The organism is Streptomyces sp. NPDC060209 (assembly GCF_042728155.1).
In the GTDB taxonomy this organism is placed as follows: domain Bacteria; phylum Actinomycetota; class Actinomycetes; order Streptomycetales; family Streptomycetaceae; genus Streptomyces.
Map to the genome: position 1 here is coordinate 1 of NZ_JBHWZS010000010.1, position 55,608 is coordinate 55,608.

Below are 55,608 nucleotides of genomic sequence, written 5' to 3' on the forward strand. Positions count from 1 at the left end.
GGCTCCGGCCTGGGCAAGACCCGCTGGGTCGTCGAGCGTACCTTCGCCTGGCTCCACCAGTTCAAACGACTCCGCATCCGCTACGAGATACGCGCCGACCTCCACCTCGGACTGCTCCAACTTGCCTGCAGCATCATCTGTTTGAGACGACTCCGGACCTCATTTTGAAACGATCAGTTAGCGGGCCCCGGCCGGGGGCCGGAGTCAGTCCGCGGTCTTCGTGAAGTCCAGGTCGGCATGGCGGACGGCGTGGGAGGCGGTGGAGACCGTGGCGCCGAGCATGCTGATGCAGCCGAAGAGGAGGAAGGTGGGGCCGGCGCCCCACCCTTCCACCAGGAGGCCGAAGAGCGGGAACATCACCGGGGTGATGCCGACCGCGCTGAGCGCCTGGACGGAGGCGACCCGGCCCTGGAAGGCGAGGGCGGTGTTGGCCTGCATCAGGGCCAGGGCCAGACCGCCGCAGAGGCCGGAGACCAGGCCGGAGACGAGCGCCAAGGCGACCGCGAGGGCGAGGTTCGGCATGACGCCGATCAGGCCGATGCCGGCGGAGGCGACGAGCAGGGCGATGTTGTGCCAGTGGCCGGCCCGGGGGAAGCGGCCGCGCACGACGAGCAGGAGAGAGGTCGTGCAGACGCCGGTGCTGAGGGCGGCGTTCACCCAGGCACCGCCGGAGGGGCCCCAGCCGCGTTCCTCGGCGAGCACGATGACGCCGATCGCCATCGGCGGGATGCAGCCGATCATGGAGAGCAGTCCGGAGAGGACGAGCGGGCCGACGACGGGCTCGTGGCGCAGGTAGACGATGCCGTCGACCAGGTCCCGTCGGGCGGTGGAGTCCGCGGCGGGCTGTTCCGCGGGCGGCAGCGGGGCGAGCCGGACCGCGACCAGGAGGAACAGCGAGAGGGTGAAGAGGACGCCGGTCACGGCGAACGCGGCGGCGGGGCCGCCGAGCCCCATCGAGAATCCGGCGAGCGGGGGACCGGCGATGTGGCCGGACCGCTGCACCAGATTGCGCAGGCTCTGCACCCGCATCAGCTGGTCGCGGCCGGTGAGCCGGGGCGGCATGGCTCCGACCGCCGGCATGAACAGGGCGTCCACGACGCCGAAGACGAGGGCAAGCGCGACGAGCAACCAGAGGCCGGGGGTGCTGAACGCGAGCGCTGCGGCGGCCGCGAGGATCACCACAGCGCGGACCGCGTCGGAGGAGATGACCACCCTGCGCGGGCCGAACCGGTCGGCGATCACACCGCCGCCGAGCATGAGGATCGCCCGGGGTATCGCGCCGACCGCCATCACCAGGCCGACCTGGGCCGGTCCGGCCACCTTCTGCGCGGCCCAGCCGAGCGCCACGAAGTAGGCGGCGTCGCCGACCACGGAGAAGGTGTAGGCGATCAGCCAGCGCAGGACATTGCCGTCCCGGTGCACCGGGGTGGAGGGGGTGACGGCCACGGCGGGGGCGGGCGGGGCCGCGTCGTGGATAGGTTCATCTGCTCGCGAGGTCACAAACGCACATGATCTCCCACAACGTGGGCCCCGTACAACGGAATTGCCTGCCGAATGTCATGGCCCTCCGGCGGCGGACCGGGGCCGCCGCCGTCAGCCGCTACCAGCGGACCGGGATACCCCGGACGTCGCGGATGAGGAGGCCGGGGATCCAGCTGCCGGTGGGGCCGTCCGGGGCAAGATCCGGGAAGCGACAAGGCGTACTCCTCCCGCGCCAACCGCGCCTGCCTGCGCAGGCGCGGCGTCAAGGCCGTCATCCCGGAGAAGAAGGACCAGGCCGCGCACCGCAAGAAGCGAGGCAGCCGGGGTGGTCGGCCCGTCGCCCACGACGTCGAGCTCTACAAGGACCGCAACACCGTCGAGCGCATGGCCATGATCTGGCTCAACGACATCACCCCGACGACAGGGTGATCGCGACCCCACACAGGCCCTAGACCCCTCACCTGGAGCTGCGCCCGTACTCCTCGAGTTCGCGCTGCACCTCGTCGGCCGCCGGATCGCCGGCGGCCCGCAGCAGAGCCAAGGCATTTACCATCGCGGCGTGCGCGTCATCCGCGCGCCCCAGATCACGGAGGCAGCGCGCACGAGCGCGCAACGCGATGGCCTGACCGTTCGGGTAGCCGGATTCCTCATGGGCGTTGGCGGCTTCGCCGAAGGCCTCCTGCGCGGAATTCAGATCGCCCCGCAGCAGCGCGACCTTGGCCAGACCTGTCAGTGCGAACCCGATGGTCTGTCGGTCTGCCGAGGCTCGCAGCTCCAGGCTCTCCCGGTAGTTCTGCTCAGCCGCCTCCGGGTTGCCCTGCGCCAAGTGCAGGTCACCGAGCAGGATTAGTGAGATGGCGATCTCACGCTGATTTCCGACCGCGCGGCGAATGCGCAGCGCATCCTCCATCACCTGGGCCGCCTCCACCAGCTGGCCCTGGGCGATCAACGCATCGCACAGGTTGTTCAGGCTTTTACCCTCGCCTTCGGCATCTCCCAGTGCACGCCACAGCGACGCCGCTTCACGATCCTTCTCGGCGGCCTCATCGTTCAGGCTCAGTTCGTGCAGCGCGCCCCCGAGGCTCATCAGGCTCCACGCCTCACCCCAGCTGTCCCCGGCCCGGCGGGCAGCGTCCAGCCCGATCTCGCAGACCTTACGGCGGTCCGCGTGGTAAGAGCGCAGAACAAGGGGGGTGATCAGCGCCATGGCGATGCGCCAGCACAGGTCGTCCTCGCCGTTCGCCTCAGCCGCCCGGACCATCGCCATGGAGTTCAGCCGCTCCGAGTCGCACCAAGCGAGGGCCTCCTCATACGAGGTGAACGGTTCACCGGCCTCCTCGGCCGACAGCACGTGACGGCGCCCTGGAGCCAGGATGCGATCGGCCGCGTCGATGCGGGAGAGATACCGCGTCAGCAGTCGGCGCCGCGCTAGACCGACTTCCGCCCCAGGCTCGTCCTCCTGAGCGCGCTCCGCTGCGAATGCCCGCAGCAGGTCGTGAAATCGGAAGCGCGACCAACCCGATGGCTCCAGCAGGCTGAGCTGGACTAGCCGGTCCATGCGGCGTACGGCCTCGGTTTGTTCGACGGCCGCCAGCGCGGCGGCATCGGCCGCGCTGAAGTCGGCTCCGGGATGAAGTCCAAGCAGCCGGAACGTCCGGGCCAGGTCATGGGGGATGTTGGCATAGGACCAGGAAAGCACCACACGCAGCTCCGTAGATGAGTCGTCGTCCAGTGGGGAGAACGTGTCCAGAGCAGCACGAGCGTCCTGCAGCTCTCCGATGATCTCCGCAGCGCATGCACCGAACGAGCCGAGGCCTCGGCTCGCCAGCCTTTCGAGAGTAATCCGCAGTGTCAATGGAAGGTATCCGCACTTGCGGGCGATGTTGTCGGCCAGGAGCAGGTCGGTCTCCGGCAAGCCTTCCCGGTCACCGATGAGCATCTGGATCGCCACGTGGCCGTCGAAGGGTTCCAGGCCAACCCGCTGCGCCCCGAGCTGGACCGCGAGTCCGGCGAGCCTGTTCCGGCTCGTGATCACAGTGAGCGAAGTGTTGGTTGAAGGGATCAACGGCCGGACCTGGCGAGCGTCCAGGGCATTGTCGAGGAGCAGCAGAAAAGACCGGCCATGGGTGATCGACCGGAAGAGCGCAGCCCGGCTGTCCTCGTCGTCGGGGATCTTGTCTGCTGGTACGTCCAGCGAACGCAGGAACTGTTCGAGCACCTGACTCGCCGTGGCGGTGGGCCCGTCCGAGAAACCGCGCAGGTTGGCATAGAGCTGGCCGTCGGGGAACTGGTCGGCGATTGCATGGATCCAGTGGACGGCGAGCGAGGTCTTGCCCACACCGCCCATGCCGCTCACGATTGCGACCGCAGGCTCGTCGGCCAGTCGCCGCCGCTCCCAGTTCGCTTTCAGGGCACTCACGGCGTCTGCCCGGTCCCGGAAGCCAACAACTCGTGGCGGCAACTGATGCGGCATCGGCAGAGGAGCTGCGGCCGCCTCGCCGATCGTGAGCCGGTTTATGACTCCGGCCTGCACGACGGTGTGCGCGCTGCCCGAAAAGGCGGCGTCGATTTGCAGGTGCCCGGTGTTAGCGATGCCGCCCGCGGTTGCGTACGCGTTCCCTGTGTCGCTGACTGGTCCGAGGGTGGCAGGTTCGGGGGCCGATGAGCGCAAACCTGTTACTGCAGTCGAGCCGTCCGTAGCGTTGGCGTCTCCAGTGTCCGTGACGACCACGGGAATGCCTGGCCCCTTCCGGCAGCTGGCCTCATCGTCGGCACCGTGGTGGCGCTTCCACCAGCGCATGGCAAACGGGCCCCTTTGTTCGTTCGTCGCGAATCCGCCTAGCGGTCGGGTTAGCTGTAGTCGATGCCGGAGCTGGCAGTGCTTCCAGGACCGGTCGCGGTGGCATCCCCGGTGCGCTCGGCCTGCGCCGACCCACTGCCAGCGCCCCGGCGTTTGATGCCAGTTCGGGCAGTAGCACCGCCAGAAGCCTTTGCCCGGCCAGTGTCGACGGCCGCGTCCGCCGGCCCTGGGGTGGCCGGCTTCTGGAACAGCGCCCAGAGCAGGGCGACAATCCCCGCGGCACTCTGGATGGTCGCGCCGACCAGTTGTCCAGTGTCCGGCTTGTCCAGCAACCAGAACAGCGGTGTGGAGACGATCCCCGCCGATGCGACCACCACGATCGCAGTCTTCCAGCCTCGCGACACGTTAACGCCTCCTCACCAGGGCGCACCCGACCGGTGCACCATCAACTCTAGGACCTGGTAACTGACTTGCAGCGTGGTTGGGGGAACAGCACCCGCCCAGGGCGAAGTTGCAAATGTCCCCGTCCTTGGAAATCCTGAGAAGACGTCCCGCTGTGGGGCTCTGGCCGGCACGGATGCCGTCCAGTGCTCGCTTCGCGCGTCGGCGCAGATCACATAGGCAGGAAACCGGGTTTGGCCTGCCCAAGGTCTTGCAGGTGGGTCAAATACTCCTGCGCCGCAGGTTCCGTGCCGCAGCGCTCTGACGATTACTTCGAGTTCTCGGCTTGTCATAGGGACCGGGGGCTGCTCTTCGTAGGGGAGCAGGGAGCGCCGTTCCGCCGCTCATCCCTTGGGCGGAAGTGGCGCAAGGTGCGACGGACGGTGGTCATGCCCGACAGCTTTCGCTTCTACAACCTTCGTCACACCGGGCACACGCTCACCACGCGCTCACCCGACCGGGTCGGGGAGCCTCGGCCGCTCCGCTTCGCCGGGCGTTGCGGCCGCAGCGCCCGCGTCCCGGGCCAGGGCGTGGCCTTCGACGTCGACGCGGGGCACGATGCGCTCGAGCCAGCCGGGCATCTTCCAGGCCCGCTTCCCCAGCGGGCGAGGACGGCGGGCGCGATCGTCATCTGCTGGCCTCCGCGGCAGCCTCAACGCGGCGCGCGAGGCGCTCGCCGGCTGAACCATCGGCGTTTGGTCAGTCCTGCGCTTGTGGGCTACGGCGAGGCGGTCAGAACACGGCCTGGTGGCCGGTGGTGCCGGTTCGGTTCGGCGAACATCCGGGCATCGGCTGCCTCCGGGTAGTGCGCACGAGGGGGCGTGGCAGGTCGATAGGGCCGAAAGGGGCGCTTTGCCGGAGTCGGTGAAAGTCGTGCAGAACGGCTCTCCCGAATGACGAAATCGCAGTTCAGCAAGGTGCTCCCCATGCCCGCGGGGATGGTCCCGTGTCAGTGTTCGTGGGGTACATGTCCGGTGATCGGAGGGTGCGCGGTCGCGGACCGAACGCGTGCCGATCCGGGGCCGTCGTCAAGCGGTCACCCATAGTGGCCCGTCGAGATCGCCGGGACGGCAAGCATCCGGGCCCCAGTTTGTGCCGGTTCACTCGTGTTGTGCGCTGCACGCTCGCAGGGACGGCCGCAATCGGCCTGGGATCGCGCCGTCGTGCCGTGGCATGCTGGTTGATCTTGTTCGTTCCGATCATGTCTGCGGGGGCTGTTGCGTCGTGGGTTACACGATTCCTGACGGTGTCGACACGATGCTCGATGTGGTCGGTGTTGGCTGGCCAAACGTCGATGAGGACGCCTACCGCGATATGGCGGACGCGCTGCGGGAGTTCGGGGACGACGCGGACGATGACGCGTACGCGGCCTATCAGCACATTCAGAAGCTGCTCGCGAGTGGACAGAGCGAGTCGCTGACCGCGCTGGACAAACACTGGTCGAAGGTGCAGGGCAAGCACAAGGACCTGGCGAAGGCGGCGCGGCTCGTGGCCGGGGCGCTGGACCGGGTCGCGGACATCATCGTGGCCCGGAAGATAGCCGCCGTGGCTGAGCTGGCTGATCTGTGCGCCACGGTGGGTGTCACCCTAGCGTTCGCCCCGGTCACGGCCGGTTTGTCGACGCTGCTGGCCGGCGCGAAGATCGCAGCGACCCGTATCGCTTTCAAGCGGATCCTGAAGGAGATGGCGGAGGCTGCCGTCGGGGAGATCGTCGCGACGCTCACCGAGCCGGCGGTCGCCGCGATCGAGAGCATTGTGGCGGACCTGGCGGTGCAGACGGCTCTTAACGTGGCGGGTGTGCAGGACGGCTACAACCCCGACCAGACGGCGCGAGCTGGGAAGGACGCGCTGCAGATCAACTCGGCGGGCGGGTCCGGTGGCCCGGGCCTGGGTGGCGGCCCAGGCTCCGGTGGTGGCCCTGAGATCGACCACGATGCGCACAGCAAGGCCGGGATGCACCTGGCCGGTGTGCAGATCATCATGCGTGAGAAGGCGGGCGGCAAGCTCGGCAAGGCCAAGGGGCATCATGGCCGGGCCAAGGGCAAGGACTCGTTGACCGCGGTGCTGGACACCACCATCGACGGTGTCGTGGACAAACTTGGCACGGCCCTCAAGGACCTCGGAGAGCACGTCGGCACAACGGTCCCGAAGTCCATCAGCAAGAGCTCCGCGATTCACAAAGACACCGATCAAGACGTCCGCGACGGGCTGCAGAAGATATCGGCGGGAGACACCAAGGACCGCGACAAGGGCGATCGGCGTGTGGACGACGGAGGAGGACGCCGTCGGCCTCCGCCTTCGATGCGCGACGCGCAGGAGGACCCGCGAAGCAATGCGGTCTCTCTGTCCAAGAGGCGCTGTGAGACGGACCCCGTCGATGTGGCCAGTGGTCAGATGGTGCTGCCACAGACAGACCTGGCGCTACCCGGAGTCCTGCCGCTCGTGCTCCGCCGCACCCACATATCCGACTACCGCTACGGCCATTTCTTCGGCATGAGCTGGGCATCCACCCTTGACGAGCGACTGGAACTTCTCGGTACGGGCGCTGCCTGGGCGCGCGAGGACGGCTCGGTGCTCCTCTATCCGGCTCTACCGGATGAAGACGCAGAGGTCCATCCGGTCGAAGGGGACCGGTTGCCGCTTAGCCAATCGGGCACCACTGCGATGGGAGACACCACGTACGTGGTGACGGATCCGCTCACGGGGCTGATCCGCAGATTCACCGGGAACCCTTACCGCAGCGGCTTGTACTGGCTGCGGGAAGTCGAGGACCGTAACGGCAACGCCATACAAATCCTCCGTGACGAGCACGGTATACCTGCCACCGTGCTGCACGAGGGGGGCTATCGAGTGGTGGTCAGCTCCGACACGCAGCTCGGGCGCGTCACCGGACTGTCGCTCCATACTCCGCAGGGCCCTGCCCCCGTCCTGACGTTCGGTTTCGATGAGAACGCAAGCCTGGAATCGGTCACCAACTCCTCAGGGCTTCCGCTGCGCTTCACCTATGACCAGGACCAGCGGATCACCTCGTGGACCGACCGGAACAGTTCGACCTATCAGTACGTCTATGACGACGCGGGACGGGTGAACCGCACGATCGGCCCCGAGGGGTATTTGTCTTCCGCTTTCACCTACGGAACTCGTAGCGAGACCGGCGGTCGGATCACGCGGTATACGGACGCGACCGGTGCCACCACCGCTTTTCACCTTAACGACCGTCACCAGGTTGTGGCCGAGACCGATCCTTTGGGAAACACCACCCATTACGCCTTCGATGCCTACGACCGGATGCTGGAGGTCACCGACCCGCTCGGGCACACGACACAGCTCGAACGCGACGAGGCCGGCAGCATCATCGCCATGACCGCGCCCGACGGTGCACGCACGGCTGCGCTCTACAACGAGCAGCGACTGCCGGTCGAGATCGTTGAGCGCGGCGGCAGACGCTTCCTGTACGAATACGACGCAACAGGCAACCGCACCGCTGTGATCAACTCTGCAGGCGAGCGAACGGATTTCATCCTCGACGGCGCAGGCGCTTCCGCCGAGATACGTTCCGCATCAGGCGGAGCGGTCCGTGTTACGAACAACGCGGCTGGACTGCCGATGGCTGTCACAGCGGCTACCGGGGCCACCGCCACCTGCAGCCGGGACGCATTCGGCCGTATCACCGAGGTCGTCGATGCGGAGGGCAGCACCCTTCGCCAGGAATGGACCGTCGAAGGCCACCTGTCCTGGCGTGAACTGCCGGACGGCACCCGCGAGGAGTGGACGTGGGGCGGTGAGGGGAATCTCCTGACTCATACCGACCGTATGGGGCGCGTCGTCACCCATAGCTACACCCACTTCGCTCTCCCGGCAGGGACTCGCAGCGGCGATGAGCCCGGTTACACCTTCACCCACGACGGCGAACTGCGTCTGACGAAGGTCACGGATACTCGGGGCCGCGAGTGGACTTATGCCTACGACCAGGCCGGAAGGCTGATCCGGGAGAGCGACTTCGACGGGCGCAGCCTGGCCTACCAGCACGACGCGGCCGGCCGACTGGTCAAGCGGACCAACGCTTCAGGACAGAGCCTTGCCTACCAGCGTGACGTTCTGGGCCGGGTTGCTCAGGTGTCCCATGACGACGGATCCTCATTCTTCACCTACGGGCCCACGGGGCACCTTCAGGAAATAGCCAGTGCCGAGGCGCGCGTCACGCTCGAAGCCGACGACGCCGGCCGGATCGTCGGTGAAACCGTCAACGGGCACACGTTCCGCTACGCCTACGATGCACAAGGCCGACGCACCTGGCGGTGTACGCCCAGCGGCGCCGAGAGCAGCCTTGAATACGGGCCCGCAGGCCTCAGCGCCTTCATCGCCGGGGAGCACACCTTCCGCTTCGAGCGCGACGCGCTGGGGCGGGAGACCTCTCGGACCCTGGATGGTTCGCTCGCTATGGGGCAGGACTGGGACCCGGTCGGACGGGTGACCCGGCACAGCCTCCGCAGCGCCGAGGCGGAGATGCTCGAGAGAATCTTCACCTACCAACCTGACGGCACCCCGGTGGGCATCGAAGACAGCATCGTTGGCGGCCGTACCTTCACTCTCGACACAGCGGGTCGCATCACCGGGGTGCAAGCCCAGGGCTGGAGCGAGCAGTACTCCTACAACACCGCCGGTGACCAGGTCCGGGCTGATCTCCCCGAGCCGGCACCAGGTCAGGACAGTGTCGGTGAGCGTCTTTACGACGGCACCCGCCTGTCCCGCTCGGGTAGAACTCACTACACCTACGACGCGCAGGGTCGGCTGATTTCACGCTGCGTGCGGACCCTCAGCGGCAAGCAGCTCATCTGGACATTCCGGTGGAACGCCGAAGACCGTCTGGTGCAGGTCCACACCCCTCACGAAACCCTCTGGCGCTACCTCTATGACGGCCTCGGCCGCAGGATCGCCAAGGTCCACCACGATGCGGACGGGGCCGTCATTGAACGCATCGAATACAGCTGGGACGGATCCCAGCTGGCCGAGCAGCGGACCGGCAACACCGTGCTGGTATGGGACTACGCCGGTTTGTACCCGCTTGCCCAGCGCGAGGCAAGGCGTCACAGCGGGGACCAGGAGGACACGGACCGCCGCTTCTTCGCCATCGTCAATGACTTGACCGGTAGCCCGCAGTACATGATCTCCCCCAACGGAGACATGGCCTGGCGGGCCCGCGCGACGGCCTGGGGAGCCACGCAGTGGAACAGGGGCGCCACCGCGTACACGCCTCTGCGATACCCGGGGCAGTACTACGACCCCGAGACCGGACTGCACTACAACGTCCACCGCTACTACGACCCGCAGACCGGCCGCTATATCAGCCCGGATCCGCTGGGACTGGCGCCGGCGGCGAACCATTACGCCTACGTGCCCAACCCGTTCACCATGGCGGACCCCCTGGGGCTCGCCGGCTGCTCTGCAGACCACACCTGGGGCGGTAAGGTCGTGTTCGTCCAGGACGAACACGGGCGGCCGAGCGAGATGCATGCGACAGTCACGCGCGACATGCTCAGAGAAGGCACCGACGCCGATGGTGCGCTGAGACCGCCGGGCTTCATCCACGGCCCCCGCCACAACCAGGCCCGTGGGCACATGCTGGCTCAGGTATTGGGCGGTAGTGGCGACAGTCTGGACAATCTCTTCACCATCACTCAGAGCCCGACCAACAACGGGGTCATGCGCAGCCTTGAGAAGAACATCCTCGATGCCGTGGAGGGGGACCCAGCCAACGGTAACGCCGGACAGACCGTCCAGTACAGCGTGTATCTCGAGTACACCGACGACAGGGCAAATTCCGTCCCTTCACGCATCTACATGGCGGCAGACGGCTCCAACGGCTTCAACCTCGACAAGGACTTCCCCAACCCCGACCACGCAGCACAGCAGATCCGACGCCAACGAGGAATCCAATGACCGCCCTCACCGCTCTCACCCAGCTCTGCCCGCCCCCCAGCCAGGCCATGGGCATCCGCTGGGACACCGTCGAGTCCAGTCTCGGCAGGCCACTGCCGCAGGACTACAAGGAACTCGCAGACCGCTACGGACCGGGAACCTTCAACGACTACCTCGACGTCTACCACCCCCACGGCGTGACCGAGTACGTCAACCTCACCGGCCCCATGCCCGGCCGAATCCGCGCGCAGCTGCACGAGGACGCCTATCCCGTGCCCTACGATCCCGAAACGCTCTTCGCCTGCGGCGCCACCTACAACGGCGAATACCTCTTCTGGATCACCGACCCTGCAGCTGACCCCGACCGGTGGCAGATCGCGGTCAACGAGGCGCGGGGCCCCCGCTGGTTCACCTACGACGGCACCCTCACGGACTTCCTCACCGCGGTCCTCGCGGGAGAGCTCCAGGTCCCCATGTTTCCGCCCAGCATCCTCGATGCCCCTGCCCGGTTTGTCCCACACCAGCCCACCCTCTGGAAACCAGCGCCCTACTCGGGCGATGACCAGCCCGTCGACACCGGAGCGATCCGTACATGGGCACGCGCCCATGGCTACGCCGTGCCGTCGCGCGGCCGGATCCCGCCCGAGATCCGCGCAGCCTGGGAACGCGACACCGCCGGGAGCTGAGGCCCTGGCCCTGCGGCAACCCCAGCAGGGAGTGATGTGGGCGCTCTGTAAGAGGGTGTTTCGTCCCGTTGTTTCATCCCGGATTACTGAGGTGTGTGTAGTTTCATGGGCCGCGCCATGTCGGGGTAGATTCGGCAGTGATCCTGCGGGTCATGAGGTTCATCATCGCGAGGTGAATCATGGCTTCGGACCGGTGTGGGTGGGCTTCGTAGTCGCGGGCCAGGCGTCGGTGGTTCATGAGCCACCCCAGAGTCCGCTCGACAGTCCAGTGGCGGGGCAGAATTGTAAAGCCCCTGGTGGCGGGGTCGCGGCGGGCTATGTGCATGTCGATGCCCCTGAAGCGAAGTCGGTACGGAGCCGCGATGAGCTCTGAAGGTCCCGCGGGCGGCATCACGACGCCGAAGAGGCCACCCAACGGGCGGTGGCACAACCGTCGTCTCCTGGCACGACCGCCTCCAGGCGCACCGCGTCCCCTGCCGGCCACGGGAAGACCCCGAACTCCTGTCCTCCTGGGGCCCATCTGAATATCGGGACTGGTCACGCCCGCAGCCCGTCCACCGCCGTGTCGATCGCAGCCAGCGCCGCGCTCTGATCGAGACCCGCTCTCGATACGAGCGACAGGCCCTGGACGATGTAGAGCAGGAGCTGCGCCTGGGCCTCGGGGAGGGAGTTGGCCGTGACCTCGCCGGCGGCCTGGGCGCGTCGGAGCGCGTCGGTGACGATCTCGGTGAACCGGCGGTATGAGCGGGTCACGACCTCCGTGGCCTCACTGTCCTGGGGGACGAGTTCGGCGGTGGTGTTGCCGACCAAGCAGCCCTGGGGCACGCCCATGTCGGAGATCATTTCGTCCAGCCGCGCCGGGTGGGTCAGGATCTCGCGCAGGGCCGGCAGGAGCGGGGTGGTGTCGAGCGCGGCGGTCAGGTGCCGCTCGTACACCTCCCAGTAGAGCTTGACGGCGTCCAGGTAGAAGCGGCGCTTGTCGCCGAAGGCGCCGTAGAGGCTGCCGCGCTCGACGGCCAGCGCGTCGACCAGGTCCTGGATCGACGTCGCCCCGTATCCCCGGGACCAGAACAGTTCGAGTGCGCGCTCCAGCGTCTGTTCCTTGTCGAACTCGCGGGGGCGTCCGGTTCGTGTCACGTGCCAAGACTACGACTTCTTGACTCGACGTTCAAGAAGTCGTAGCTTCGGTCGCGTTACTTCTTGAACGAACGCACAGAAGTCGCTGGGTCAACGGCCGGCGTGAAGGGCGAAGAAATGGATTTTGCAGGCAAGACGGCACTCGTCACCGGGTCCGGCGCGATCGGCGGGCTGGGGCACGCGACGGCCGAGGTGCTGGCCGCGGGCGGAGCCGACGTGATCCTCACCGGCAGGGACGCCGAGCGCGGTGCCCAGGTGGTGGCGGACATACGCGCGGCCGGTGGCGGCTCCTTGGCCGGAACGGTGCGGTTCGTCGTCGCCGACCTGTCCGACCCGGCGGTTGTGCGGCAACTGGCCGACGGCGCCGGAACCGTCGACATCCTGATCAACAACGCGAGTGTGATGACGTTCGCCCCGACCCCCGGGCAGGACCTCGCGAGCTACGACGCCGCCTTCGCCGTCAACGTGCGCGCACCATTCCTGCTCACCGCGCTGTTCGCGGAGAAGATGGCCGCGGGCGGCGGCGGCAGCATCGTCAACATCAGCTCCACCGCGGCCGGCATCGGCATGCCGGGCATGGCCGTCTACGGGGCCACCAAGTCTGCGCTCGAATCGCTGACCCGCACCTGGGCGGCGGAGTTCGCCGAGTCGAACGTGCGGGTCAACGCCGTGGCCCCAGGGCCGATGCGCACTTCCAAGGTGGTCGCGGCGATGGGCCCGGACATGGGCGGCATGGGTCTGACTACCGCGCTCAAGCGCACGTCGGACCCGGCCGAAGTGGCTCAGGTGGTCGCCTTCCTGGCCGGTGACCGCGCCAGCTACGTAACCGGAGCGATCGTGGCCGCCGACGGCGGCCGGACCGCGATCTGAGGAGACCAGAACAGTGAATCGTCTTGCAGGGAAGCACGCACTGATCACCGGAGGAACGAGCGGCATCGGCTTGGAAACGGCCCGCCAGTTCCTCGCCGAAGGCGCGACGGTCGCCATCACCGGCCGCTCCCGGGAAAGGCTGGACGAGGCGGCACGCCAACTGGAGGGCCCGCTGCTGACCATCGCCAGCGACGCCGGCGACGTACCCGGCCAGGCAACGCTCGCGGCACGGCTGCGGGCGGAGTGGCCGAAGCTCGACATCCTGATGAGCAACGCCGCCGACGTCACCCACCTACCGCTCGACGCATGGACCGAGGAGGCGTTCGACAGGCTCGTCGCGACCAATCTCAAGTCGCCGTTCTTCCTGATCAGGGACCTGCTGCCGCTCTTCTCGCAGCAGTCCTCGGTCATCCTCGTCGGTTCGGTCTCCGCGTACATAGGACACGAGAACGCGACGGTCTACGGCGCGGCCAAGGCGGGGCTGCTCTCCTACACGCGCGGTCTGACCTACGAGCTGAAGGACCGGGGCATCCGCGTCAACGGACTGAGCCCAGGCCCGACCGTCACCAACGCGTTCGCCCCCCTCGGCCTCGAACGCCAGGCCGCCCTCTATGAGGAACTCCGGCAGACCGTACCCCTCCACCGCCTGGGAACCGCCACGGAGCTGGCGAAGGCGGCCGTGTACCTCGCCTCGGATGAGTCTGCTTACACCGCTGGCACGGTGCTGCGGGTTGATGGAGGGATCGGGGAGCTGGCGTATTAAGCAGCCTGAACAGCCCGGCTCGAGTGACCCGCCGGGCACGCTGCCTAGCCCCGCGGGGCGGCCCGTCGCGAAGTCAACTATTCGGACCAGTTCCCGCCGGCGAGGGTGGCCCAGCGTTCGGCTGTCTTGGGGTGGATGCCGAGCAGGTCGGCGATGAGCATGGGCGGCAGGTCTACCAGGGCGTCCATCATGGCGGTGTTCCGTGCTGCGCGGGCGGGCAGACCGTGGTGTCTCAGGGTGTCGGCGAGGCCGAGGGGGTTGCGCGGGCGTCCAGGTCGGTGACCGGGCAAGAGGTATCTGCGCCCGGCCGTGTTGCTGTGCCGGGGGCTGTGCTGATGCTGATCGTCAATGAGGCGGGCGAGCTTCGGCGGGAGGTGCGTCCGTTCGCGAAGTTCCTCGGCAGGCTGGACAGGTGCCCGCGGACGTGGACCGGCTGACGGCCGTGCACTGGAAGGCGTGGCGGCTGAGCCTGCCGCCGTCCTCGAGCGGGTACACCAAGTACTTCACCGTGGCCGCCCCTTGTTGCAGATGGACACCCGGCTCACACGGCCGGTGCGGGAGGCGATGGCCCAGCGGTTCGCCTGGACCGCGGGCGGCGAGCAGGCCTACACGCCGGAGGAGTTCGGTCAGATCCGCCTGGCGGCGCGACGGACGTTCCGTGCGGCGTTGCTGCGGATCAGGGAGAACACCGCCCACCTGACTGCCTGGCGGGAGGGCACCTTCGCACCGGGCAGCCGGGAGTGGCTGCTCGGTAAGGCCCTGGACGTGCTGGCCCGCACCGGGGATGTACCCGTGTACGAGAACCGGCGCACGGTCGCAGGCGCTACCGTGCCGCGCCGGTCGGCGGCGGGGCGGAGTACACCTGGAAGCGGCTCTACCTCAGCCGCAAGGAGGCGGCCGCGCTGGCTGTACTTACCGCCGTGGAGCTCGGGCTGAACGCCACGACGGTCTCCGAGATGCCGACGCCCAGGGCGCTGCCGGGTACGGTGGAGGCGGGCATGCCGGTCTACCGGCTGCAGTTGGAGAAGCGGCGCCGGGCGGGGGCACCGCGGCCAGTTCGAGAGCCGCAACCTCACCGACTCGGGCGCCGACTCCTCCGGGCGCATCATCACCGAGGCGCTGGAGGCGACCGCGGCCGCCCGTCGGCTCTTGGGCCAGCTCGGTTCGGATATCGACCGACTGCTGATCTGGCGGCAGACGACCCCGCACGATGGGCAGGAGTCCCAAGGCCGTACGGGTGGGCCCGTTCTGGTTCGGCGTGGACGAGACCGGCGGCGGGGCGTGGGCGCGCTTGGTGGGCTTGTCCGGCTCTCCGCTGCGACGGCTGCGCAAGACGGTGAACGTGCTGCACCGGCGCGAGCCAGGGCAGAACACCCAGGACACTCACGACCAAGTCTACGTCGTGGGTGAGCAGCAGGCCCAGCAGGCCGCGGTGCCGGTGATCGCCGACGGCGCTCTGGATGCGCTGGAGGCTGCCCGCCGCACTGTCCTCGCCGCCCGTCTGGCCGAGGCGCCGGACGCGGGTGAACTGGAGACGGCGACCGCGGGTTGCGCGGACTTCGAGCACAGCCCTTTCAGCCCGGTCGGTGAAGGCTGCGCGGCGTCGTTTCTGTTGTGCACGGCCTGCCCGAACGCGCGGGTCACGCCAGCACACCACCCGCGCCTGGCCCACCTGTCGAAGGCGCTGGACAACCTGCGTGGCGTCGTGGAGCCGGCCGTGTGGGACGCGGACTGGGCCGATGCCCACGCCCGGCTCGCCGAATTGCGCGCCCGACTCGGATCGTCGCTGTGGCAGGCCGCGCTGGACGCGGTCACCGACGCCGATCGTGCGGTCATCGATCAGCTTCTGAACGGAGAGTTCGACAGTTGAGTGCTCTGCCCGCCGAAGTGCCGGCGCTTCCGGCCTGGAACACTCCGGTCATCGCGCCGTCGCTGGTCCTGGCCCCCGGTCCGGTCCCGGTCTCGATCTACGCCGACGATCTCTGGCACCTCGCCCCGCTGGTCGCCAACCCCAGCGCCTTGAGGCCGCATCTGGACTGGGCCCGCTTCCCCGACGCACTGCGGCCACAGGTTCAACTCGCGGCCTGGTTGATGATCAACACGCCGTTGCCGGCGAGCGTGCTGGTCGGACATCCGATCTGGCACTCCCACCTGGGCCCGCACGGCATCCACGACACCGTGCTGCGCTGGCAGCGGTTCACCGTCTGGCTGCACCACCAGGGCCTTAGCGAACTGAACCAGGTCACCGACGGCGTCTGGGCCGCGTGGGCCGATCATCTAGCCCGGCAGCCGGGCGCCCACCGCGGCAACGTCACCAAGGACCGACAGGTCCGAAGACTCAAGGAACTGCGGGCCGCGGACGCCCAAGAGATCGCCCGGCTCAAAGCCGACGTCGAGGCGCTGGTCGGCGCCCTACACCAATCCACGGCCGAAAACCGCCAGCTCCACCGGCGCCTGGCGCAGGGCGCCGGGGGGTCCGGGTCCTGCCGCAGCCGAGGACGGTCGATGCCACCCGGCCGATGCCGCCCGAGTTCGTGTGATCCGGTCGGGCCCGAGTAGTGCAGGCACCGCACCGGCACAAGGTCGGCCCGGTGTTCGGTGCTGGTCAGTGCGTTGCCGGGTGAAGAGGTGACTGCAGGGACCGGGCGACGTGGCGGGCGGGGCAGTGTCAGTCGGCGACGCGGATGACGATCTTGCCGAAGGCGCCGCGCGCGAGGTGCTCGTACGCCTTGATCGCGTCATCGAACGCGTAGACGGTGTCGATGACCGGGTCCAGACCGTTCTTCTCGATCCAGGCGTTCATGTCGAGGAAGGCGCGGCGGTGGCCGACGGCGATTCCGCGGATGGCGGCCTGGCTGTAGAGGAGGGCCAGGACGTCCAGTTGGGCGGTCATGCCGCCGAGGAAGCCGACCAGGGAGATGTGGCCGGCGGCCCGGGTGGCGTGGACGGACTGGTTGAGGTTGTCGCCGCCGACGACCTCGATGACCTGGTCGACGCCCTGGCCGTCGGTGAGTTCACGTACCTTCTCGGCCCAGTCGGGGGTGGTGCGGTAGTTGATGAGGTCGGTGGCGCCCAGGGCGGCTGCCTTCTTCAGCTTGTCGTCGCTGCTGGAGGTGGCGATGACGCGGGCTCCGAGCGCGGTGGCGATCTGGATGGCGAACAGGGAGACGCCGCCGGTGCCTTGGACCAGGACGGACTGGCCGGGCTTCAGGTTGCCGTACTCGACCAGGGAGTACCAGGCGGTCAGTGCGGCGATGGGCAGGGTGGCGGCCTGCTCGTCGGTGAGGTTGGCCGGGGTCGGGACGGCCGAGTTCGCTTCGAGGATCATGTACTCGGCGAGGCCGCCGTCGATCGGGCCGCCGAGTTGCCAGTCGGGTTCGTCCCGGGCGGGGGCGCCGTCGAGCCAGTGCGAGTAGAAGTGCGACATCACACGGTCGCCGACCTTCCACTCGGTGACGCCGGGGCCGAGCTCGGCGACCACGCCGGCCGTGTCGTTGACCGGGATCAGGTTCTTCGGCATCTTCTCCGGGTTGTAGACGCCGTCGACGATCGCCTTGTCGCGGAAGTTCAGGGAGACCGCGGAGACCTTGACGAGGATCTCGCCGGGACCGGGCTTGGGGGTGGGGCGCTCCGCGAGGCGGAGGTTGTTCAGACCGAAGTCTTCGAGCTGCCAGGCACGCATGACACGTGCTCCTTTCTCTTGCATCTGGGGGAGGAAAGCGGTGGGGAGTGGCCGGGCACGGGACTGCGCCGGTGGTGGGGCGAGCGCCGTGTCTCGCTGCTGCGGCGCGGCCGGTCTCAGGCGGTGGTGTCGTCGTGGGTGACGGTGACGACGATCTTGCCGACCTGGCCGTTGGCCTCCATGTAGCGGTGGGCCTCGGCGATGTCGGTCAGGTCGAAGGTCTTGTCGACGACGGGGGTGAAGGAGCCCGAGCCGAGTCCGGCGTTGATGAAGGCGACCGCGCGGCGCAGCCGCTCGGGGTCGGTGGTGATCTCGAAGAGGGTGTAGGTGCTGGTGTTCAGCGCGGGGAAGGACTGCGCGTTGGGCAGCGGGGTGGTGCGCGGGTCGAGCGCGCCGTAGACGACCAGGTGTCCGCCGGGGGCGATGCCCTGGGCGAGGGTTTCGACGCCGGGGCCGGCGATCGGGTCGAAGGCCAGGCGCACGCCCTTGCCGCCGGTGATTTCCTCGATGCGTGCGGGCAGGTCCTCGTCGTCGGTGACGATGACGTCGGCCGCGCCGGCGTCCAGGAGGCGCTGCTTCTTAGCTGTGCCGCGGGTGGTAGCGATCGGGATAGCACCGATGTGGCGGGCGATCTGGAGGGCGGCCAGGCCGACGCTGCTGGAGGCGGCGGTGATCAGGACGTGATCGCCCGGACGCACCCGGCCGCTTTCGGCGAGAGGGCCGTAGGCGGTGATGTAGGCCATCCACACGGCCGCCGCGGTGACCGCGTCCACGTGCTCAGGGCGGGGAACGACGGCTGAGGCCGGCAGGACGACGCTCTCGCCGTAGGTGCCGTACTCGCTCTGCAGGAACGCCGGGACGACGGCCACCGGGTCGCCTGCGGAGAAATCGCTCACGCCCTCACCAACTACCTCGACGACGCCCGCGGCCTCGTAGCCCAGCGTGGAAGGGAAGACCGGCTGGTAGAAGTAGGCGCCTTCGCGGTACATGATCTCGGCCCGGTTCAGGCCGATCGCGTCGACCCGGATGCGTACCTCTCCGGCGCCCGGAGCGCGGGAGGCGACATCGCGGAGGGTGAGGACCTCGGGTCCGCCGATCCGGTCGAACTGTACGAGCTTTGCCATGGTGCACCAGTCCCGGGGGTAGAAAACGGGAGAGCACCGGACTATCCCGGCGCGCTCTCCACCCTGCCGCAAACTTTGACCGTGGTCAAATTACGATACCCATCGAAGTATGTACCTGGTGCGCAGTGCACCTCGGCAGCCTCAGGCGCTGTATGCCGCCTCCGCGGCCAGCACGGCCGGCAGCAGCCCCGGGAACCTCTCGTCCATCTCGTCCGTGCGCAGCGCGTTCATCTTCGTCGTCCCCACGTAGTACTGGCGGATCACGCCCGCCTCGCGCAGCACATTGAAGTGGTGCGTCAGCGTCGACAGCGACACCGGCGCGACGAACGTCCCGCAGCTCAGGTCCTGACCGGCACCGGCCAACTGCGCCACCACAGTCCGGCGCACCGGGTCCACCAGCGCCTCCAGGACCCGCTGAAGAGAAACCTGCGACAGGTCAGGATGCTCCACCGTCCGGGGGGCGGTACGGGGACGGGCCACGGTGACTCCTTGAAACGGCTGACTGATGCGGCCGTCCCATACTACGACCAGCATCGAAGCAAGGGCGGGTGCCGACGCACTCCTGCCTCCGTCCGCGGCGCAGCCGCACGTCAGCGGGTGATCGCCTCGCTGACGGCCTTCATGTAGTTGTCGATGGCGTCGCGGTTGCGGGTGAGGCAGTCGATGCGGGCCGCCATCCGGTCGCGCTGCTGCGCCAGGAGTTCCAGCAGCTCGGGGTCGGCGTCCTCGACGACGACCGAGCGGGGCTTGTCGAGGCACGGCAGGATCTGTTTGATGATCCGGGTGGGGATGCCGCTTTCGATCAGGCCGCGGATCTGGGTCACCCGGTCGACCAGATAGTCGTCATAGGCGCGGTATCCGTTGGGCAGGCGCCGGGGTTCGATCAGCCCCTGCGCCTCGTAGTAGCGCAGCGCCCGCGCCGGGGTGTCCGTCAGCTCTGCGAGCTGGCCGATTCGCATGTGTCCGTCCTCACGGCCTGCCTGCGGCGACAAGCTTGACCTTGACATAAACGTCAAGGTTCAAGGATAGGGCCATGACGCACGTACGACAGCCCGACCGCGCGGCTGCACCCCAGGCGCGAAGCCGGGCCGGGTCCGACCGGCTGCCGCTGGCCGGCCTGCTGGCGCTGAGCACCGCCGCCTTCCTCACCATCATGACCGAGGCCCTGCCCGCGGGGGTCCTGCCCGCTATCAGCAGCAGCCTGGGCATCACCGAGTCCGCTGCGGGCCAGACGGTCACCGTCTACGCGATCGGCTCCTTCGTGGCCGCGATCCCGCTGACCGCCGCGACGACGGCATGGCCCCGCAAACGGCTGCTGCTGCTCGCGCTCACCGGGTTCGTCGTCGCCAACACCGTCACCGCCGTCTCCGACGTATTCGTCCTGACGCTGGTGGCACGGTTCATCGGCGGTGTCGTCGCCGGACTGCTGTGGGCGATGATGGCCGGCTACGCCCGCCGCATGGTGGCACCGCACCAGCGGGGTAAGGCCACCGCCATCGCGCTCGCTGGAACCCCGGTTGCCCTGTCTCTCGGCGTCCCCGCCGGGACCTTCTTGGCCAACCTGGTCGGCTGGCGCTACACCTTCGCCATCATGACCGCGCTGACCCTGGCGCTCATCGTCTGGATCGTCGCGATCGTGCCCGACTTTCCCGGGCAGGCCCGCCAGGCACGAATGCCGCTGCGCCAGGCCGCCGCCCTGCCCGGAGTGGTCCCGGTGCTCATCGCCGCCCTGGCCTTCGTGCTCGCCCACAACATCCTCTACACCTACATCGCACCGCTTTTGCGCGGCACCGGCCTGTCCGGCCGGGTCGACACCGTGCTCCTGGTCTTCGGCATCGTCTCGCTCGCCAGCATCTGGATGACCGGCGTGCTCATCGACCGCCACCTGCGCACCCTTGCCCTGACGAGCTTCACCCTGTTCGCCGTCGCGACGCTGGTCCTGGGCCTGTTCACCGGCACCGGGTGGCTGGTCTACGCCTCCGCGGCGATCTGGGGGCTGGCCTTCGGCGGAGCGGGGCCGCTGCTTCAGACCGCTGCTGCCGAGGCGGCAGGCAGCGACGAGGCCGTCGACGTCGTCCAGTCCCTGGTCGTAACCACTTGGAACGCCGGCATCGGCGCCGGTGCCGTCCTTGGCGGGCTCCTCCTCAGCGGCACCGGCTCGGCATCGCTGACCTGGGGAGCACTCACCATCCTCGTCATCGCCCTCGCCGTGGCCCTCAGCGCCCGCCGGCACGGCTTCCCCCGCCCCGCCCGGCGCCGCGCGAGTGACCCGGCGGTCGGGTGAATCAGCGGCCGGGCGGAAATGCCGCCCGGCCACGCACAAAGCACCACTGAACACTGGGCCCGGCAACGGGGCCCGTACACGTGAAGGAGCAGGACATGACCACAAAGGCAATCCGGGTCGGGCTCATCGGGGCAGGCGGCTGGGCCTCTTACGGACACATCCCGGCGCTGCGGACGCTGCCCGAGTTCGAGGTGAGCGCCGTGTCCGCGCGCCGCAAGGAATCAGCCGAGAAGGCGGCCGAGAAGTTCGGCATCCCGCACGCCTACGACGACCCCTACAAGCTGATCGGCGACCCGGATGTCGACCTGGTGGCGGTAGTGACGCCGTCCCCCGACCACGCGCCGCTCGTGAGGGCCGCCATCGAGGCCGGCAAGGACGTCTACAGCGAATGGCCGCTCACCACCCGCACCGAGGACTCGCAGGAGCTGCTCGCCCTGGCCGAGGCGAAAGGCGTGAGGCACATCGTCGGCCTCCAGCGCCGCCTGGGGCCCGCCGCCCGCTACGCCCGCGACCTGATCGCGCAGGGATACGTGGCAGAGGTGCGGGCCGCCCGCATCTCCGTCGGGGTGGACGCGTTCGGGCCCGTCATGCCCGACAAGGTCGAGTGGACCATCGACGCCGACAACTACACCCACGTGCTCTCCGTCTACGGCGGTCACTTCCTCGACGTCCTGTTCCGCCTCGTCGGACCGCCCAAGGACCTCACCGCTCTCACCGCGACCCAGTTCCCCGAGATCGCACTCGCGGAGTCCGGCAAGACGGTGCCCTCCGTCAAACCCGACCAGGTCATGGCCCTGGGCACCCTGACCAACGGCGGCTTGTTCTCCGTGCAGTTGGAGGGCGGCCAGAAGTTCCCCACCGGCCTGCAGATCGACATCACCGGCACCGAGGGCGTCCTGCGCGTCACCAACGACCGCGCCTTTGAGAACACCGAAGACAACACCCTCCACGGCGTCAACACCGACAGCGACGAGCCGACCCTCACCGTGCTGGACGTCCCCGCCAAGTACCGGTCCCTGCCCGACTCCGCGCTCGACGAGAGCGTGAAGGACCTCGCCCACCTCTACGCAGCCTTCGCCCGCGACAAGGCCAACGGCACCACCGAGGCGACCACCTTCACCGACGCCGTCAACCAGCACCGCCTGATCGACCGCATCCAGCAGTCCTCCGAAGCCTTCCCCGCATAACCAGGCCCGGACCACCCCCACCTGAGCCCAGGGCCTGCGTCTTCCTGAGCCCTCGACAGCAAAGAGCATGCACGTGACCAAGAACTCTCCGCACCAGAGCGAACGACTGCGCCGGCCCTCTGGTCTGCGATCGCTGACGCTTGGCGAGACGGAAGTTACCTATGTACCGGACGGAGCGGTGAAGTTCTCACCGCGCGGCTGGCTGCCCGCCAGCACCGACGAGGCATGGGCCGCACATCCCGAGTACCTGGACGAGAACGGCCAGCTCACCGGATCCATCGGCGCCCTGCTGATCGAGCACGGCGAGCGCGCGCTGCTGATCGATGCAGGGTTCGGACCCCAGTCACTTGAAGCCGAGCCCGGCAGCCCCATCGGGGCCCTCCACGGGGGAGAGCTCCTCGACAACCTGGCCCCGCGCCGGCCGCCGTCCCGAGGACATCGAGGCGGTGGCCATCACCCACCTGCACGGCGACCACGTCGGCTGGCTCTGCCGCCCCCTCCCCGGCAGCGGTCTGCCTGCTTTCCCGCGGGCCGAGTACCTGTTCACGGAACCGGAGTGGGCCGCGCGTGACCACATGGAAGCGCACGGCGTGGGCAAGGCAGAGATCGACGCGATGGCTCCCAAGGTCCGCACCGTGACAGACGGCCAGGAGATCTTCCCCGGTGTGAGGGTCCGGCTCATGCCAGGCCACACCCCCGGCCACACTGCCTACGAGATCAACTCGGGCGAACAGCGGCTCATCGCCTTCGGCGACGCGATGCATTCACCGATCCAGATCAGTCACCCCGAGTGGTCCGCCGCCCCCGACCACGACACTGCCCAGTCCACCGACTTCCGTCGCCAGCTCGTCGCCGACCTCCAGGAACCTGGCACCATCGGCTTCGGCGTCCACTTCGCCGACATGGTCTTCGGCCACGCCCGCCAGGACGACAACGGGCCCACCTGGCGCCCGATCGACGTCTGAGCCCGCGAGACCGTCCTTGGCATCGCCGTTCGCCCGCCACCTGAACACCGCTGGTCGAACAGTGCCTTCAGTGCCAACGAAGGGGTGCAGCCGAGCCGCGCCCCTCCATCTATCCAAGCCTGCCATTTCACTTCAACACACGGAACTTGACAGAGAAGTCGTCCGTGGCGAGCTCACGGAATCGGTCCAGACACACGCGCCAGCTGCCGGGCCACGCGGCGGCGAACGTGGATTACCTGGCCAGTCCTGGCCTGCGCCGGGATATCCACGGCGGGCTTCAGGTCGTGGAGAACTGGAACAGCGCGAACACCGTGCTCCACTACGGCAAGGACGGCGCCCTGACCGGCCCGGACAAGGAGCACGCCGAGACCTCGATGCTCGCCCTGCACCTGCTCCAGTCCGCGCTCGTGCATGTCAACACCCTGCTGGTGCAGCAGGTCCTGGCCGAACCGGCCTGGGCATCGAGGCTGAGCGAGGAGGATCGGCGCGGCCTGACCGCGCTGTTCTGGTCCAACGTCAACCCCTACGGCACCTTCCGCCTGGACATGGACCAGCGACTCGACCTGGGGCTCACGGTGCCCCGTGCCCGTGGCGCGACAGACACCGCCGGTCGATCACGTGCGGAGACGCGATGACGAACTTCCGGCAACCCGCCGTCCGGCAGGCAGGCAGGGTGGTGTGTCCGAGCAACGGCTGATCGGCCCCGTCACGTCAGACGGCGGTGAAGCCGCCGTCTGCGGGTACCACGGCTCCGGTGATGAAGCTGGAGCGTGGTGAGGCGAGGAAGCAGAGAACCTCGGCGATCTCTTCGGGCTGTGCGACTCGGCCCAGGGGCTGGGCGTCGGCGAACGATGCGAGGTAGGCGCGGCTGTCGGGGCGGATCGTGTCGAGAAAGTCGGTCTCGATGACGCCTGCGGCGACAAGGTTGGCGCGGATGCCCCATGGTCCGCCTTCGACGGCGAGCACCTTGGTCAGTTGGGCCAGGGCGCCCTTGGACGCGCTGTAGGCGGCGCCTTCGGGCAGGGCGACCGTGCCGGCGTAGGACCCGGTGCTGACGATGCTCCCGCCGCCCCGGCTCCGCATGGCCCGGAAGGCTTCTCGGGCGCAGAGGAAGGATCCGCGGGCGTTGACGGCCATCACGGTGTCCCAGTCCTCGGCGGTGGTCTCGGTGACGGGTTTGTTCAGGGTGCGTCCGGCGTTGTTCACCAGGATGTCCAGTCCTCCGAAGGTGTCCAGCGCCGAGAGGACCGCGTGGACGGCGGTCTCCTCCCGCGTGATGTCGCCCCGCATCGCGAGTACGCCGGGGAATTCGTCCTGCAGGGTCGTGACGTCGGGACGCAGGTCGACGGCGACGACGCGGGCGCCGCGGGCATGGAGCAGTGCCACGGTCTCCTTGCCCACGCCGCGCGCGGCCCCGGTGACCAGGGCGGTCTTCCCGGTGAACTCGAATGCTTCGGCAGACGCGGCGGTGGGCGTCATGATGAGGTCCTCTCGTAAAGATCGGGGTCGCGCGCAGTTTCCCGCGCCGGCTGTCTGGGCTGCTGTACGGTCACGCACTCGCGAGGCAGACGGCACAGGAGATGAGCGCGCTTGCCGGGCGTGCGCACGGGTGGCGTCGTGGACGCCCGGCGGGCGGGTTGTTCAGTGTGCGGTGAGGCCGCCGTCGACGACGAGTTCCGAGCCGGTGACGAAGGAGGAGTCGTCGCTGGCGAGGAAGAGGATCGCGGGGGCGATCTCATCGGCGCGGCCGGCTCGGCGCATGGGGGTGCGCTGGATGTCCGGTTGCTGGTCGCCCTGCTCCTCCAGGAGGTCCTGGATCATCGGTGTGGCGACCACTCCGGGATGTATCGAGTTGACCCGTACACCCTGCCGTGCGTACTCGACCGCGGCCGTCTTGCTCAGCAGGCGCACCGCGCCCTTCGACGCCTGGTAGGCCGCGGCCGCGCCGCTGCCCACCAGGCCGAGCACGGACGAGGTGTTGATCACCGACGCGTTGCCGCTCGCTCGCAGCAGCGGCATCGCCGCCTTCATACCGAGCCAGGTGCCTTTCTGGTTCACGTCGATCACGCGGTCCCACACCTCCTCCCGCGTGTCCTCGATACCCGGCCAGTCCAGGATTCCGGCGAGGTTCACCAGCACGTCCAGCACGCCGAAACGATCGCGTACGAGGGCCGTCACCTCCTCCCATTCCCGGGCGGAGGAGACATCGAGGAGGGCGGTCGCCACCTCCGCGCCACCCGCCTCGATGCGCCGCGCCAGCTTCTGGAGGGGTTCCCGGGCTACATCGGTGATCACCAGCCGGGCGCCCTCCTGGGCGAAGAGTTCGGCGGTTTCCGCACCGATCCCCCCGGTCGCGCCCGTGATCAGGGCCACCTTGCCCTCAAGACGTCGTCCGGTCATGAATACGGTCCTTCCCTTGCGTTTGATACGTCTGTCAGCGACTGCTGCCTGCCTCGGCAGTCGGTCCGCTCCCACGAGGAGTCGGTCTCCTCGACCGGAGCAGCTGCTGCCCGAACCCCGTTGTCCCGCTACGCTCGCCGCCCCGCTACGACGGGCTCGACTCTCGGTACAGCACGAGGTGTTCGTGGTAGAGCACTCCGTCGCGGATGTCCCCTGTGGCGGTGAACCCGGTGTCGTCGACGTAGTCCAGGTGACTACCGGTGACCGTGTAACGGCCGGTGTACGCACTGGCCCGCTCGCCGCGAGCCTCGTCGTAACGGCCGTCCGGCAGCAGCTCCTGCCGAATGTGCCCGTCCTCGGTCACCCACATACCGACCACGTCCACGTGGCCGTCCTCGATCGCGGCCATGGCGGCCCCCACTCCTCGAACGGTGCGGTCCCTCCCGCTCCACCGAGTCTGCGCAGGTCAGCGGCGACCAACCAGGACGCATGCTCCCTGGGTGCACCACACCCAGGCAGCCCACCGGCGCGCCGCCTAGCCTGAAGACATGGACGACAACCATCTGGGGGACTTCCTGCGCGCACGCCGCGCCGCCCTGCGCCCGCACGACGTCGGCATGCCGAGCCACGGGACCCGCAGAGTCGCCGGACTGCGCCGCGAGGAGGTCGCCGTCCTGGCCGGAGTGAACGCCGACTACTACACCCGCCTCGAACAAGGCCGCGAACGCAACCCCTCACCCCAGGTGATTGACACTCTCAGTCATGCGCTGCACCTCGACGAGGACGCCAGGGCGCACCTGTACCGGCTGGCTGGGGCCACGCCCGGCGACCGACTCTCGCCTCACTCCACTGGGCGCGTCAGCCCCGCCCTGCGACAGCTGATGGACGGCTACCCCAACACCCCGGCGTTCGTCATGAACCGAACCCTCGACCTCCTCGCAGTCAACGCGCTGGCCCAGGCCCTCTACTCGGCGTTCACCCCGGCGGACAACCTCGCCCGCATGGCCTTCCTCGACCCCGCCGGCCCTACCTTCTACACGGACTGGAACCGGGCGGCACAAGCCACCGTCGCCAACCTCCGCGAGGCGACCGGCTTCGAACCGGACAACCCGCGGCTGCGCGAACTCGTCGGCACCCTCACCGAGCACAGCGCGGACTTCGCGCGCCTGTGGCAGTCCCACACCGTGCGAGGCAAGACGCAGGACGCCAAACACTTCCTCCACCCGGATGTCGGCCCGCTCACGCTCACCTACCAGGCGTTCGACGTACGCGAGGCACCCGGCCAGCAGCTCGTCATCTACCACGCCGAACCGGGCAGCCCCAGCGCCCACTCCCTCCACCTGCTCGGCTCCCTCCACGCCACCCGGCGCCAAGACCGCTCCCAGCACACAGCTGATCAGCCAACACAACCCGGAGACCCGCACCGATAGTGCGACTTCGCCTCAGCGCGTTTCATAGGTGGTCGCTCGTGAAACACCCGGCCGCCCGGCGGCCCACCTGCGGCAATCATGTTTCATGAGTTGTTGCAAACGACTTGCCTCCTGAAACACACCCATGAAACGCTCCGAGGTGTGAGCGACGACTTCAAGCGCGTGGAATCGCGCGACTGCCCCATGTCCTCCTGCGCGGCCCCCGCGGGCTCCCCTTGCCGGACCGGCAAGGGCAAGGTGGCCATCCAGTACCACACCGCCCGCTTCCGCCTCGTGCCCCACCTCGCCAAGGCCCTCAGCGTGCCGACCCCCGCCGTACGCAAGCCCGGCTCGGCGTGGACCGAACTGCCCCGGCCCGTCAGCGCCGGCGCCGAACCGGTCGGACACGTCCGCCTCGGCTACGCCCGCGCCTCGACCGCCCGGCAGTTCCTGGACGCGCAGCTCGACTCCCTCGCCGCGGCCGGGGTGACCCGCATCTTCTCGGAGAAGATCTCCACCCGCGCCACGAAGCGCCCCGAACTGGAGACCGTCGTGAAGCTCGCCGGGGAGATCCGCTCCTCCGGCGCCGCCGTGACCCTCGTCGTCCACGAGCACAAGCGGCTCGGCCGCGGCATCGAACTCGCCATGCTCGCCGAGGAACTGAAGGCCAGTGACGTCGGACTGGAGTTCCTCACCGGGGAACTGAAGGGCTCGCACGCCCCCTCCGGCATCGTCTTCACCGTGCTGGCGGCCATGTCGGGCATGGAGCGCGAGTACATCCGCGACCGCACCCTCGAAGGCCATGAGTCCGCCCGAAAGCGCGGCAAGACCATCGGCGGCGCGGGCGTCACCGACCCGGACATGCTGTCCATGGCCCTCCACCTGCGCGACCAGGAGATGAGCCTGCGCGACATCGCCAAGCGGCTCGTCATCACCACCGGCACGAAGAAGGGCCAGCGCCCCTCACCCGCCACCGTCATGCGAATGCTCCGCGAGCACGACGAGAAGGCCGCCACGACGGCGAGCGTATGATCACCCGCTACATTGCGGCTGGTGTCTGAGCTAGGACACCGGGGCCTAGGCGGCGAGCTTGCGAATCGACCAGCGAGTGAAGGGCTGGGCGAGCTTGGCCGGGCGGGTGGTTGCCGTCTGTACGACGAAGTTCTCGTCCTCAGAGCTGAGTTGGCGGGGACGGCCTCCCGCCCACTGAGGGTCCAGACAGGCCGGGCCGATCTCGTTGAAGCGGTGAATGACGTCGCGCACAGTATCCTCGTCGGCCGCCACCAGCTGGGCAATCACCGGCACGCGGTTCCCGCTGGCCGAGGCCAACAGCATCATCGCGCGCCGGTAGCGCACCGAGCTGGTGCTGCCCCGCCGCACAATCTGCTGCAACCGCTGCCCCTCTTGGTCGGTCAGTCTGCGGACTTTGACCGGCTCTGCCACCACGCCTCCATGCACCAGATTGGATGTGTCCCCACATCCAACCGGCCCACGACCCCTCACCGCGAAGCACAACCCGGCGAACCATCCCGGTCAGAGCACTAGCGGCCCTCTTCATCGGTCAACCGCCGTGCTCTAGCCGGCTTGTAGAGCGGTATCTACCTGCCGATGGATCCGTCAGCCTGCTCACGGAGGATGTCGGCGTGACCCGCATGGCGAGCCGTCTCTTCGATCATGTGTATCAGCACCCACCGCATCGATCGCACGCTGGCCGCTTTGCCTGCCGAAGCCCTCGGCGAACTGGGCGCCAAGTTCCCTGGCAGCGCGCTCAACCCCGCCTTGGTGCAGAGGCCCTTCACGAACGCGGACGGCTCCACGGGCACGGATCTCTACGTCTCGCCGGACAAGTTCCGCGCCGTCGCCGCTGCAGACCTGCCCCAGACAGCCACGTCGGTGGCGGCCGCAAGCCAACGCCCCATCTCAGCCACGGCCTTCACCGACAAAGTGACTTCGGCCGCGTGGAGGACCATTCCGTCATGGGCCGTCGTCGCCACCAACGACAGGGCCATCGCGCCCGACTTGGAGCGCTTCCAAGCCAAGCGCGCCGACTCCCACACCGTTGAGATCGACTCCTCCCACAGCGTGATGATCTCCCACCCGGACGCTGTCACCGACGTCATTCGCGACGCCGCCCGGGGGCAGTCCTCAAAGCCCACCCTCGCCGAAACAGGACTTACCTCCCTTGGCATCGTCGGCGCCGCTGCGGCCGGCGGAATGCCCATCGTGGGAGCAGGGCTCATTGCAGTCAGCCGTAGACGGGCGACCGGTACGCAGTGACCGCCATAGTCCCCGGCACGCCCCGCTCCGATCCTTTCGGCGTACGTGAGCCATGCGGCCGGCCTCGTACGGGCCAGTGATCGGAGCGAGGGAGAAGGCCCGAGGTGGTGGAGGTTTCTCCAAAAGGCCGTCGCGTCGGCGTGCCATCATGGGCTGAGATCTCACATGCACCATGGGTAGGGGAAGCGGCGAGGGCGCTGCGCACGGCCTCTGTGGCCTGCTGGTGCGTGGTGACGGCGGGGCCCGCCGCAGCCTGTATGGCGATGTGGTGGGCGGCCGCGGCTTCCTGCGCGGTGGCGATGTCGGTGGTGAGCTGCTCGACGCCTGGCTCGCCGACGACGTCGAGGAACTAGACGCCATCTGGGACGAGATCCTCCAGGACTTCGGCACCGACTGGGACAAGTACGCCAACGTCTCATCCATCGGCTGGGCCGCCTGACAGCAGCGACACCCACACGGAGCGGGCCCGGAGTCATGCCAACTGATTCCGGGCCCGCTCTCTCGACCGCACAACGCTCCCGACAGATGCAAATGGCCGCGCCCAACGCGTCGGCACCCGGGACCCCGTGCGCGTTGAACATGCCGAGGTCCATCCAGCGGCCGGCCATCAGCTGGAGATGGACCAGGCCCGGCTCGTCGCCTGGCTTCGGCGCCTGGGGATGCCCTTGGCCCGCATCCAGCACGTCAGCACGCTGGAACCAGCCGCGGCGGGCCAGGAGATCCGAGCATTCTGGGCCGAGGTCGAGGCCGACACCGCCGCGCGGCGGGACCTCGCTTCCTTCCTCATCGACCACCTGTCCTGGAAGGGTCCTGCCATGTCTCCGACCACCAGCCTCTGGGAATCCGACACGGGCCTTGTCCGCGAGAGCGCCTCTGGTCAGCCCGATGATCCAGACACAAACTGCCTAGTCCACGTGCTCGTCCTGGAGCACGCGGCGACGTTCCTGTTCGCGTTTGGGGTAGGCGGCTGCTCGGATCGCCTCGTCGCTCTCCAAGCCCGATCCCAGTGCGCCGCCCACTGTGGCAGTCGAAGCGACGAACCAGGACAACGTCCAGTACTCCGTGGGGTGAAGCGGGGTTCGTGTCATGGAAGCGAACACCTGGTCGTTGAGGATGAACAGCGCCCACACCAGGTTGATGACCATCAAACCCACGTAACAGACGAGCACCCCGATACCCACGGTCACGACGGTCGAGGTGTTGTAGAGAGCCGCCCTCTTCCTCGCCTCCGGCGAGCCCTCCGCTGTTCGATGCCACAGGTTCGCGTCCACGATCAGCCAGCCGATCATGAGCCCGACAGAACCGACCATGGCGATCACGAGGCGTGGCGCGCTCAGGGACGCGGCCAGGCTCCAGACGGTGGAGTTCACGGTGGCGATGGCTCCCGTGGCGAGTGCGGCCGCCAGGGCCTTGGACAGACCCGGCACCAGCCGCCACGGCCGGTTGGCGCGGACCATACCGAGGAGCACTCTGAGGTAGCCGCGTGGCCCGCTGGCGACGTAGCGCAGATCGGCGGTCTCCTCCTCATCGACCGGGCCTGGATGGACAGGTGCGAGACGACCGACGAAGGGCCCCAACGGTGGCTGACTTCGCGGAGCTCCCTCAGCCCCAGTGGCCCGCGGGCTTGCCAAGCTGAGCACGGCTTCTTCCACGGCCCGCCGGGCCTTTCTCTGCAGCCGCCAGCCCCCCAGTGACGGAAGGGACAGCAGCGCCACGCCGTTTTCGTGACTCAGATCCACAACGAGCTTGCGCCTGTGTGAGTGCAGCGGAAGGTCGGTGAGGGCCACGACGATGTCCCAGTTCTCCGCACTTCTGCGCTCTACGATCCGGCGCATCAAGGTGGGCGGGTCCTCGGTCCCTGCGGTGAAGGGCTCACTGACCACCTCGACGTCGAACCGTTGCCCCTGGCCTGACTTGTCGGCGAGCCGATCAGGAAGTATCCGGGCCATGCGCTGAGCGATTTCCGTCGGCGCGTCCGGGTCCGCGAGGAGAATCACGACCGTAACGCCCTGCGACGACACCCGCATGGCTGGACCCTTCTCGTCGGCTGTCCCCGCGATCGCAAGTGCCCACAGGATGTCCCTGGGGAAGCGTCGGCGCCACGTGACACGCTGGCTTCCGCCGGCCGGGACAGGCGGTACGGCCAGATCTCCTCGGTCTCCCAGCACGCGGCCTGCTCTCACCAGCAAGGTCACGATCGCGGGTGTCACCGCGAACACCCGCTCCCGCCTGCACCCCATGCCGCGCCACCAACCACTCGTTCGGTGTGCCCAGCACGGAAGGACCCATTCCACGATGAGTTCGGCGACGTGGCGCATCTTGATGTCGGTGTGCTGGGAGAACTCCCGTAGGACGTCGCGGCCGTCCCCGGCGCGCAGGCCGGCCAGTGTGGCGACGATGCCGAGCGCCCTGATTGCGGCCCTGGCCGCATGCTGGTGGGTGCGGCAGACCGTGTAGCCGACGCTCAGGTCCCAATGATCGCACCTCGGCCAGAGACTGGAGCCGGGTGAGGATCCGGTGCCAGGCGCCGTTCCGCTGCCATCGGCGGAACAGGTCGTAGACCCGCCCCACGGCCGGTACTCGACGGGCATGTCCCGCCACTGAACCCCGCTCCGGGCCCGGAACCGTATGCCGTCGATCAACTGCCGCCGAGGCCAACAGGCGGCCGCCCCTCCCTGGCGCCCTTCGGCAACAACGGACCCAGAACCGAGCACTGCTCGTCCGTGAGATCTCCCGCCCCATGAACCGTGATCATTCACAGCCCAAGATCCATTTTCGCCACACGGCCTAGGTGCTCGTGCCGTGACGGTAAGTCACATGAGTTCTGCACGGGTGATGAACACGGCGAAGACGACGAGCGTCCAGCGGGTACGGGCGGCGCGGCAGAGGTCCGGGTCACAGCTACCGGGCCGCGCGGCGGCAGGGACGGGCGGCCCGGGATCCGCACCGGCTCCGGAAGGTGCCGGGACACGCGGCCCCCGTGGCTCGTCGAGCGTTCGCCACGCCGTCCGGCCGGTGCCACAGTGGATAGATGAGCCCGGCGCGGGCCGGCGCCGACGAGCGGCCGCGACGGGTGCCCTGGACAAGCGAACGGATCACCCGCGCCCTGCCGTCGGGGACGGTGACTCGGGGCCGTGGCCGAGTGGTCGGGAAGCGTGACTCGACATGAAGGCAGTGGTGTACAACGGCCCGCACGATGTCAGCGTCAGCGAGGTCCCCGATGCCAGGATTGAACATCCCAACGACATCATCGTCCGGATCACCTCCACGAACATCTGCGGCTCGGACCTGCACATGTACGAGGGGCGTACGTCCTTCGAGCAGGGGCGCAGCCTCGGACACGAGAACATGGGCGAGGTGGTGGAGGTCGGCTCCGGGATCAGCAAGGTGAAGGTGGGAGAGTACGTCGTCCTGCCCTTCAACATCGCCTGCGGCTTCTGCAAACAGTGTGAGCGGGGACTGACGAACTACTGCCTCACCATGCAGCCCGAGCCCGCCATGGCCGGAGCGGCGTACGGGTTCGCCGAGATGGGGCCGTACGCGGGTGGCCAGGCGGAGTACCTGCGCGTACCGTTCGGCGACTTCAACGCGCTGCGGCTCGGCGAGGACGCTGCCGAGCGGCAGAAGGACTACGTGATGCTTGCGGACATCTTCCCGACCGGCTATCACGCCACCGAGATGGCCGGTGTTAAGCCGGGCGACCAGACTGTGGTCTTCGGGGCCGGTCCGGTCGGCCTGATGGCCGCGTACTCCGCCGTGCTCAAGGGCGCGGGGCGGGTGTGGGTCGCCGACCACCACCCGGACCGGCTGGCGCTGGCGGAGCACGTGGGCGCGATCGCGATCGACACGAGCAAGCAGGACCCCGCCGAGGTGATCAAGGAGGCCACCCTCGGGCTCGGTGCGGACAACGGCTGCGAGTGCGTGGGCTACCAGGCCCACGATCCGCAGGGCCAGGAGGACGCGTCCCTCACGCTCAACCAGCTCATCGACTCGGTGCGCTTCACCGGCCGGCTCGGCGTCGTCGGCGTGTTCCTGCCTGAGGACCCCGGCGGGAAGGAAGCGCAGAACGAATTGGAGGCCAAGGGGAAGGTCCCTCTGGACTACGGCCTCATGTGGTTCAAGGGGCAGGCCATGGGCACGGGGCAGGCACCGGTCAAACGGTACAACCGAGCGCTGCGGGACCTGATCGCCGGCGGCGAGGCCGAACCGTCCTTCCTGGTCTCGCACGAACTCCCGCTCCACGAGGCGCCCAGCGCGTACGAGAACTTCGACAAGCGCAGCCCGGGGTGGACGAAGGTGGTCCTGCACCCCGAGTCCGTGCCCGCGTAGACCGGGGGCCCCGCTCCCGACGGCGGCAGCGCCGGCCGAGGACAGCCCGCTGCAGGACTGCGCGCCGGCCATCGTCGTCGGTATCGGCTTCGTCGGGCTGACCTTCTTCGCAAAGGCGCCGTGAACTCCCTGGCCGCGCTCCGGTTGATCCGCGCGGCCCGGCCGGACGGTCTCGTGAAGGTCCCGGCCGCCGACTTCGCGAAGTACACGCTGGTCGGCCGGACTGCCGAGTACCACCGCAAGCAGATCCGCGAGGCCCTGGGGTTCAGGCCGTCGACGGTCGCAAGCGAGAGGGCGCTGGCCGAGTGGCTCGCGGTGGAGGTCTGTCCCGTCGAGCTGGTGGAGGACCGGTAGTGCGAGGCCCTGCTGGTGGAATGCCGGGCCCGGAAGATCGAGCCGCCGGGCCGGACAGGGACAGCAGCCGAGCCGTGCCCGCCTCGCCCAGGCCGCCGATGGAGTGCTTGGGGCCACCGCGGGTGAAACGCGGCAGCACCTGCTCCGCCTCCGCTGTCCCGAGTCGGCGTGTGTCTGTCACAGCAGCATGCTGTCAGAAGGGGCTGACACCCCATCGCGGCTGCCCTACTTCGCTGATTTGCCTGTCCAGCTGGCCAGACGCCGACAGCAGATCCCGACCTTGACCTGAAGAGCCAAGCGGCGCTCGATCCGGAGCGGACGGGAATCGGGGCCGAGCAGCCAGACCGCCCGAGTTCCGTTTTCGATGCGCCGCGCACCAGAGAGTGCGGCGCGTGGCCGCGTCGCACCACCCCGACGCGCGTGAGCGGCAAATATTTGTTGACCGATCGTTCTGAATAGTTCTAAGGTTCAGGTATGGCCAGGACCAAGGAATTCGATCCGGATGCCGCGCTGCAGTCGGCCCTCGAGCTGTTCTGGCGACGCGGTTACGAAGCGACATCGATGGCCGACCTCGTCGAGCACCTCGGCATCGGCCGCGCCAGCATCTACGCCACCTTCGGTAACAAGCACGAGCTGTACCTGAAGGCCATGGACCGTTACACCGAGGGGCGCGACCCTTCCCTCCTCGCCGAGCTGTCGCAGCCAGGCCCCGCACTGCCCGCCGTGCGCGCGGTGGTACGCCGCTTCGCCTCGGAAGCCGCCTCCCCCGAGGACCGGCTGTACGGCTGCCTCATCACCAACACCGCGGCGGAACTCGCTCCACACGACCTCGCGGCGGCCCGTCGGGTCGAGATCAGCTGGGAGCACGTCGAAACCCCGCTCCACGCCGCGCTCGTGCGGGCCCAGGCGCAGGGTGAACTGCCGCAGGACCGCGACCCGCGCGCTCTCGCTCGCACGCTGCTCGTCCTGCTGCAGGGCATACGAATCGTCGGCAAGGCGTCAAGCGATCCAGCCCGGGTGCAGGACGCGGCCGAACAGGCACTCACTCTGCTGGATTGATTGCCCCCACCGGAGGACCGCGAGCTCTCGCTTCTCGCCGCATGACGCATCTCGCATGGCCAAATAATAGACCGTTCGATCAAATATGGGAGTGGCGTTGACCGCTGGGGAAGCCACCCACGCTGCCGAGGTGCGGCACCGACACGCCTTCGTCCTTCTCGGCAGCATCCAGACCACGCTCATATTCACGCTGACCGTGATCGCTGTACCACTGCCTCAGATCGGGCGTGAACTCGGCCTGCAGCGCCACGACTTAGTCCTGCTCAGTACCGCATACGGATTGGCCTTCGCCGGGCTGCTGCTCTTCGGAGGCCGGCTCGCCGACCGCTACGGCGGGCGGCGTACCCTCGTCGCAGGCCTGGCACTCTTCGCGACCGCGTCGGCCGCTGCCCCGTTCTCTTCCGGCATCGAATTACTGCTCGTCGCGCGTTTCGCGCAGGGCACTGGCGCGGCACTCGTGGCGCCAGCCGCGATGGCGGTACTTCGCGCCGCAGTCCCGTCCCTCGCTGCGTACGGCAAGGCGATGGCCACCTGGGGCGGCCTCTCCGTACTCGGTGCGACCGCCGGTAATCTGCTCGCCGGCGTCATCGTGTCGCTGCTCTCCTGGCGTTGGACCTTCGTCGTGCCGCTCGCGGTCGCCGTCGGGGCGCTCGCTCTCACCTCCCGGCTGCTTCCGCGCACCGCGCCGGACCCGGACAGGACTCTCGACCTGCCCGGTGCCCTTCTTGCCGCAGCCGGAACGACCCTCGCCAGCTACGGACTCGTCCTTACCGACGCCCGGCCCTGGTCTTCGGTGGGCGTGCTCGTGCCATTGCTGGGAGGAGCCACGCTGCTGACCGCGTTCCTGTACTCCGAGCGCTGCGTCCGCGACCCCCTGCTGCCGGCTCGCTTCCTGCTGGAGCGGAAGCGAGCCCTCGCCCTCGCAGCCATCGCGCTGAGCGCCTGCGGGACCTCGATGACCTTCGTGGTCCTCTCGTTCTACCTCCAGCAGACACGCGACTGGTCACCACTGCAGACATCAGCGGCTTTCGTGCCGTTCGCCTTCGCGCTGCTCGCCTCGGGCCGGGCGGCGGGGCCGCTGATCGTCCGTTACGGGGCCCGGGCGCTTACGACCGCCGGGCTCGGGACCGCTGCGGCAGGGCTCGCTCTCCTCGCCGCTACCGGACTCGATGCACATACCCCGTACGCGTACGGACTGCTGCCTGGCCTCGTACTGCTGCCAGTCGGCACCGCGGCCTCCTTCGGGGGAGCCGCCGTGCTCGCGACCCAGGGCGTACCGCAGCAGCAGACCGGGCTGGCGGGCGGCGTGATGAACAGCGCGATGGAGCTCGGCCCCACCGTCCTGTTCGCCCTCCTGCTCACACTCGACGGCGACGCATGGTCCCTGGCCGCCACGGGGGCGGCCCTGGCCGTCGCCGCACTCCTCAACCACCGCACTGACTGACCCATCGATCGAAGAGGACGCAGAAATGAACCGCTTCACCGGAAAGACCGTGCTCGTCTCCGGCGCAGGCTCTGGGCTCGGCCGCGCGATCGCCCTCGCCTTCGCCGCCGAAGGCGCATCCGTGGTCGCCGCTGGGCGCACCGCGGCCCCCCTGGACGAGACAGTGGGCCTCATCGAGGCCGACGGCGGCACCGCCGTGGCCGTCACGGCCGATGTCACGGATTCCGTCCTGCTCCAGGACCTCGTGCGCGAGAGCGCCAGCCGCTTCGGCGCACTGGACATCGCGGTAAACAACGCAGGGATACTCCGCGGCACCGTACCGGTCGGAGACGTGAGTGAGGAGGACTGGGACGCCGTGCTGCGGACCAATGTCACCGGCGTCTGGCTGGCCATGAAGCACGAGATCGCGCACATGAAGGAAAACGGCGGAGGGGTCATCGTCAACATCTCCTCCAACCTCGGCGCGCACCTGCGCATCCCGAACACCGCCGCGTACATCACCTCGAAGGCAGCGGTATCCGCGCTGACCCGCGCCGCCGCTCTCGACCACATCCACCAGGGCATCCGCATCAACGCGGTCAGCCCGGGCGCCTCCGCCGCCCCCATGTCACTGCGGCCCGGCGAGACCGAGGCCGACCGTGCCGAGCGCATGAAGTCGGAGAACCCGCTCGGCCGGGTCGCGGAGGCCGAGGAAGTGGCGGCCGCGGTGCTCTACCTCGCCTCGCCTGCGGCCGGGTCGCTGGTCGGCACCGACCTGGTAGTCGACAGCGGGTCATCAGCCTGACGTCGGGCGGACAGTGCCTGCCTGCCCGCGCCGGCCCCGGCCGACGACTGCTCGCTCCGGGCGTGAGCCCTGTGAGCAACCCTCCGGAACCTCGGGCGGGGACACGTACGAGGAAGCACCCCGTCTGTGTTCCGGCCGCGTCTTGGGGAGGAGTGAGGAGCCCGTTCCGGGGAGCCGGTGAGGACGTTGAACGTGTGCCGGTGCAGGCGGGAGTAACCGGCGGATGGTCATCGAGCGAGAGCGAATTGGCCCGGTGTCTGTATTGATCCCCGCGCGGTCGCCAGGCAGGTCGGCAGCTGGAACGAGTGCCGGCCGAGCATGTTGACGTGATGCCGCAACATTCTGGGCGCCGGAGCGTGGCCTGCGGTGTGCGGACCTTTCCGTTGACGCCTGACTCGAGGGCAGGGCCCCCCAGGAACCAGACGCCATCTGGGACGAGATCATCCAGGACATCGGCACCGACTTCGGCGGGTACACCATTCGTCTCGTCCGTCGGCTGGGGCGCCTGACAACCACCCCGCCACGGGGTGGGCCCGGAGTTGGTTCATCCCACCTTTTGCTCGGCTCGGCCAGCACGTTCCCAGGTCTGGACGACTGCCAGAGCGTAAGCGACTCGGGTGTCCAGGCGCTGGGGGTCGAGACGATAGGTCTTGCTGATGCCTCGGTAGTCCAGTGCCGTGCCCGTGCCGGGTGCGCGCCAGCGGGTCCGACACGGGCTTTTGAAGGTGTGGTCGTCCGGGGTGCCGTCGAAGAACGAGTAGACCATCACGCAGAGCGCGAAGAGGAGCCATACGGGGGCTGTCGCCACGTAGATGAGCCACGCGTACCAGGTGCCCACCTTTCCCGTGACCGGCCGTGGCGCGTTGGTGATCAGCGCCGACCATCGGGCGCGCCGAGGCCAGGGCAGGAGGCCCGCGGCTCGGCGGGTGATGGTGGCCAGGGGGGCGCCGTCGGCTGTGCAGACGTCATAGACGTCCGGAGCGACGGAACGCACCGAACACCACAGTCGACTGTCCGGTCCGCAGTGGATCCAGAAAGGCGCGGGCACCTGGAGGCCGAGGCGCTGTGCACTGCGGGGGGTGAAGACGCGTGCCAGCGGGGTGTCTTCAGGGCGTCGGGGGGTCGACAGCCGGATCGTCGAGGTCATTTCGGCGTCGGGTGGTAGGTGTGCCTGCGCCGGGTCGGGCACCGGGACGGGATTGTTCACGGAGACGAGGAACGAGTACGGAGTGTGGTCCACGGTGTCATCCAAAGGGGTTGGCGTCCGAGAGGCGGCCGAAGACGTCGCCCGCTGTCTCTCTCGCCTGGTCGATTTTCTCGTGGATCTTCTCGGATCCGTACTGGACCGGATCGGTCGCCACGCGTACGCCTTCCTTGTACAGGTTCTTCGCGCCGAGGGCCGCCTCGTAGCCGCGGGCAGTCCAGGATCGGGGATCGATATAGCGGCCGACCGTTTCCCCTGCGCCGTCGACGATGGGCCGGACGGAGTCTGCGAGCGCGGGGATACGTCCCAGCGGGGTGCTTTCGATCAGCTGGGGCATCGCCTTCTGAAAGACCATGTCCGTAACCCCCGCGCCGGCTCGGTACAGGTTGCGGTCGCCGAACTCCTTGGCCACGGCGACCGCGAAGCGATCCGCCAAAGTGTCCGCGGTGATGTGAATCGCGTGTGCCTTGCTGCCGAGGGCTCCGATGTTCCGCACTGCCCATTCCTCGGCGTCGTCGCCCAGTTTCGCAGTCCCTCCGACGTGGGCGATGATGTCGTCCGCACGCTTCCAGGAGTCTGCTGCCTTCGCTCCGAAGTCCAGCACGTTCATCGGTATCTTGACGCCCTTGAAGGCTCCCTGTACAGCGTGCCGACGGAGACGCCCAGGATCTTGGCGATGGTGGTGACGCTGTTCTCCGGGTTGGGCAGCATGTCGCGGGCTGCGCGGATGAGGTCCTCGTTGACGACGGTGGGGCGTCCGCCGACCTTGCCGCGGGCACGGGCGGCTGCGAGGCCCTCGTGGGTGCCGGCGACGATGAGTTCGCGGATGAACTCGGCGAGGGCGGTGAAGACGTGGAAGATCAGGCGCCCGCCGGGGGTGGTGGTGTCGAGTGCCTCGTGCAGGGACTGGAAGCCGACGCCGCGCTCACGCAGCTCGACGACCATGTTGACGAGGTCCTGGAGGCTGCGGCCGTAGCGGTCGAGCGAGGGGACGACGAGGGTGTCGCCAGGGGCGAGGAAGGCGTGGCACGCCTTCAGCTCGGGTCGCAGGTCGTTCTTGCCGGACTTCTTGTCGGCGAAGTGTGGCGGCATCCCGCCGTGGTGAGCGCGTCGATCTGGCGGTCGAGCTTCTGCCCGCCGGTCGACACCCTCGCGTAGCCGATCCGGATGTCGGTGAGGACGGCGGGCGAGGGCGTGAGGAGTTCGGAGGGCTCCAGGGGCGCGTTCATGCACGAGATCTTCTCAAGAAACGGTGTGCAGAGGGTTGTTGAAGTCCGGGGTTTCTGAAGGAGTTTTTGAAGGCGTGTCGCTGCTGTTCGGTCTTGAGCGCCAGACCTTCAGAAAACGATGGCTTCTTGAAGATCGGCTGGAGGCTAACCTCCTGACATGGCTCAATCCACTCGACCCCTCCAGGTCATCACGCGGCTCGTTGACGGAAGCATCTGCGCCTATGACCTGGCTGCCGATGTCGGGGGTGTGCTGTCACCCGCCATGATCTGTCGGCCGTCTGCCGAGGATGACGTCGTCGACCACGCCGTTCCCGCAGATCTCCAGCGCGCCTACTACACGACCCTGAACGCAGTTGTCTGCGTGACAGCAGACGGGACCGAAGTCTGGCGGTCGGAGTTCGAGCCGCAGTCAGACCAGCAATTCGGGCACCGGCCCAGCTGCGTGCTGTCGTTGGACGGACTTGTGGTCTGGGTTTACCGGCCTGATGCCATGGCCGGTCGTAACCGCCCCGATCAGTGGGTTGCCCTGGACGTTGGGACAGGAGCGGTCATCGCGCAGGCGGATCTGGAGACAGTCGGCCATGGTGGTCAGCATCTGTTGCACCCAGCGGGCGATCAGGTGTTCCTCGATGTGGGAGAAGGGCAGGACGGCTCGGTCATCTACCGCGCGTCGGTGGCCGAGGGCCGGATGGATCTCATCCGCTATCCCTGGAGCGACCGGTGCCTCATCGACCTGGCGCCCGACGGACGCCAGTTCATGACCGTCGACCACGAGCAGGCCGACGTCGCCATCCACACCTACCCGGACGGCGAGGTGACGTCCATCCTCTCCGTCGACGCCTTCGGACACGACCCGGACGAGATCTGTGTGGAATGGAGCGGCGGCTACCTGAACCAGGACACCGTCATCGTCACCCTGGCCGGCGAAACTGAGGACGAGCAGGAGTGGTTCCGCCACTACCGCGTCGATGTGCGCTCCGGTCAGGTCCAAGCTGCGTTCGATGCTCACGCGGAGAATCCCTACGACATCCAGCCCCTCGGAGACGGATCCTGGCTGACCGCCGATCAATCCGGTCACCCGATCCGCTGGACCGACGCATAGAGGACCCTGACAACAGGAACCCTGGCCCGCCTGTGACCCTCGGCAACGTGTCCGGTTCCTCATTGCCCCTGCATACGTCGTAGACGGACGCGTGTACGGCCTCCAAGTCGTCTACACCAGCTGACCTGCCACCCCGACTTGGAAGAATGCGACAGCGACTGGTGCTCGTCGCTACGAACGGGTGACCTGACGCGGCCAGCTCAAGTGGGGTCGCGCCGGTAGGCCACTGGCGGATCCACCGGTGGCCAGCCGGTGACGGACGCCTTTGGGCAGTGCATTAGGGGGTGGCGCAGGTCAACCTGCTGTGCGTGCTCTGATCAGGGAATACGTCACCAGGTGGCAGATCGCTCGCGGTCTCGTAGTGCGTAGGTCCGGGGTCCGAGTCGCCAGGGACTTTTCAGGGAATTTCAGCTCTGTCGGAGGGACATCCGAGGGAGTTTTTGCAGTACAAGCACGGAAGACTGCGACAGCGCTGAAAGGCTCAGGGCTTCGGGCTCGCGCAGTTGATCCGTAGCGCTCCGGCAGGATGCCGGGTCGGCAGTAGAACAAGAGGCCCTTCAGGGCCGCACACGGCCCTGACCTCGATGAACGTCCCCCTGCGGGCCCGGCGGCGTGAGCGCCGGGCCCGCGGGCGGGCGGTCAGTCGTACGGGTAGAACCCCGACCCCGTCTTGCGGCCGAGCCGGCCCGCGTCGACTATCCGCTGGAGCAGCGGGGGAGCGGCGTACAGCGGTTCCTTGTACTCCGCGTACAAGGGAACATAAGTGCCAGCTGTGGGTCGGGGCGTTCCTCTCGCTTGTGTCCTTGTGCGCCGGGGTGCGATGGACGGGAGCTGGTCCCGTCCATCTCCTCTGTTCTCTTCTGCCTCCCGATCGCCTCTGAGGCGATTCTGCTCCGGCGTCGCTTTTCGTTGGGTGGTCGGTCAGCTTTCGGTTTCGGTTTTGTCGCCGCCCCAGAGGGTGTGGAAGGTGCCCTTGCGGTCGGTGCGGTGGTAGGTGTGTGCGCCGAAGTAGTCGCGTTGGCCCTGGGTGAGGGCGGCGGGGAGGCGTTCGGCGCGCAGGGAGTCGTAGTAGGCGAGGGTGGCGGCGAAGGCGGGGGTGGGGACGCCCTGGGTGACGGCGGTGGCGATCACGGTGCGCCAGTCGTCCTGCGCGGCGGCGATCTCCTCGGCGAAGCTCTTGTCGGCGAGCAGGCTGGGCAGCTGGGGCTGCGCCTCGTAGGCGCTGGTGATCCTGTCGAGGAACGCGGCCCGGATGATGCATCCGCCGCGCCAGATCGCCGCGACCTTGCCCAGGTCGACGTTCCAGTCGTACTGATCGCTGCCGGCAGCGATCTGGTGGAAGCCCTGGGTGTACGAGACGATCTTGGAGGCGTACAGGGCCTGTTCGACCTGGTCGGCGAAGGCTGCCGCCTCGTCCTTGCCCAAGGTGCTGGCCGTGGGGCCGGCTAGGTGGCGTGAGGCCTCGCGGAGGGCGGCGTGGCCGGAGACGGAGCGGGCGAAGACGGCCTCGGCGATGCCGGAGACGGGGACGCCCAGGTCGAGGGCGATCTGCACGGTCCAGCGGCCGGTGCCCTTCTGCTCGGCCTGGTCCAGGACGACGTCCACGAAGGGCTTGTCCGTGGCCGCGTCGGTGTGGGAGAGCACCTCGGCGGTGATCTCGATGAGATACGAGTCCAGGCGACCGGTGTTCCAGGTGCGGAAGATGTCCGCGATCTCGGCGGGGGAGTAGCCCGCCACGTCGCGCAGCAACTGGAACGCCTCGCCGATCAGCTGCATATCGGCATATTCGATCCCGTTATGTACCATTTTAACGAAGTGACCCGCCCCGTCAGGGCCGATGTGGGTGACGCAGGGGGCGCCGTCCTTGGCCTTCGCGGAGATCTTCTCCAGCATCGGGCCCAGGGAGGCGTAGGACTCCTTGCTGCCGCCCGGCATGATGCTGGGCCCGTTGAGGGCGCCCTCCTCGCCCCCGGAGACGCCGGTGCCGACGAAGTGGATGCCCTGGTCGCGCAGAGCCTTCTCGCGGCGGCGGGTGTCGGCGAAGTGGGCGTTGCCACCGTCGATGATCATGTCGCCGGGTTCGAGGAGCGGGGCGAACTCGGCGATGACCGCGTCCGTCGGGTCGCCGGCCTTCACCATGACCACCAAGCGCCGAGGGCGCTCCAGTGCCGCGACGAAGTCCTCGGCGGACTCGGTGGCGACGAAGACCCCCTCGTCGCCGAACTCCTCGACGAGGGCGCGTGTCTTCGCCGCGGTGCGGTTGTGGAGGGCCACGGTGTACCCGTTGCGGGCGAAGTTGCGGGCCAGGTTGCGGCCCATCACCGCGAGTCCGGTGACACCGATCTGGGCTGTGCTACTCATGATGACCCTGCCTTCGGTCGTGCCGTGTCCGGCACATTGACGGACCTTCGTGCTGATACGGGATTCGAGCCTACGACGCTCAGCCGTTTGTGGCCTTTGGGTCGCCTTGGTGTCGGGGAGTTCCCCGGACGCCCTCGTCCGTCTCTCGCCGACATCTTGGGTTGGTGTGGCCGTCGATGACGTGTAGACCGTTCCTCGGACTGGTCGTAATGAAGGAGGCGTGACGTGGAGCGTCGCTATGTTGGAGTCGCGGCTGCCGCTATCTACCTCGACATGACGGAACGATGGATGTATCGAAGAGTCCCGACGGCACGGGATCCCCAGGTACTACTTCGGGGGCAAGCTGAAGTTCTGCGTGGCTGACCTCGACCGCTGGGCGCAGCAGCAGCAGAAGACGACGTGAAGGGCCGGGCAGATGCCCGGCCCTTCGTCATGCCTGCCCGTCAGAGTCCTTCGTTGAGCAGTCGGGCTGCTCGGCCGACCGAGGCAGGCATCAGATGCCGGTAGATCTTGAAGGTCATGTTGATGTTGCTGTGGCCCATCCACTCCGCTACATCGGTGATCGGCACCCCCTTGGAGAGGCAGTTCGACGCGAAGAAGTGGCGCAGGGAGTAAGGGTTGAGCTTCCGCGTGATTCCGGCCTTCTTCCTCGCCATCCATCACTGGTACTGCATGGTCGAGTGCCCCCAATGCGGGGACCTCTGGCCCCGGAGCAGGTAGCCGTTGGCGCCGATCTCGACAGCCTGCGCGTAGCCGAGGAGGGACTCCCGTACGGTCGGCGGAAGGGGACATTCGCGAAACTCGCCCGGCTTCCGATGCTTGAGGCGCGCCGGCCGCCGCGTGCGGCCGTCTATCTGTTCGGTGACGCGGTAGACGTCATCTGCCACGAATCGTTCCAGGTTCGCGGCGTAGGCCTCGCCGTTGCGTAGTCCGCAACCGTGCATGAGATCGATCACGACGCGCAGTTCGTCGCTGCCGTGCTCCTTGAGAGCGTGGATCTCGTCCAGTGTGGGGATGGCGATCTTGCGCGGGATGTACTCGGGCGAGATGACGCCGACGAACGGGTCCGTGGATATTCCTCCGCGGCGATGGGCGTCCAACAGGATCTTCTTGAGGGTGTCGAAGGCGTTCTGTTGTGCGGCCAGTCCGACGGATCGTTCCTCCATCGAAATGATGAAGTCCTCGACCACGGTCGTCGTGAAGGTGTTGACGCGCCGAGACTCGAGGACGGGAAATATCTGGCTCTTCAGAACCTGGTTCACCGTGCGGACGCTGCCCGGGGTGTAGTGGCGCTGCCGGGTAAGCCACGAGGCTGCGTAGGGCCCGAACCTCTGGCGACCGATCTCCCGCTGGGCTGCGGCTTGCCGCTCGGGCATGTGCCGCTTCTCGTGGTACACGCTGGTCAGTCGGTCCATCGCGTCCTGCTGGGTGGTATACCCGGTTTCTTCGCGCTGCCGACCGGAGGCGTCCCGGTACCGGAGCGCATACGGGTGGGGGCAGCGATTCTGACGGGTGCAGCGGCAGTTCTTGAATAAGCTGCCCATGCCGCGAACGAGGGGGGTTGCCATGGTGCGCGTTTCCTGACTCATGCTGGGGTATTGCTGACCGGGAACCCGTGAGCATGGCCCTGAACTGCGGCTTCGCCAAACTATGCGACGTTGTGCACCATCTTCACGAAGTGCCCGGCGCCGTCCGGCCCGATGTGCGTGCAGCAGGGCGTGCCGTCGTCGGCCTTGGCGGCGATGCTCTCGAGGAGAGGCCCGAGGGAGGTGTAGGACTCCGCCGATCCGCCGGGCATCATGCTCGGCCCGTTCAGCGCCCCCTCCTCACCCCCGGAGATGCCGGTCCCGACGAAGTGGATGCCCCGCTCCCGCAGGGCCTTCTCGCGTCGCCGGGTGTCCTGGAAGTGGGCGTTGCCGCCGTCGATGAGGACGTCGCCGTCCTCCAGGAGGGCGGCGAACTCCTCGATGACGGCGTCGGTCGGCTCACCGGCCTTGACCATGATGACGATGCGGCGGGGCTTCTGGAGGGAGGCTACGAACTCCTCGGCGGTCTCGGCGGGGACGAAGTCCCCCTCCTTGCCGTGCGCGTCGATGAGAGCCCGGGTGCGGGCCGCGGTGCGGTTGTGGACGGCGACGGTGTGGCCGTGACGGGCGAAGTTACGGGCGAGATTGCTGCCCATGACGGCGAGTCCGGTGACGCCGATCCGGGCGGTGGGTTCGGACGAGGGGGTGGTGGGCATGCGGTGGTCCACTCCTGTGCGATCGACGAGCTCTTGCGCCGGGGTGGGCCCGTGCCGGGGACGGACGGGCGGCGCCCGGGCCGGGTATCCGTACGCAGCCCGGTCATGTTCGCATGCCCGACCCGGGTGAGGCTGATGCGCGCGGGAACCGGGCCGGGGCGTGTCACAGCGGCCGGAAGGCATCAGGCCACCCCGACCGCCGTGCAGCCCTGGCGACCGTCGTCACCGGTCGTGCGGCCCCCGGCGTCGCGTGGACGCCTCGGTCAGGGACGGGGGCTGGTAGCCCTCGTCCGCGGGACTGATCGTGACTCCGGGCGCCACGATCTCGTCGATCCGGTCCAGCACGTCGCGCGACAGGCGGACATCGGCGGCGCCCAGCTGGCTCGCCAGGTGTTCCTGGGTGCGCGGGCCGATGATCACAGTGGACACGGCCGGATGCTCCAGGACGAACGCCAGCGCGAGGTGGATCAGGGACAGACCCGCCTCGTCGGCGAGCTCCCCGAGCTGTTCCGCCGCCTCGCGCTTGCGCCGGTTCGCCTCGAGTGCGGGATCGTGACGGTGCGGCTGACGCTCCAGGCGGCTGGACTCGGTGTGCGCCGGGTCCCCCTTGCGGTAGCGGCCGGACAGCCAGCCGCCGGCCAGCGGACTCCAGGGCAGGACGCCAAGGCCGTACCGCTCGGCGACGGGCAGCACCGCGCGCTCGGCCGCCCGGGCCAGGAGGGAGTACGGGGGCTGTTCGGTGACGGGGCGCTGCAGACGCAGGCGCTGCGCGGCCCACTGCCCCTCGACGATCTGATGGGGTTCGAAGGTGGTGGTCCCGAAGTAACGGATCTTCCCCTGCCGTACGAGATCGTCGAGGGCTCCGAGGGTTTCCTCGAAGTCGGTGGAGGGATCGGGGCGGTGGGCCTGGTACAGGTCGATGTGATCGGTGTTCAGGCGGCGCAGGCTGTCCTCGACGGCCTTGAGGATCCAGCGGCGGGAGTTGCCCTGGTGATGGGGGTTGTCGTCAACCCGGCCGTGGAACTTGGTCGCCAGGAACACGTCGTCGCGACGCCCACCCGCGAGGGCCTTGCCCACGATCTCCTCGTTCTCACCCCGGGAGTAGACGTCAGCGGTGTCGATGACGTTGATACCCGAATCCAGCGCCTGATGAATGATCTTGACGGCGTCGTCGTGGTCGCGGTTCGCCCAGGCGCCGAAATTCATGGCGCCGAGTGTCAGTGGGCTGACCTTCACACCCGTACGGCCGAGGGACCGGTAGGTCGTCATGATGCTGCTCCCTTTCCGGGGCGGGGACGCGGACAGCGCGCGGGCAGCCGTATGGAGCCGGCGTGCACGGTGCGTGGGGATCGGATCGGTGAGACAGAGGTGGGCGACTGCTCAGCGACAGGCGTGACGGCATCGGGGACCGGGGCCGCCACCGGCCCGCCATGGAAGGACGGGAAACCCGGCGGCGCCCGTACGTGCCCGGGACGGGATGCGCGCTGTGTCGATCACGCCGGAAAGCCTGGCAGATACAAATAGTCGGCGTCCAGGGGGTGCGTCGTCACGCAACACGCCGTTCTTCTTCGCCCGTCCGGTGTCGTGCGTTGCGCGCGCCGTGTCCGTCAGACGGACGGCTCGCGCAGCAGGGGGAGCAACTGGTCGCCTATGCGGCTGATCTCCTGCTTGTAGGGGGTGTCGGAGAGGACGAAGTGGGTGATGCCGAGCTTGCGGTAGTTCTCCAGCGCCGTGGCGACGTCCTCGGGCGAGCCGACCAGCCAGGTGGTCGCCGCCCCGCCGGCCCCGAACCTGCCCGGAGTGGTGTACAGGCAGGTGTCGAGCACCTCCCCCCGCGAGGCGAGGTCGAAGAGCCGCTGCTGGCCCACCGCCGTCCTGCGGTTGGCCGCCCAGGCGGCCCCGTCGGCCGCTGCCAGCGCGGAGACCTTCTCCTCCGCCGCCTGCCAGGCCTCCTCGGTGGTGTCACGCACCAGCGTGGTGATCCGCAGCCCGAACTCCAGCGGCTTGTGCCGGCGTTCCGTCTGTTCGCTCAACGCCTTGAGCCGGTCGATGCGTTCGGCCACTCCGTCGAGTGGCTCGCCCCAGAAGAGCTGGACGTCCGCCTCGGCCGCCGACACCCGCTCGGCGGCCGGGGAGGCGCCGCCGAAATAGAGCGTGGGGTGTGCTCTCTCGCCGGTCGCGTACGGGCGGGGAGCGACCGTGGAGCCGGTGACCTGGAAGAAGTCGCCACTGAACGTGACGTCCTCCTCGGTCCACAGGCGCCGCAGAAGGTGAAGGAACTCCTGTGTACGGGCGTACCGTTGGGCCGGGTCGACATTGGTGTCGCCGTACGCGCCGAGGTTGTCCAGTCCGCTGACGATGTTGAACAGGACCCGTCCACGGCTGAGTTGGTCGAGGGTGGCTGCCGCACCTGCGAGGTGGGCCGGCTGCCAGTATCCGGGGCGCACCGCGATCAGGGGCTCGAACGTCGTGGTGCGCGCTGCCAGTGCCGTGGCCACGGTGAAGGTGTCGGGGCGTCCCCAGCCGGTGCCGAGCAGGGCGCCGCTCCAGCCGTGCGCCTCCGCCGTGCGGGCGAGCTCGGTCGAGTACTCGATGGACCCCCAGCCGGTTGTGGTGTCGTCGCCCCGGTGGCCGGGCTCGACGGTGTTGGGGATGTACCAGAGAAACTTCGGGCTCATCATGTCTTCCGATCACTGATCGGCCCGCGCGCGGGGGCGCGGCAGGCCAGGACTGTGGTGAAGAGGGGGCGTCGTCCTGCCGAGGCCTCAGACCGCGCGGCCGGCGACATGGGCCGGCCGCGACGAACCGGTCAGGCCGGGCCAGGACGGGAGGCGGTCGTCGCCGATGGCGCCGACGACCGGCACATCACCGCGCCCGGACAGCACATGACGGAGGAACCGGATCAGGTGCGGGTGAGCGGGCGCTGCGGCGAGAGGGGTGGAGTGAAGATCAACACCCGGCGCTTGACGCGCGGACGAGGCGGGGACAGCGCTCGCTGGGAAGGGGCTGGACCTCGTGCATGCGATCGAGTCTCAGCGTGATCGTTCGGATTGTCAATGAGCCCTCGACACCGCACCGCTGTGCGGCCGGAGGTTTCGGAGCGGGGCCGGGAGATGCCTCAGCCGGGTACCACGAGCGGGTTCCACCAGCCCGGGTCCCAGAGCGAGGAGCGGCGCCGCCTCGCTTGACCTTGACACGGTGACAAGGTCTTCACTGTGGCCGAGGAGGTGGCCCGATGACCATGTCGAAACAGGACACGGACACGATTCGAGCTGTTCAGGCGCTGGAGGACAGTCGCTCGTCAGTGCGGCTGCGGGCAGCGCTGGCGGTCGGCACGACCCCGGACCCGCGGTGTGTGGACAAGCTCATCGAACGATGTGCGATCGAGCCCGATTTTCACGTGCGCGAAATACTCACATGGGCGCTCACCCGCCACTCGGCGTCGATGACGGTCCCGGAGCTCCTCAAGGAGGTCCGCTCGGAGCGCGCGCAGGCACGGAGCCAGGCGTTGCACACGCTGTCCAAGATCGGGGATCGGCAAGCATGGCCGGCGATCACACGGTCGCTTCTGTCCGACGCCGATGACGAGGTGGCGCGGAGCGCTTGGCGAGCAGCGGTCGTGCTCGTGCCCGAGGGCGAGGAGCAGGAGCTTGCCCCAGTATTGTCGACACAGCTCGGGCGCGGCGAACGAGAGACGCAGCTGAGCCTCAGCAGGGCGCTGATCGCGCTCGGTGAGGTGATTCTGCCTGCTCTGCGCGCTGCGATGACGGATTTCGACCCCCGCGTGCGTGCGCACGCGATCGCCACGGAAAAGCTGTTGGGCGACCCGGACGCCGGATTCGAATTCGCGATCGAGGAGGCGAAGCGCGTCGTAGCCCTCGGCACGACCGGTCAGGAGGGATGAATAGCAGTGCTGATCGGCGATGTGGCACGGCGGTCCGGGGTCAGCGCCCGCATGCTCAGGCATTACGACTCGCTCGGTCTTGTGCGCCCGACGGGTCGTTCCGACGCCGGCTATCGCCAGTACTCCAGTGAGGACATCCGGCGGATCTTCCATATCGAGAGCCTGCGGTCACTGGGGCTGTCGCTGCGTGACGTCGGGCGCGCGCTCGATGATCCCGGCTTCACGCCTTCGGACCTCGTCGACGACCTCGTCCGCCGGACGAGGGAACGCATCGCAGCCGAGACGGAGCTGCTCACGCGACTCCGTCGGATCGGTGCGGCGGAACCGGCCGGGTGGGAGGACGTCCTCCAGATCGTCGCACTCCTCCATGCGTTGGGGTCGAAGAGCGCCGGGATGCGCCAGTGCGCGGCCCTGTCCTCGGTCGACGAGGTTCCGGTTCCCGTGGAAGCACTGGTCGAGGCAGCGCTGAGCGAAACGGACCCGAATGTCGCCGGAGCCCTTCGATGGGCTCTGGCGCAGTCGGGCGCCGTCGGATCGGCCCTGCTGGCGGAGGGCCTCGGCTCAGAGGCACCGGAGGTGCGGAAACGCGCCGTCCGGTCCATCGCCGAGTTTCCGGACGGTGAGGCGACCGCACTGCTGCAAGATGCCCTCACGAACTCCGACATCGTGGTCCGCAGGTATGCCGCGTTGGCGCTCGGGGCACGAGGAGTGGCCGACGCGGTCCCGACGCTCGTCGACATGGTCGTCGAGGAGACGAACGACGTCGATGCGGCCGATGCCCTGAGCGCGCTGGCGAGCCGCCCCGCGTTGGCGGATCAGATCGCCACCGGGCTCGTCGACCGTCTCGCCCACGGCACCCTTGGACCGTCCGCACGCCGACGGCTGACAGAGGCGCTCGCGGGTATCCCGGGAATCACGGCGGCACGTGCTCTCGCAGATCTGTCACATGACGAAGACCGCGCCGTGGCACTGACCGCGGCATACGTTCTCGGGTTGCGGGACGCACACTGACGGCTCCTTCCACGGGGCGCACGCTGACGGTTCCTTCCACGGGGCGCACACTGACGGTTCCTTGCTCAAGCGGCGTGCGGGTCGCCGGAGGTCCCCGATGCGTGTCGCACCGGGGACCGAGGGGCTTTCGTCCGGATCAGGCGAGCCCAGCCTGATGCAAACCAACCGGAAGGACCCCCACCGTCACCGCGCCTGATCAGCCGTGGCGGCGGGCTCGCCGTTGGCGGTGTCGACGAGGAAGCCGCCGGACTGGTGGTGCCAGAGCTTGGCGTAGGCGCCGTCGGTGTGCAGGAGCTCGTGATGCGTGCCCTGCTCGACGATGCGGCCGTGGTCGAGGACGATGAGGTGGTCCATGGCCGCGACCGTACTCAGACGGTGCGCGACGACCAGCGCGGTCCGGCCCTCCATCAGCTGCCAGAGTGCCTGCTGTACGAGGGTCTCGCTCTCGGAGTCCAGCGCGCTGGTCGCCTCGTCCAGCAGCAGGATCGGTGCGTCGCGCAGAATCGCCCGGGCGAGTGCGACCCGCTGGCGCTGTCCGCCGGAGAGCTTGACGCCGCGTTCCCCGACCATCGTGTCGAACCCCGCGGGGAGTTGATCGGCGAACTCGGTGACATGGGCCGCGTCGGCGGCGGCGCGGATCTCGGCGTCGGTGGCGTCCGGGCGGGCGAAGTGGATGTTCTCGCGCAGGGTGCGGTGGAACATGGCCGGTTCCTGCGGGACGTAGGCGATCAGGCTCCGCAGGTCCGACTGGCGCAGTCGGCTGATGTCCTGACCCCCGATCAGGATGCGGCCCGACTGGACGTCGGCCATCCGCAGCAGCAGCCGGGTGAGTGTGGTCTTGCCGCCTCCGGACCGTCCGACGAGGCCGATCCTCGCCCCGCTCGGCACGTCGAGTTCGAGCCCCTCGAAGATCGGATCGCCACCGTCGTGGGCGAAGGTGACATGCTCGAAGCGGACGTCCGCGGCCTGCCGGCCCAGCGGCTCGGGTGTGGCGGGGTCGAGGACGGTGGGCGAGATGAGGAGCAGCTCGGTGAACTGCGCGGCCTCGGTCATCGAGCTCTCGAGGCGGCGGTAGATCTGATTGAACTCGAACATGATGCGGGTCGAACCGGTGTAGTACGTGAAGGCGACCACGATCGCCTCCACGCTGCCGCCGCCCGCGCTGATTCCGACGGCGAGGAGCAGTCCCAGCCCGTTGGTGAGCACGGACAGCGGCGCGACGAGGGTGTCGATGCGGAGATTGCCGTAGTCCCACGAGCGCAGCGTCAGCCGCCTGGACTCCGCGACCCGTGCCCGGTGTTCGGCGGCCTCGCGCTCCTCGGCGGCGAAGGCGCGCACGGTGTCCATGTTCATCAGTGCGTCGGACACGTGGCCCGAGACCCTCGCGATGGCCTCCTCACGCCGGTTGACCAGTTTCTGGCGGCGCCGGATGAGCGGTGCCGCGCACACGGCGGTGAGCGTGATCATCGTCAGCAGGCCGGCCACCAGCAGGGGGTCGTAGCTCCAGAGGATCACCGTGCCGAACAGCAGCGGTGCCAGGCTTCCGACGATGTTGAAGGTGAGCGTATCGACGAACTCCTCGAAGCGTGAGGCGAAGCTCAGCACCCTCTTCGTCAGTGATCCGGCGAAGTTGTCCTGGAAGAACGCGGCGTCCTTGGCGAACAGCTCGTCCATGCCGGTGACATACAGGTGCTCGATGCCGCGGGCGTCGACGCGGTTGAGACAGTGGAGCCCCGCCCGCCACATGATTTCCGCCAGGAGCAGCACTCCGGCGAAGACGCCGACGTAGGGGAGCGCCTCACGGATGCCTATGGCCCCGTCCTCGGCGATCCGGCCGACGAGTTTGGCGACGACCAGCGGCGCGACGTATGTGATCCCGATGTTGCCGAGTGCCGGGAGCGCGAGCGCCGGAACGGAAAGTCTGCGCTGGCGGGAGATTTCCCGCAGGTAGTGGCGGAGTGCGAGCCGGACAGGGCCCTTGCCCGGCCCGGTGTCGTGAGACTGCTGCGATCCCATGCCGACCTCATGTCGTTTCGCGGGCAGTTGCTCCGGGCTTCGCCGTGATGGGGGGCCTCTCCCCTCAAGGGGGCGGCACCGCACCGGGCAGAAGCGCTCGCCACGCGTCGGCGGCAAGAGATCCGGGAGAGAAGAGTCTCCCGTGGCCGGGTGGTCGGCGTCCAAGTGTTTTCAGGGGGCACGGGTAGCGCAGCGGCGCATTTCGGCCGGTCCGTCCGCGCACCCTCGCGCCATGGGCGCACATGGTTGCACGACGGGGGTCCGCCGTTCCGTACGTGCTCGGAGGGCTCAGCCGGACCGGGGGCGTGCGGGCTCACGCGCATGCGTACGCGGGCGGGCACCGGAAGGGGAGGCCGACGGAGACTGGGGGCCCGGGGCGGCGCCCTCAGCGGGCCGGCTCCTCCCCGAACAGGTCCTGCTCCTCGGGGATCAGATGCATCGCTGCCTCCTCGGCGGACGCCGCCGCGCCGTCGATGCCGACGTCCTGGGCGGTGAGGGTGGACGGCACATGCCCGTCGCCCTCCTGCGTGAGCCTGCCCGCGCGGTCCGTCCCCACTTCCGTGTCATAGAGCTCCCCGTCGCCGTCCGCCAGATCGCCGGGACCGTCGCGGGCGGGGTCGGAGTTCTCGGGAACCTCCCTGGTCAGACGGTGGTCGAGGGATTCGCCCGTGTGCTGCTCCGAGGCGGTGGTGCCCTCGTCGTCGACCGCCCAGGGCCGGTCCGGCGGGGAGTAGCCCTCGTCCAGGACGTCGGCGATCCCGGACGTGTCCAGGGTGTCCTCCAGATCCAGCAGGTCAGCGGGGTCCGAGGCCTCCGGCTCCTGCGGCTGGTAGACGTCGTCCCCCCGGTCGCTGTCGGTCATGGCGTGCCCCTTCCTCCGGGTCCCCCTGTATGCAATTCCACTCCGGTCCGGCGAGTGACGCAACGGAAGGCGGTTCCCGACAGCAGTGACGCTGTTTTAGATGACAATGAAAACGATTATCGATAGCGTGTGTGCGGTCGGGCCGGCAGCCTCCGCATGGGGTGACCTCTGCCTGCCCGTACAACCGACGGCACTGTGAGAAGGGGAGCTCGTGGCTCATCTGTTGGTGGTCGAGAGCTGGGTCGGATCGATGAGCAGACTGTTGCCACGGGCGCTGGGGGAGGGAGGGCACCACTTCACCTTCCTCACCCGCGACCTGCACCACTACCTCCGATCCGCACCGGAGGGGACCGGCCATCCGTTGCTCACCGCCCGTAACGTCGTCACCGCGCCCACCAATGACGTCGACACGCTGCTTCCGCAAGTCGAGCGGCTGCACGAGGCTCTGCAATTCGACGGGGTGATCACGTCCTGTGACTACTACCTGCCGACAGTCGCCCGGATCGCCGCCCTGCTGGGCCTGCCGGGCCCCTCGGCCGAAGCCATGGAGCACGCCTGCCGCAAGGACGCCACCCGCCGCGTCCTGGCTGCCGCCGGTATCCCCGGCCCCCGCTTCGCGGTGTGCGCGGACGCGGCGGAGGCCGCCGTGGCCGCCCGCGACATCGGCTATCCACTGGTGGTCAAGCCGGTGGACCTCTGCGCGGGCATGCTCGTGCGCCGGATCGACGACGCGGAACAGCTGGCCGAGGCCTGCAACGCTCTGGCGGCCTTTCCACGCAACGCCAGGGGGCAGCGGCGTACGCCCCACATCCTGCTCGAGGAGTTCCTCCAGGGCCCCGAGGTGAGCGTGGAGACCGTGACCTGCCGCGGCGTCGCGCACGTCGTCGGTGTGACGGACAAGAGCGTCGGCGGGGCCCCGGCCTTCGTGGAGACCGGCCACATGTTCCCGGCCGCCCTGGATCCGGACGACCTCGCCGCCGCCACCGGCACCGCGCTGCGCGCCGGAGCGGCGCTGGGACTCGACGACGTCGTGGCGCACACCGAGATCAAGCTGACCGCCGACGGCCCCCGGGTCGTGGAGGTCAATCCCCGCCCCGCGGGCAACCGCATCACCGAGCTGGTCCGCCATGTCACCGGGATCGACCTTGCCCTCGCCTGCGTCGATGTCGCGCTCGGCAGGGAGCCCGACCTTCGCCGCCGCGACACGGGACTGCTCAGTGCGGCCATCGGATTCCTCGTCCCCGACAGCGCGGGAACGCTCGCGTCCGTGGAGGGCGTCGACGGTGTGCGGGACGCCGACGGGGTGCTGGAGGTCCAGTTCGCCGAGGCGGGCCGCGCGGTCGAGGCCGCGGACAGCAACAACGCCTACCTCGGGCACATCATGGCGGGCGACGCCACCGGACCCGGTGCCCGGGAGCGCGTCGAGACCCTGCTCGCGGGAGTGCGCCCCCTGCTGGTGCGCTCATGACGACGACCTCGCGCGCGCTCGCACCGTGCTTCGACGCCCTCCTCGGTCAGGCCCTCCGCGGTGAACTCGGCCCGGCCCCCCTGACGCGCCGCATCGCCGTGGCCTTCACCACGTCCCAGGCCGCACGGCACGACGGGCGGCGCGGCGGATACCGCAACGAGGTCCTCAGTCTCCGCCTCGGCCGCGCGGTCGGCTCGTGCGCGGTCGAGCCCGGAGCCCTTCCCGCCGGAACCGCCGAGGACTGCGCCGGCGCGGACGTGGCCGAGCTCCTCGCCCACCCCCTGCTGCCGGTCCGGGTCGCGGCACTGGACGCCTATCTGATGGACGTCACGCCGCACACCCCGTCCCACGGTGCGCAGCCGGTGACCGTCCCCGCCGGAACCTCGCTGGAGCGTTCGCGGGCACGGGCCGCTGCCGTCGTCGACCTGCTGGACGTGTCACCCGGCGGCAACGTCCTGGTGGTCGGCGTCGTCAACTCCCTGTTGGCCGAGCTGCGTTCGCGTGGACTCATCGGAATCCCCTGTGACCTGAAGGGCGGCACCACCGAGTGGGGAGAGCCCATCGGCACGGACGCACTCGGGGAGATCGGCCGCTGCGACGCGGTACTGGCCTCCGGCATGACGCTCGGCAACGGGACCTTCGACCCGCTGCGCCGGAGCGCCCGGGAGCACCGGAAGCCGCTGGTCATGTTCGCCCAGACCGGGAGCGCGGTCCTGCCCCGCTTCCTGGACGCCGGGGTGACCGCGGTGTGCGCGGAGCCGTATCCCTTCTTCTGGCTCGACGGCGGACCGGGCGCCGTCCACCGCTACCGCG

Annotated in this window: 51 protein-coding genes and 8 pseudogenes (1 of these 59 only partly in view); 29 read left to right on the forward strand and 30 right to left on the reverse strand. The window is 68.6% G+C overall.

The genetic code is table 11. The features are described 5' to 3' along the window. A partial coding sequence (locus ACFWFI_RS03640; protein WP_387385131.1) for a transposase occupies positions 1-168 on the forward strand: 168 nt, incomplete at its 5' end. Positions 169-204: 36 nt separating this feature from the next. Here the strand turns inward: ACFWFI_RS03640 and ACFWFI_RS03645 are convergent. Next, positions 205-1,500, reverse strand: a complete 1,296-nt coding sequence (locus ACFWFI_RS03645; RefSeq protein ID WP_387384992.1) for an MFS transporter — start codon at positions 1,498-1,500, stop codon at positions 205-207. Positions 1,501-1,689: 189 nt separating this feature from the next. Here ACFWFI_RS03645 and ACFWFI_RS03650 point away from each other — a divergent pair. Next, positions 1,690-1,866: pseudogene (locus ACFWFI_RS03650) on the forward strand (IS5/IS1182 family transposase); the annotation flags it as partial. Between the two features lie 73 nt (positions 1,867-1,939). Here the strand turns inward: ACFWFI_RS03650 and ACFWFI_RS03655 are convergent. Beyond that, positions 1,940-4,282: a tetratricopeptide repeat protein gene (locus ACFWFI_RS03655; protein WP_387384994.1), complete on the reverse strand. Its 2,343-nt coding sequence runs from the start codon at positions 4,280-4,282 to the stop codon at positions 1,940-1,942. Between the two features lie 50 nt (positions 4,283-4,332). Continuing rightward, on the reverse strand, positions 4,333-4,686 hold the full coding sequence (locus ACFWFI_RS03660; RefSeq protein WP_387384996.1) for a hypothetical protein: 354 nt from the start codon (positions 4,684-4,686) through the stop codon (positions 4,333-4,335). Between the two features lie 339 nt (positions 4,687-5,025). On the opposite strand from ACFWFI_RS03660, the pseudogene ACFWFI_RS03665 reads away from it, so the two are divergent. Next, a pseudogene (locus ACFWFI_RS03665) lies at positions 5,026-5,175 on the forward strand (site-specific integrase); the annotation flags it as partial. On the opposite strand, the gene ACFWFI_RS03670 reads toward ACFWFI_RS03665, so the two are convergent. Continuing rightward, a complete protein-coding gene (locus ACFWFI_RS03670; RefSeq protein WP_387385141.1) occupies positions 5,173-5,304 on the reverse strand; it encodes a hypothetical protein in 132 nt (43 codons plus the stop codon). The pseudogene ACFWFI_RS03665 and the gene ACFWFI_RS03670 overlap by 3 nt on opposite strands. Positions 5,305-5,947: 643 nt before the next feature. Here ACFWFI_RS03670 and ACFWFI_RS03675 point away from each other — a divergent pair. Further along, on the forward strand, positions 5,948-10,663 hold the full coding sequence (locus tag ACFWFI_RS03675; protein WP_387384998.1) for an RHS repeat-associated core domain-containing protein: 4,716 nt from the start codon (positions 5,948-5,950) through the stop codon (positions 10,661-10,663). Continuing rightward, positions 10,660-11,328, forward strand: a complete 669-nt coding sequence (locus ACFWFI_RS03680; RefSeq protein ID WP_387385000.1) for an Lsr2 family DNA-binding protein — start codon at positions 10,660-10,662, stop codon at positions 11,326-11,328. The genes ACFWFI_RS03675 and ACFWFI_RS03680 overlap by 4 nt, the downstream gene beginning before the upstream one ends. 103 nt (positions 11,329-11,431) lie before the next feature. On the opposite strand, the pseudogene ACFWFI_RS03685 reads toward ACFWFI_RS03680, so the two are convergent. Together ACFWFI_RS03685 and ACFWFI_RS03690 are read right to left on the reverse strand one after the other, a co-directional pair. After that, positions 11,432-11,662 (reverse strand): annotated as a pseudogene (locus ACFWFI_RS03685) (IS5/IS1182 family transposase); the annotation flags it as partial. Positions 11,663-11,865: 203 nt separating this feature from the next. Beyond that, complete coding sequence (locus tag ACFWFI_RS03690; protein WP_387385002.1) at positions 11,866-12,465, reverse strand: TetR/AcrR family transcriptional regulator; 600 nt, start codon at positions 12,463-12,465, stop codon at positions 11,866-11,868. 117 nt (positions 12,466-12,582) lie between these two features. On the opposite strand from ACFWFI_RS03690, the gene ACFWFI_RS03695 reads away from it, so the two are divergent. From ACFWFI_RS03695 to ACFWFI_RS03715, 5 genes are all read left to right on the forward strand, one after another. Next, complete coding sequence (locus tag ACFWFI_RS03695) at positions 12,583-13,335, forward strand: SDR family NAD(P)-dependent oxidoreductase (protein ID WP_387385004.1); 753 nt, start codon at positions 12,583-12,585, stop codon at positions 13,333-13,335. A gap of 13 nt (positions 13,336-13,348) precedes the next feature. Next, positions 13,349-14,098 carry an SDR family oxidoreductase gene (locus tag ACFWFI_RS03700; protein WP_387385006.1) on the forward strand — a complete coding sequence of 250 codons (750 nt, stop codon included), beginning with the start codon at positions 13,349-13,351 and terminating at the stop codon, positions 14,096-14,098. A gap of 528 nt (positions 14,099-14,626) precedes the next feature. Then, positions 14,627-15,034 carry a hypothetical protein gene (locus ACFWFI_RS03705; RefSeq protein ID WP_387385009.1) on the forward strand — a complete coding sequence of 136 codons (408 nt, stop codon included), beginning with the start codon at positions 14,627-14,629 and terminating at the stop codon, positions 15,032-15,034. Positions 15,035-15,335: 301 nt separating this feature from the next. Continuing rightward, entirely contained in the window at positions 15,336-15,968 is a 633-nt protein-coding gene (locus ACFWFI_RS03710) for a hypothetical protein (RefSeq protein WP_387385011.1), read from the forward strand. Beyond that, positions 15,965-16,657, forward strand: a complete 693-nt coding sequence (locus ACFWFI_RS03715) for a hypothetical protein (protein WP_387385014.1) — start codon at positions 15,965-15,967, stop codon at positions 16,655-16,657. Before ACFWFI_RS03710 ends, ACFWFI_RS03715 begins: the two co-directional genes overlap by 4 nt. A gap of 109 nt (positions 16,658-16,766) precedes the next feature. On the opposite strand, the gene ACFWFI_RS03720 is transcribed toward ACFWFI_RS03715, so the two are convergent. The 4 genes from ACFWFI_RS03720 to ACFWFI_RS03735 all read right to left on the reverse strand — a co-directional run bounded on the left by ACFWFI_RS03720 (position 16,767) and on the right by ACFWFI_RS03735 (position 19,863). Further along, positions 16,767-17,780, reverse strand: a complete 1,014-nt coding sequence (locus ACFWFI_RS03720) for a zinc-dependent alcohol dehydrogenase family protein (protein ID WP_387385016.1) — start codon at positions 17,778-17,780, stop codon at positions 16,767-16,769. 116 nt (positions 17,781-17,896) lie between these two features. Next, on the reverse strand, positions 17,897-18,904 hold the full coding sequence (locus ACFWFI_RS03725) for a zinc-dependent alcohol dehydrogenase family protein (RefSeq protein ID WP_387385018.1): 1,008 nt from the start codon (positions 18,902-18,904) through the stop codon (positions 17,897-17,899). Between the two features lie 141 nt (positions 18,905-19,045). Then, on the reverse strand, positions 19,046-19,384 hold the full coding sequence (locus ACFWFI_RS03730; RefSeq protein ID WP_387385021.1) for an ArsR/SmtB family transcription factor: 339 nt from the start codon (positions 19,382-19,384) through the stop codon (positions 19,046-19,048). Positions 19,385-19,494: 110 nt separating this feature from the next. Further along, complete coding sequence (locus ACFWFI_RS03735; RefSeq protein ID WP_387385023.1) at positions 19,495-19,863, reverse strand: MerR family transcriptional regulator; 369 nt, start codon at positions 19,861-19,863, stop codon at positions 19,495-19,497. A 74-nt stretch (positions 19,864-19,937) separates the two neighbouring features. Between ACFWFI_RS03735 and ACFWFI_RS03740 the strand changes: the two genes are divergently transcribed. The 4 genes from ACFWFI_RS03740 to ACFWFI_RS03755 all read left to right on the forward strand — a co-directional run bounded on the left by ACFWFI_RS03740 (position 19,938) and on the right by ACFWFI_RS03755 (position 23,975). Then, positions 19,938-21,188: an MFS transporter gene (locus tag ACFWFI_RS03740; RefSeq protein WP_387385025.1), complete on the forward strand. Its 1,251-nt coding sequence runs from the start codon at positions 19,938-19,940 to the stop codon at positions 21,186-21,188. A 95-nt stretch (positions 21,189-21,283) separates the two neighbouring features. Beyond that, a complete protein-coding gene (locus ACFWFI_RS03745; protein ID WP_387385028.1) occupies positions 21,284-22,375 on the forward strand; it encodes a Gfo/Idh/MocA family protein in 1,092 nt (363 codons plus the stop codon). Between the two features lie 446 nt (positions 22,376-22,821). Further along, positions 22,822-23,340 carry an MBL fold metallo-hydrolase gene (locus ACFWFI_RS03750; protein WP_387385031.1) on the forward strand — a complete coding sequence of 173 codons (519 nt, stop codon included), beginning with the start codon at positions 22,822-22,824 and terminating at the stop codon, positions 23,338-23,340. A 164-nt stretch (positions 23,341-23,504) separates the two neighbouring features. Next, positions 23,505-23,975 (forward strand): Tn3 family transposase, encoded by a 471-nt coding sequence (locus ACFWFI_RS03755; RefSeq protein ID WP_387385034.1) that lies wholly within the window; start codon positions 23,505-23,507, stop codon positions 23,973-23,975. Positions 23,976-24,051: 76 nt separating this feature from the next. On the opposite strand, the gene ACFWFI_RS03760 is transcribed toward ACFWFI_RS03755, so the two are convergent. The 3 genes from ACFWFI_RS03760 to ACFWFI_RS03770 all read right to left on the reverse strand — a co-directional run bounded on the left by ACFWFI_RS03760 (position 24,052) and on the right by ACFWFI_RS03770 (position 26,149). Continuing rightward, entirely contained in the window at positions 24,052-24,819 is a 768-nt protein-coding gene (locus ACFWFI_RS03760) for an SDR family NAD(P)-dependent oxidoreductase (RefSeq protein ID WP_387385037.1), read from the reverse strand. Positions 24,820-24,981: 162 nt separating this feature from the next. Next, positions 24,982-25,740, reverse strand: coding sequence for an SDR family NAD(P)-dependent oxidoreductase (locus tag ACFWFI_RS03765; RefSeq protein WP_387385039.1), 759 nt, complete (start codon positions 25,738-25,740; stop codon positions 24,982-24,984). A gap of 145 nt (positions 25,741-25,885) precedes the next feature. Then, positions 25,886-26,149, reverse strand: a complete 264-nt coding sequence (locus ACFWFI_RS03770) for an Atu4866 domain-containing protein (RefSeq protein ID WP_076972001.1) — start codon at positions 26,147-26,149, stop codon at positions 25,886-25,888. A gap of 139 nt (positions 26,150-26,288) precedes the next feature. Between ACFWFI_RS03770 and ACFWFI_RS03775 the strand changes: the two genes are divergently transcribed. Further along, positions 26,289-27,170 (forward strand): helix-turn-helix transcriptional regulator, encoded by an 882-nt coding sequence (locus tag ACFWFI_RS03775; protein ID WP_387385042.1) that lies wholly within the window; start codon positions 26,289-26,291, stop codon positions 27,168-27,170. A 141-nt stretch (positions 27,171-27,311) separates the two neighbouring features. Continuing rightward, on the forward strand, positions 27,312-28,181 hold the full coding sequence (locus ACFWFI_RS03780; protein WP_387385044.1) for a recombinase family protein: 870 nt from the start codon (positions 27,312-27,314) through the stop codon (positions 28,179-28,181). Positions 28,182-28,229: 48 nt separating this feature from the next. Here the strand turns inward: ACFWFI_RS03780 and ACFWFI_RS03785 are convergent. Both ACFWFI_RS03785 and ACFWFI_RS03790 read right to left on the reverse strand, forming a co-directional pair. Beyond that, positions 28,230-28,592, reverse strand: a pseudogene (locus ACFWFI_RS03785) (transposase); the annotation flags it as partial. A gap of 155 nt (positions 28,593-28,747) precedes the next feature. Beyond that, positions 28,748-28,849 (reverse strand): annotated as a pseudogene (locus ACFWFI_RS03790) (DUF664 domain-containing protein); the annotation flags it as partial. On the opposite strand from ACFWFI_RS03790, the gene ACFWFI_RS03795 reads away from it, so the two are divergent. The 3 genes and pseudogenes from ACFWFI_RS03795 to ACFWFI_RS03805 all read left to right on the forward strand — a co-directional run. Then, positions 28,824-29,426 (forward strand): alpha/beta fold hydrolase, encoded by a 603-nt coding sequence (locus ACFWFI_RS03795; protein WP_387385047.1) that lies wholly within the window; start codon positions 28,824-28,826, stop codon positions 29,424-29,426. The pseudogene ACFWFI_RS03790 and the gene ACFWFI_RS03795 overlap by 26 nt on opposite strands. A gap of 172 nt (positions 29,427-29,598) precedes the next feature. Further along, entirely contained in the window at positions 29,599-29,865 is a 267-nt protein-coding gene (locus tag ACFWFI_RS03800; protein WP_387385049.1) for a hypothetical protein, read from the forward strand. A gap of 127 nt (positions 29,866-29,992) precedes the next feature. Continuing rightward, positions 29,993-30,295: pseudogene (locus ACFWFI_RS03805) on the forward strand (hypothetical protein); the annotation flags it as partial. Between the two features lie 36 nt (positions 30,296-30,331). Here ACFWFI_RS03805 and ACFWFI_RS03810 read toward each other — a convergent pair. Continuing rightward, the gene (locus tag ACFWFI_RS03810; protein WP_387385134.1) at positions 30,332-31,453 is read right to left on the reverse strand and encodes a hypothetical protein; all 1,122 of its coding nucleotides are present in this window, start codon (positions 31,451-31,453) and stop codon (positions 30,332-30,334) included. A 1,138-nt stretch (positions 31,454-32,591) separates the two neighbouring features. Between ACFWFI_RS03810 and ACFWFI_RS03815 the strand changes: the two genes are divergently transcribed. The 3 genes from ACFWFI_RS03815 to ACFWFI_RS03825 all read left to right on the forward strand — a co-directional run bounded on the left by ACFWFI_RS03815 (position 32,592) and on the right by ACFWFI_RS03825 (position 35,168). Next, on the forward strand, positions 32,592-33,755 hold the full coding sequence (locus ACFWFI_RS03815) for a glutathione-independent formaldehyde dehydrogenase (protein WP_387385052.1): 1,164 nt from the start codon (positions 32,592-32,594) through the stop codon (positions 33,753-33,755). A 120-nt stretch (positions 33,756-33,875) separates the two neighbouring features. Then, positions 33,876-34,109 (forward strand): DUF4158 domain-containing protein, encoded by a 234-nt coding sequence (locus ACFWFI_RS03820; RefSeq protein ID WP_387385055.1) that lies wholly within the window; start codon positions 33,876-33,878, stop codon positions 34,107-34,109. A 474-nt stretch (positions 34,110-34,583) separates the two neighbouring features. Next, positions 34,584-35,168, forward strand: coding sequence for a TetR/AcrR family transcriptional regulator (locus tag ACFWFI_RS03825; RefSeq protein WP_387385058.1), 585 nt, complete (start codon positions 34,584-34,586; stop codon positions 35,166-35,168). 79 nt (positions 35,169-35,247) lie between these two features. On the opposite strand, the gene ACFWFI_RS03830 is transcribed toward ACFWFI_RS03825, so the two are convergent. Continuing rightward, complete coding sequence (locus ACFWFI_RS03830; protein WP_387385144.1) at positions 35,248-35,418, reverse strand: hypothetical protein; 171 nt, start codon at positions 35,416-35,418, stop codon at positions 35,248-35,250. Between ACFWFI_RS03830 and ACFWFI_RS03835 the strand changes: the two genes are divergently transcribed. Further along, entirely contained in the window at positions 35,365-36,612 is a 1,248-nt protein-coding gene (locus tag ACFWFI_RS03835) for an MFS transporter (protein WP_387385136.1), read from the forward strand. The two genes, ACFWFI_RS03830 and ACFWFI_RS03835, sit on opposite strands and share 54 nt — an antisense overlap. A 25-nt stretch (positions 36,613-36,637) precedes the next feature. Next, on the forward strand, positions 36,638-37,396 hold the full coding sequence (locus tag ACFWFI_RS03840; protein ID WP_387385061.1) for an SDR family NAD(P)-dependent oxidoreductase: 759 nt from the start codon (positions 36,638-36,640) through the stop codon (positions 37,394-37,396). 544 nt (positions 37,397-37,940) lie between these two features. On the opposite strand, the gene ACFWFI_RS03845 is transcribed toward ACFWFI_RS03840, so the two are convergent. From ACFWFI_RS03845 to ACFWFI_RS03860, 4 genes are read right to left on the reverse strand one after another with little or no spacing between them, the layout of a single operon-like run. Then, positions 37,941-38,636: a hypothetical protein gene (locus ACFWFI_RS03845; protein ID WP_387385062.1), complete on the reverse strand. Its 696-nt coding sequence runs from the start codon at positions 38,634-38,636 to the stop codon at positions 37,941-37,943. Positions 38,637-38,640: 4 nt separating this feature from the next. Next, positions 38,641-39,210: a hypothetical protein gene (locus tag ACFWFI_RS03850; protein WP_387385064.1), complete on the reverse strand. Its 570-nt coding sequence runs from the start codon at positions 39,208-39,210 to the stop codon at positions 38,641-38,643. After that, positions 39,207-39,692 carry a recombinase family protein gene (locus tag ACFWFI_RS03855; protein WP_387385066.1) on the reverse strand — a complete coding sequence of 162 codons (486 nt, stop codon included), beginning with the start codon at positions 39,690-39,692 and terminating at the stop codon, positions 39,207-39,209. The genes ACFWFI_RS03850 and ACFWFI_RS03855 overlap by 4 nt, the downstream gene beginning before the upstream one ends. Then, positions 39,635-39,829, reverse strand: a complete 195-nt coding sequence (locus ACFWFI_RS03860; protein WP_387385068.1) for a recombinase family protein — start codon at positions 39,827-39,829, stop codon at positions 39,635-39,637. The genes ACFWFI_RS03855 and ACFWFI_RS03860 overlap by 58 nt, the downstream gene beginning before the upstream one ends. A gap of 157 nt (positions 39,830-39,986) precedes the next feature. On the opposite strand from ACFWFI_RS03860, the gene ACFWFI_RS03865 reads away from it, so the two are divergent. Further along, complete coding sequence (locus tag ACFWFI_RS03865; RefSeq protein WP_387385071.1) at positions 39,987-40,931, forward strand: hypothetical protein; 945 nt, start codon at positions 39,987-39,989, stop codon at positions 40,929-40,931. A gap of 639 nt (positions 40,932-41,570) precedes the next feature. On the opposite strand, the pseudogene ACFWFI_RS03870 reads toward ACFWFI_RS03865, so the two are convergent. From ACFWFI_RS03870 to ACFWFI_RS03900, 7 genes and pseudogenes are all read right to left on the reverse strand, one after another. Then, positions 41,571-41,684, reverse strand: a pseudogene (locus ACFWFI_RS03870) (3-hydroxyacyl-CoA dehydrogenase family protein); the annotation flags it as partial. A 168-nt stretch (positions 41,685-41,852) separates the two neighbouring features. Continuing rightward, entirely contained in the window at positions 41,853-43,292 is a 1,440-nt protein-coding gene (gndA, locus tag ACFWFI_RS03875) for an NADP-dependent phosphogluconate dehydrogenase (protein WP_387385074.1), read from the reverse strand. Positions 43,293-43,735: 443 nt separating this feature from the next. Beyond that, a complete protein-coding gene (locus tag ACFWFI_RS03880; protein WP_387385077.1) occupies positions 43,736-43,948 on the reverse strand; it encodes a tyrosine-type recombinase/integrase in 213 nt (70 codons plus the stop codon). A gap of 3 nt (positions 43,949-43,951) precedes the next feature. Then, a complete protein-coding gene (locus ACFWFI_RS03885; RefSeq protein ID WP_387385080.1) occupies positions 43,952-44,881 on the reverse strand; it encodes a tyrosine-type recombinase/integrase in 930 nt (309 codons plus the stop codon). Between the two features lie 68 nt (positions 44,882-44,949). Next, a pseudogene (locus tag ACFWFI_RS03890) lies at positions 44,950-45,534 on the reverse strand (NAD(P)-binding domain-containing protein); the annotation flags it as partial. A 222-nt stretch (positions 45,535-45,756) separates the two neighbouring features. Further along, complete coding sequence (locus tag ACFWFI_RS03895) at positions 45,757-46,803, reverse strand: aldo/keto reductase (RefSeq protein ID WP_387385083.1); 1,047 nt, start codon at positions 46,801-46,803, stop codon at positions 45,757-45,759. Between the two features lie 338 nt (positions 46,804-47,141). Beyond that, a complete protein-coding gene (locus ACFWFI_RS03900; RefSeq protein ID WP_387385086.1) occupies positions 47,142-48,215 on the reverse strand; it encodes an LLM class flavin-dependent oxidoreductase in 1,074 nt (357 codons plus the stop codon). Between the two features lie 554 nt (positions 48,216-48,769). On the opposite strand from ACFWFI_RS03900, the gene ACFWFI_RS03905 reads away from it, so the two are divergent. Both ACFWFI_RS03905 and ACFWFI_RS03910 read left to right on the forward strand, forming a co-directional pair. Next, entirely contained in the window at positions 48,770-49,438 is a 669-nt protein-coding gene (locus tag ACFWFI_RS03905) for a HEAT repeat domain-containing protein (RefSeq protein ID WP_387385088.1), read from the forward strand. 6 nt (positions 49,439-49,444) lie between these two features. Next, positions 49,445-50,449 (forward strand): HEAT repeat domain-containing protein, encoded by a 1,005-nt coding sequence (locus ACFWFI_RS03910; RefSeq protein WP_387385090.1) that lies wholly within the window; start codon positions 49,445-49,447, stop codon positions 50,447-50,449. 183 nt (positions 50,450-50,632) lie between these two features. Here ACFWFI_RS03910 and ACFWFI_RS03915 read toward each other — a convergent pair whose 3' ends face one another. Together ACFWFI_RS03915 and ACFWFI_RS03920 are read right to left on the reverse strand one after the other, a co-directional pair. Further along, on the reverse strand, positions 50,633-52,465 hold the full coding sequence (locus tag ACFWFI_RS03915) for an ABC transporter ATP-binding protein (RefSeq protein WP_387385093.1): 1,833 nt from the start codon (positions 52,463-52,465) through the stop codon (positions 50,633-50,635). Positions 52,466-52,850: 385 nt separating this feature from the next. Continuing rightward, positions 52,851-53,327 (reverse strand): DUF5709 domain-containing protein, encoded by a 477-nt coding sequence (locus ACFWFI_RS03920; protein WP_387385095.1) that lies wholly within the window; start codon positions 53,325-53,327, stop codon positions 52,851-52,853. A 211-nt stretch (positions 53,328-53,538) separates the two neighbouring features. Here ACFWFI_RS03920 and ACFWFI_RS03925 point away from each other — a divergent pair, with 211 nt between their 5' ends. Both ACFWFI_RS03925 and ACFWFI_RS03930 read left to right on the forward strand, forming a co-directional pair. Beyond that, positions 53,539-54,795 carry an ATP-grasp domain-containing protein gene (locus ACFWFI_RS03925; RefSeq protein WP_387385097.1) on the forward strand — a complete coding sequence of 419 codons (1,257 nt, stop codon included), beginning with the start codon at positions 53,539-53,541 and terminating at the stop codon, positions 54,793-54,795. Continuing rightward, positions 54,792-55,608 carry the 5' portion of a Rossmann-like domain-containing protein gene (locus ACFWFI_RS03930; RefSeq protein ID WP_387385100.1) on the forward strand. It continues 23 nt past the right edge of the window, so the window shows 817 of its 840 coding nt (coding positions 1-817); it begins with the start codon at positions 54,792-54,794; the stop codon falls past the right edge of the window. Before ACFWFI_RS03925 ends, ACFWFI_RS03930 begins: the two co-directional genes overlap by 4 nt.

What these genes read in the sequence shown, in the direction of transcription:
- ACFWFI_RS03655 (WP_387384994.1), bottom strand. Translation starts at nt 4,282, where the DNA reads ATGCGCTGGTGGAAGCGCCACCACGGTGCCGACGATGAGGCCAGCTGC.
- ACFWFI_RS03670 (WP_387385141.1), bottom strand. Translation starts at nt 5,304, where the DNA reads ATGCCCGGCTGGCTCGAGCGCATCGTGCCCCGCGTCGACGTCGAAGGC.
- ACFWFI_RS03680 (WP_387385000.1), top strand. Translation starts at nt 10,660, where the DNA reads ATGACCGCCCTCACCGCTCTCACCCAGCTCTGCCCGCCCCCCAGCCAG.
- ACFWFI_RS03695 (WP_387385004.1), top strand. Translation starts at nt 12,583, where the DNA reads ATGGATTTTGCAGGCAAGACGGCACTCGTCACCGGGTCCGGCGCGATC.
- ACFWFI_RS03705 (WP_387385009.1), top strand. Translation starts at nt 14,627, where the DNA reads ATGGACACCCGGCTCACACGGCCGGTGCGGGAGGCGATGGCCCAGCGG.
- ACFWFI_RS03720 (WP_387385016.1), bottom strand. Translation starts at nt 17,780, where the DNA reads ATGCGTGCCTGGCAGCTCGAAGACTTCGGTCTGAACAACCTCCGCCTC.
- ACFWFI_RS03725 (WP_387385018.1), bottom strand. Translation starts at nt 18,904, where the DNA reads ATGGCAAAGCTCGTACAGTTCGACCGGATCGGCGGACCCGAGGTCCTC.
- ACFWFI_RS03735 (WP_387385023.1), bottom strand. Translation starts at nt 19,863, where the DNA reads ATGCGAATCGGCCAGCTCGCAGAGCTGACGGACACCCCGGCGCGGGCG.
- ACFWFI_RS03740 (WP_387385025.1), top strand. Translation starts at nt 19,938, where the DNA reads ATGACGCACGTACGACAGCCCGACCGCGCGGCTGCACCCCAGGCGCGA.
- ACFWFI_RS03745 (WP_387385028.1), top strand. Translation starts at nt 21,284, where the DNA reads ATGACCACAAAGGCAATCCGGGTCGGGCTCATCGGGGCAGGCGGCTGG.
- ACFWFI_RS03760 (WP_387385037.1), bottom strand. Translation starts at nt 24,819, where the DNA reads ATGACGCCCACCGCCGCGTCTGCCGAAGCATTCGAGTTCACCGGGAAG.
- ACFWFI_RS03765 (WP_387385039.1), bottom strand. Translation starts at nt 25,740, where the DNA reads ATGACCGGACGACGTCTTGAGGGCAAGGTGGCCCTGATCACGGGCGCG.
- ACFWFI_RS03770 (WP_076972001.1), bottom strand. Translation starts at nt 26,149, where the DNA reads ATGGCCGCGATCGAGGACGGCCACGTGGACGTGGTCGGTATGTGGGTG.
- ACFWFI_RS03775 (WP_387385042.1), top strand. Translation starts at nt 26,289, where the DNA reads ATGGACGACAACCATCTGGGGGACTTCCTGCGCGCACGCCGCGCCGCC.
- ACFWFI_RS03795 (WP_387385047.1), top strand. Translation starts at nt 28,824, where the DNA reads ATGTGTATCAGCACCCACCGCATCGATCGCACGCTGGCCGCTTTGCCT.
- ACFWFI_RS03800 (WP_387385049.1), top strand. Translation starts at nt 29,599, where the DNA reads ATGGGTAGGGGAAGCGGCGAGGGCGCTGCGCACGGCCTCTGTGGCCTG.
- ACFWFI_RS03810 (WP_387385134.1), bottom strand. Translation starts at nt 31,453, where the DNA reads ATGCGGGTGTCGTCGCAGGGCGTTACGGTCGTGATTCTCCTCGCGGAC.
- ACFWFI_RS03815 (WP_387385052.1), top strand. Translation starts at nt 32,592, where the DNA reads ATGAAGGCAGTGGTGTACAACGGCCCGCACGATGTCAGCGTCAGCGAG.
- ACFWFI_RS03825 (WP_387385058.1), top strand. Translation starts at nt 34,584, where the DNA reads ATGGCCAGGACCAAGGAATTCGATCCGGATGCCGCGCTGCAGTCGGCC.
- ACFWFI_RS03840 (WP_387385061.1), top strand. Translation starts at nt 36,638, where the DNA reads ATGAACCGCTTCACCGGAAAGACCGTGCTCGTCTCCGGCGCAGGCTCT.
- ACFWFI_RS03850 (WP_387385064.1), bottom strand. Translation starts at nt 39,210, where the DNA reads ATGAACGTGCTGGACTTCGGAGCGAAGGCAGCAGACTCCTGGAAGCGT.
- ACFWFI_RS03855 (WP_387385066.1), bottom strand. Translation starts at nt 39,692, where the DNA reads ATGCCGCCACACTTCGCCGACAAGAAGTCCGGCAAGAACGACCTGCGA.
- ACFWFI_RS03860 (WP_387385068.1), bottom strand. Translation starts at nt 39,829, where the DNA reads ATGAACGCGCCCCTGGAGCCCTCCGAACTCCTCACGCCCTCGCCCGCC.
- ACFWFI_RS03865 (WP_387385071.1), top strand. Translation starts at nt 39,987, where the DNA reads ATGGCTCAATCCACTCGACCCCTCCAGGTCATCACGCGGCTCGTTGAC.
- gndA (WP_387385074.1), bottom strand. Translation starts at nt 43,292, where the DNA reads ATGAGTAGCACAGCCCAGATCGGTGTCACCGGACTCGCGGTGATGGGC.
- ACFWFI_RS03880 (WP_387385077.1), bottom strand. Translation starts at nt 43,948, where the DNA reads ATGGCGAGGAAGAAGGCCGGAATCACGCGGAAGCTCAACCCTTACTCC.
- ACFWFI_RS03885 (WP_387385080.1), bottom strand. Translation starts at nt 44,881, where the DNA reads ATGAGTCAGGAAACGCGCACCATGGCAACCCCCCTCGTTCGCGGCATG.
- ACFWFI_RS03895 (WP_387385083.1), bottom strand. Translation starts at nt 46,803, where the DNA reads ATGACGACCTACCGGTCCCTCGGCCGTACGGGTGTGAAGGTCAGCCCA.
- ACFWFI_RS03900 (WP_387385086.1), bottom strand. Translation starts at nt 48,215, where the DNA reads ATGATGAGCCCGAAGTTTCTCTGGTACATCCCCAACACCGTCGAGCCC.
- ACFWFI_RS03905 (WP_387385088.1), top strand. Translation starts at nt 48,770, where the DNA reads ATGACCATGTCGAAACAGGACACGGACACGATTCGAGCTGTTCAGGCG.
- ACFWFI_RS03915 (WP_387385093.1), bottom strand. Translation starts at nt 52,465, where the DNA reads ATGGGATCGCAGCAGTCTCACGACACCGGGCCGGGCAAGGGCCCTGTC.
- ACFWFI_RS03920 (WP_387385095.1), bottom strand. Translation starts at nt 53,327, where the DNA reads ATGACCGACAGCGACCGGGGGGACGACGTCTACCAGCCGCAGGAGCCG.